Genomic DNA, 55,825 nt, shown 5'->3' with positions numbered 1-55,825 from the left:
CTGTCCAGGGAGTTTCGGGCCTTACCGGGCGGGTCAGCCGAGGTGGCCCCAGAGGAAGGTGAGGGTGCGCTGCCAGGCCGTCCGGGCCTGCAGGGGGTCGTAGGTGCCGAGCAGGTTCTCCTCGTTCATGAAGGCGTGCCCGGCCGGGTAGAAGTGGATCTCCGGCCGGATGTCGGTGGCCTCGCCGATCCGGGTCGCCGCCTCGTCCACGGCCGTCATCGGGATCGACCGGTCGTGCTCGCCGAAGTGGCCGAGGACGTGTGCGGTCAGGCCCCGGTACTCGAAGTCCGGGTCGGGCGGCAGGCCGTAGAACGGCACCGCGGCGGCCACCCGGTCGCCCTCGGCGGCGGCCAGCAGCAGGGCGAACCCGCCGCCCATGCAGAAGCCGACCACCCCGACCGCGTCGCCGACCACGCCGTCCAGGCCGAGCAGGTGGTCGACCGCGCCGCGGAGGTCCCGGACGGCCTGCTCGACCGGCAGTTCGCGCTTGAGCCGGGCCGCCTCGGCGCTGTCGTGGGTGGTGGCACCGCCGAAGAGGTCAGGCGCCAGGACGGTGAAGCCCTCGGCGGCGAACCGGTCGGCGACCCCGGCCAGGTACGGGGTGAGCCCCCACCACTCCTGGACCACCACCAGGCCGGGGCCGAGGCCCTGCGGCGGGCGGGCCAGGTACCCGTGGGCCTGGCGGCCGTTGCTCGGGAAGACGGTGTTCTGCCGGGAGCCGCGCTGGTCGGGCATGGCTTCCTCTCGGGGACGGGCCGCGCGCGGCGGCGTGGACGTCGGCGCGGTGCTCAGCCCATCTCCTCCAGGGCGCGGCCCTTGGTCTCCTTGATGCAGAAGGCCACGAACGGGATGGAGAGCAGGGCGAAGACCGCGTAGATGACGTACGTCGCCGACAGGTTCCAGTCGGCGAGGTCGGGGAAGCTGACGGTGATCGCCCAGTTGGCGATCCACTGGGCGGAGGCGGCGACGGACAGGGCGAGCGCGCGGATCCGGTTCGGGAACATCTCGCCGAGCAGCACCCAGACCACCACGCCCCAGGAGAAGGCGAAGCAGAGCACGAAGACGTGCGCGGCGACCAGCGCGACCGTGGCGTGGGCGTCGTCCAGGGTGGCGGAGTCGCCGGTGCCCTCCCGGAACGAGAACGCCCAGGCCGCGGTGGCCAGCGCGACGGCCATGCCGGCCGAGCCGGCCAGGGCGAGCGGCTTGCGGCCGATCCGGTCGACCAGGGCCATCGCGATCACCGTGCCGATGACGTTGACGATCGAGGTGGAGAGGCTGATCAGCAGCGAGTTGGACTCGTTGATGCCGACCGACTGCCAGAGGAAGGAGGAGTAGTAGAAGATCACGTTGATGCCGACGAACTGCTGGAAGACCGAGGCGCCGATGCCGACCCAGACGATCGGCAGCAGGCCGAACCGGCCGCCCAGCAGGTCCTTCAGCCGGGGCTTGTGGCTGGACTCCAGGACGGCGCGGATCTCCGCGACCCGGGCGTCCAGGTCGACGTCCTCGCCCTCGACCTCCAGCAGCACCTCGCGGGCCTGCGCCTCCCGGTGGTCGGCGATCAGGTAGCGCGGGGACTCCGGGATGGCCAGCGCCATCACCCCGTAGACGATCGCCGGGATCGCCTCCACGCCGAGCATCCACTGCCAGGCCTGGACGCCGCCCAGGTGGCCGGTGGACTCGCCGCCGGCCGCCTGGTTGAGCGCCCAGTTGGCGAGCTGGGAGACGGTGATGCCGAGCACGATCGCCATCTGCTGGAAGGAGGCCAGCCGGCCGCGGTAGGCGGTCGGCGCGACCTCGGCGATGTAGGTCGGCGCGATGACGGAGGCGATGCCGATCGCCACGCCGCCGACCACCCGCCAGGCGGCCAGCACCTCGATGCTCGGCGGGAACATCGAGCCGATGCCGCTGATCGCGAAGAGGACGGCGGCCAGCAGCATGGTGCGGACCCGGCCGAGGTGGTCGGCCAGCCGGCCGGCCGCCACCGCGCCGGCCGCGGAACCGAGCAGGGCGATGGCCACCACGAAGGCGGTCTCGCCGTTGCCCACGTCGAAGTGCTTCTGGATGCCCGTCACGGCGCCGTTGATCACCGCGCTGTCGTAGCCGAACAGGAAGCCGCCCATCGCGGCGGCGGCGGAGATGAAGACGACGTGTCCGAGGTGGGCCTCACCGGAGGCCGGGTGGGTGTGGGTACTGGACACGTGCGCTCCCCGGTGGACGGCCCGCCCCACGGCCGAGCGGGCAGGATTCGTGTCACATTCGACCAGCGGTGGTCGGGTTCCGCCCGAATTCGGGCTGATCGGGTGACTTGGCGTCAGCCCGGCTACCCCGGGGCCCGGGTTCCATGCGGGTGCCGGGGTGCCGGGGTGCCGGGGGTGGGGTGCCGGGGGTGGGGTGGGAGCGGGGGCGTCGTGGCCGGACTACGGCCGGGGCGCCTGGCGGCGGGCGTTGCGGCGCAGCAGCTGCGCGCGGGTGCCCGCGTCCAGGCCGCGTCCGCGTTCGGCGAGGCGGTCGGCCAGCGCGTACTGCTCGTCCGCCGGCTTCTTGTCGTCGAACTTGAACTTGGCGCGGACCTCGCGCACCGTCAGCCGCAGCCCGCGCAGGCCCGGGAGGAGCCGGCCGAACGCGGTGTCACCGGTGACCACCCGGGTGTCCGGGGTCTCGGGCTGGAAGTGCGCCAGCTGGCGGTTGAGGATCTCCGCCTTGCCGGCCGCGTCCTCGACGATCTCGGCGGTGGCGTGGAACTGGACCGAGGCGTAGTAGCTGGTCGGCGTGCCGGGATCGCCGCGCCAGTGGCCGGGGGCGAAGGCGTAGTCGTCGGTGACCGCGAGGGTGACCTCCGGGTCGTCCCGGACGGCGGCCAGCAGCGGGTTGGGGGCGGCGAGGTGGAGCAGGATCTCGCCGCGCCCGGCGTCCAGCAGGAAGTGGGTGGGGACGAGGACGGGACCCCGGCCCGGCCCGCCGTTGGCGGCGAGCAGGCCGAAGTCGCGCCCCTCGGCGAGCCAGGCCTGCCATTCGGCCTCGTCGCCGCGGTCCCAGGAGCGGATCAGCATCGGTGCGCCTCCCGTCAGGCCGTCAGGTCGCGGAGGTTGGCGGGGAGCGGCACGGTGGTGGAGGCGTCCGGCTCCGGGGTGCCGTAGCCGCTGGTGACCGGGACGATGCCGGCCCAGTGGGGCAGGTCGACGTCCTCGGGGTCGTCGTCGGCGAGGTCGGCGCGGGTCTTGGCGGAGACCTCGTCGAGGTCGAGGCGGATCACGGCGGTGGCGGCGAGCTCCTTGGCGTTGGCCGGGCGGACCTCGGCGGAGCGGCCGGGGACGACCTGGTCGACCAGCGCGTCGAGGGCGACCGTCAGCTCCTCGGGGTCGGTGACCTGGTGGGCGGTGCCGTGGGCGACCACCGAGCGGAAGTTGACCGAGTGGTTGAACGCCGACTTGGTCAGCACCAGCGCGTCGACCAGGGTGACGGTGACGCAGACCGGCAGGCCCTGGTCGCCCCGGGCGCCGCGCAGCGGGCGGCTGCCGGTGGAGCCGTGCACGTAGAGTCGGTCCCCTACCCGGGCGTGGATGGTGGGCAGCACGACCGGGGCGCCGTCGGCGACGAAGCCGAGGTGGCAGAGGTAGGTGGCGTCGAGGATGGCGTGGATCGCCTCCCGCTCCCAGGTGGCACGGTCCTTGTAGCGGGTGGGAGTGGTGCGCGGGGTCCGGGGGTAGGACGCTTCGCCGTCCGGTATGGTCGACATGACAACCTCTATGTACTAGTGCATAATCTGTTTTGTGCTAGGAGACTATCGGATCACCGGTCGGCGTGCCAGCGAAATCGCGGCCGATGTCGAGCAGGGCGTCAGCAGCGGCCACCTGGCCCCCGGCACGGCGCTGCCGCCGCTGCGCGACCTCGCCGCCGAACTCGGCGTCAACCCCAACACCGTGGCCGCCGCCTACCGGCTGCTCCGCGACCGGGGCGTGATCGAGACCGCCGGCCGCCGGGGCAGCCGGATCCGCCCCCGCCCCGCCCACACCCCGCGCGACCAGCTCCGACTGCCCGTCCCGCCGAACGCCCGGGACCTCTCCAACGGCAACCCCGACCCGGCGCTGCTGCCCGACCTCACCCCGGCACTCGCGGCCGCCGCCGAGGCGGCCCGCCGGCACCCGGTGCGCTACGGGCACCCGGCCGCCGACACCGGTCTGCTCGCGCTGGCCGGGGCGGCCTTCGCCGCCGACGGCCTGCCGGCCGGGCCGATCGCCGTCGCCTCCGGCTCCCTCGACACCATCGAGCGGATCCTGGCCACCCGGCTGCGCCCCGGTGACGCCGTCGCCGTCGAGGACCCGGGGTGGGGGAGCCTGCTCGACCTGCTGCCCGCGCTCGGCCTGCGGGCCGCGCCGGTCCGGCTCGACGACGCGGGCCCGCTGCCCGAGGCACTGGCCGGCGCGCTGGCCGACGGTGCCCGGGCCGTGGTGGTGACCAGCCGGGCGCAGAACCCCACCGGGGCGGCGCTCACCGCCGGCCGGGCGGCCGAGCTGCGTGCCGTGCTGGCCGATCACCCGGACGTCCTGCTGATCGAGGACGACCACGGCCACGGCATCGTCGACCAGCCCTACCACCCGCTGGCCGGCGCCGGTTCGGCGCACTGGGCGGTGGTCCGTTCGGCGGCCAAGGCCTACGGGCCGGACCTGCGGCTCTCGGTCGCGGTCGGGGACGAGGACACCATCGGCCGGGTGCTCGGGCGGCAGCGGCTCGGGGCGGGCTGGGTCAGTCATCTGCTCCAGTGCACCGTGGCCGAGCTGTGGCGCACCGACGCGGCACCGGCCGGGCGGACCGCCGACGCCTACCGGGCGCGCCGGGACGCGCTGATCGGCGGCCTGGCCGCGCACGGGATCGCGGCGCACGGCGCGAGCGGGCTCAACGTCTGGGTGCCGGTGCCGGACGAGACCACCGCACTGGCCTCCCTCGTCCAGCGGGGCTGGGTCGTGGCGCCCGGCGCCCGGTACCGGCTGCAGTCCCCGCCCGGGCTGCGGATCACCGTCGCGGAGCTCGACCCGGCGCAGGCGCGGCAACTGGCCGACGACCTGGCCGCCGTCCTCGGGACGGGCGGTGCCGGTTCGCGACTGATCTGAACCGGTCGGTAACCCAAAGAGAAATCCGGTGCAGATACCTAGCGGTAACAAGCGCGAGCATGTCATCTTCGTCGCGCCACCGGCCGGCGGCCTACCCTCACCTCCGAGTCTCCCCGTCCCCACCATGCGGGCGAGACCGACCGCAGGAGTTCCGCCGTGCCCGAAAACTGTTCGAGCATCATCCGCAGGACCACCTCCTGGCGAGGACGGCTGTTCACCGCCGCCCTCGCACTCCCGCTGGCCACCGCTCTGGCGACCGCCGGACTGGTCACCGGCACCGCGGCGCCCGCCCGGGCCGCCGACGCCGCCGAAACCGCCGTCCCCACCGGGCCGACCGCCAGCGTCACCCTCGGCGACAGCTACATCTCCGGCGAGGCCGGCCGCTGGAAGGGCAACTCCGTTGCCGCCGGCGGCGCCCGGGCCGGTACCGACCGCGCCTGGACCGGCAGCGCGGCCGACCCGGCCAAGGTCTACGGGGCCACCTACGCGAGCGGGTGCGACCGCTCGGACGTGGCCGAGGTGCGCAGCGCGCCGACCGTCGCCCAGGTGCAGATCAACCTTGCCTGTTCGGGCGCCGTCGCCGAGAACGTCTTCCGCGCCGCCAGCGGCGGCCGGTCGTTCAAGGGTGAGGCCCCGCAGGCCGACCAACTCGCCGCCGTGGCGAGGCAGTACGCCGTCAAGCTGGTCACGCTGTCGGTCGGCGGCAACGACCTCGGCTTCGCCGACGTGATCGAGGCCTGCGTCGCGGACTACCTCGTCTGGTACTCCTATTGCTCTGATGACCAGCAGGGCGAGGTCGACGCCCGGATGCCGGCGGCGATGGCCGGGGTCGGCAAGGCGGTGGACGAGATCCGCGCCGTGATGGCGGGCGCCGGGTACGCGGCCGGCGACTACCGGATCGTGCTCCAGTCCTACCCCTCGCCGATCCCCCGGGCCGCCGAGATCCGCTACCCGGAGAGCGGCTGGAGCCGCTCGGACACCGGCGGCTGCCCGCTCTGGAACGGTGACGCGGACTGGGCGCGGGACTCGCTCGTCCCGCAGATCTCCCGGTCGCTGGCCGGTGTCGCGGCCGCCAAGGGCGTGCAGTTCCTCGACCTGGCCGACATGCTGCAGGGGCGCGAGGTCTGCTCGAAGGCCACCCGGCAGGCCACCTCGACCAGCGCGCCGTCCGCCACCACCAGTGAGTGGGCGCGGTTCCTGGACGGCGGGCTCAACGCCTCGCAGGGCACCATCCAGGAGTCGCTGCACCCGAACTACTACGGGCAGTTGGCGCTCGGGCGCTGCCTGACGCTGCTGTTCGGGAAGCCGGGCGGCAACTGGGCGTGCCGCAACACGGCGGGGCAGGACACCAACGGGATGTACCTGACCGCGAAGTAGCGCGCGCCGAAGGCGCGGTTCCCGCGGAGGGCACCGCACCGGTGCCCGCTGCCGGTGTCCCCTCCCCGTGGTCGTCGGGGGAGGGGGCACCGGTGCGGGGGCTTCGGGCGGGCCGGGGTCAGCCCTTGGCCAGCAGGGCCTGGGCGTGCGCCTTCACCTGATCCTTCGTCAGGTAGGCGTCGGTGTACTCGAAGTCGCGCAGCCGGGCGGGCTGGCGGGCCAGGAAGCCGGTGCGGACGAAGTCGTCGCCGGCGGTCGCGTTGAGCAGCCAGTTGGCGCCGACCCGGAACTTGGCGGCGTTGGTGCGCATCGCCATCAGGTGGTACCCGCGCGCCACCACCTGGGCCGGCACGCCGCGCAGCTCCACGCCGACCGGCTTGGAGACGGCGTCCTTGCCGCCGAGGTCCACGACCAGGCCCAAGTCCTTGTGGTAGTAAGGCTCCAGGGGCTGGTTGCGGAGCGCGGCGATCACGTTGCCGGCCACCGCCCGGCCCTGGCGGGCCGAGTGCTGGGCGGTCGGCGGGCAGACCGCGCCGTCGCCCTTGGCGAGGTCGGGCACGGCGGCCGCGTCGCCGAGCGCGAACACGCCCTCGAACTGCGGTACGCGCATCTCCGCCGTCACCGCGATCCGGCCCCGGACCGTCTCGGCGTCGAGGGTGCCGATCAGCGGGCTGGCCGCGACGCCCGCCGTCCAGATCAGTGTCCGGCAGGGCAGCACCCGGCCGTCGGTGAACTTGACCGACTCGGCGCCGACCTCGGCCACCGAGACGCCCAGCGACACCTCGATGCCGCGTCCGCGCAGCACCTCCAGGGCGGCGGTGCCGAGTGCGTCGCCGAGTTCGGGCATCAGCTTCGGGGCGATGTCGATCAGGTGCCACTTGATCTGCCGGGCGTCCAGCCGCGGGTAGCGGAGGGCGGCCGCGGTGGTGAGCCGCTGCAGGCAGGCGGCGGTCTCGGTGCCGGCGTAGCCGCCGCCGACCACCACGAACTGGAGCCGGGACTCGCGCTCCTTCTGGTCCAGGGTGGCCGAGGCGAGGTCGAGTTGGGCGATCACGTGGTCCCGGACGTAGGTCGCCTCGGCGAGCGTCTTCATCCCGCGCGCGTAGTCGGTCAGGCCGGGGATGTCGAAGGTGCGGGTGACGCTGCCGGGGGCGAGGACCAGGTAGTCGTACGTCAGCGCCACCACCTCGTCGGTGATCTTGCGGACCACGCACACCTTGGAGCCCGGGTCGACGCCGATCGCGCCGCCGGGGACGATGTGGGTGCGCCGCAGCGTCCGGCGCAGCGAGACGGCCACCGACTGCGGGGTGAGCACGCCGGCCGCCACGTGCGGCAGCAGCGGCAGGTACAGCTGATAGCTGAACGGTGTGACCAGGGAGATCTCGGCCTCCGAGGGAGAGAGCTTGCGCTCCAGGCGGCGCGCGCACTCCAGCCCGGCGAAGCCGCCGCCCACGATCAGGATCCGGGGTCGTTCCATCGTGCGTCCCTCACAGTGCAGGTCGTTCAGTCACGGTGCCGGTCGAATGGAGGTGCAGGTCGCGCGTCCGTGCATGCGGTGCGGGTGGTGCATGTGGTGCGGTGGTGCACAGGCGGTGCACAGGCGGTGCACGGGGGTGCCGGGCAGGCGTCTGCCCCGACTACTGTCCGCCACACTCGCACGGAGCAGCACGGGCTGCCACCGGGGCGACCCGGCCGGGCGAGCGGGCCGACCGACACCCGCCCCGTGCATATGCCCGATAGGCTGTGCGCCGTGCTCCCCGAGGTGACGGCGGTCCGATACGTGACGCCACTGCGAGAAGGCGGCTCGATGCCGGGCCTGGTCGAGGCCGACGACCGGCGGCTCTACGCGCTGAAGTGGGTCGGCGCGGCGCAGGGCCGCAAGGCGCTGGTCGCGGAGGTGCTGGCCGGCGAGCTCGGCCGGCGGCTCGGCCTGCCGGTGCCCGAACTGGTCGCCGTCGACCTGGATCCGGTCCTGGCCCGCAGCGAGCCGGACCCGCAGATCCAGGACCAGATGCGGGCCAGCGGCGGGGTCAACCTCGGCATGGCCTTCGTCAGCGGCGCGCTCAACTTCGACCCGCTGTGCTTCGAGGTGGACTCCGGACTGGCCGGACAGGTGCTCTGGTTCGACGCGCTGATCGGCAACGTCGACCGCTCCTGGCGCAACCCCAACCTGCTCGTGGCCACCGGCGGACTGCGGCTGATCGACCACGGCGCCAGCCTGATCTTCCACCACCACTGGCCCGGCGCCCCCGCCTGGATCCGCCGTGCGTACGACGCCTCCGACCACGCGCTGCTGCGCGCCGAGCCGGACCTGCGCGCGGCCGACAAGGTGCTCGCCCCGCTGGCGGAGACGGCGATCGCGGAGGCGGTCGCGCAGATCCCCGACGTCTGGCTGGTGGACGAGCCCGGGTTCGACTCGCCCGAGGCGGTGCGCGCCGCGTACCGCACCCAGCTGACCGAGCGACTGGCCGGTCCGCGCGACTGGCTGCCGGAGGTGTCCGCATGACCGAGCCGATCCGGTCGGCGCTGCCGGCCGTCGCCGAACTGCACGACTACGAGTACGCGGTGATCCGGGCGGTGCCCCGGGTGGAGCGCGGCGAGTGCGTCAACGTCGGGGTGCTGCTGTACTGCCGGCAGAGCTCGCACCTGGCGGCGCGGACGCACCTGGACCAGGCGCGGCTGCTGGCGCTGGACCCGGTGGCCGACGTGTCCGGGGTGCGGCGGGCGCTGCACGGGATCGAGGCGGTCTGCCAGGGCGGGCCGCAGGCCGGTCCGGCGGCGGCGGACAGCCCGGGGCAGCGGTTCCGCTGGCTGACCGCGCCGCGCAGCGCGGTGGTCCAGCCGGGGCCCGTGCACACCGGGCTGACCGCGGACCCGGAGGCCGAGCTCCGCCGGCTCTTCGACCAGCTGGTGCTCTGAACGGGAGGGGCCGGCGGTACGGTCGCCGGATCTTTGCCGTGCTCAAATCTTGAGTTACTGAAGCACTCGGTCGTACCCTGACCTCATGGGTTCGACAGCGACGACGACCGTACCGACCAACGCCCAGCTGATGGAGGCGCTGGCCGCCGTCGGCGCCGCGTACTTCCAGGACTTCGCGGCCGCCGCGGCCCGGCACGGTCTCTCCTCCTCTCAGGCCAAGGCGCTCGGCGCCGTCCAGGAGCCGGTGCCGATGCGCGCCCTGGCCGGCCGCCTCGGCTGTGACGCCTCCAACGTGACCGGGATCGTCGACCGCCTGGAGTCGCTGGGCCTGGCCCACCGCGAGGCGGCGGCCGGCGACCGGCGGGTCAAGATCGTCGTCATCACCGAGCAGGGCCGGGAGATCCTGGGGCTGATCCGGGGCGAGATGGCGCGGACCCACCAGGCCATCGAGACCATGAACGACGACCAGCGGGTGGCGCTGCACTCGATCTGCCTCCAGGTCCTCCCGGTGCTCAGCGGCCGGACGGCTCCGTAGGGGCCTCCGCTGCTGCGGGGCCTGCGGGGCCTGCGGGGCCTGCGGGGCCTGCGGGGCCTGCAGGGCCTGTGGGGGTTGCCGGGCCTGCCGTTCGCGCGGACAGCTCCGCCGCGAGCGGGGCCGGCAGCGGGCCGTGGTGGAGCAGGGTCAGCAGCCGGGCGGCCCGGGTGAGCGCGACGTACAGGTCCGACGCGCCCTGGGAGAGCAGCCCGGCCGGGTCGACCAGCACCACCGTGTCGAACTCCAGGCCCTTGCAGGCCCGCACGGTCAGGGCGCCGAGGCCGGCGGCCAGGGCGTCCGGCGCGATCACCCCGAGGCTGCCGGACGTCGCGGGCAGGCGGGCGAGGGCGGCGGCGTAGTCGCCGTCCGGCACGGGAACCGCGCGCGGGCGGTCGGCGGTGGCCCGGACGGACTCGGGCGGCTGCCGGGCCGGGTCGTGCGCCCGCAGGACGGCGGCGGCCAGGGCCATGACCGCCGCCGGGGTGCGGTAGTTGACCGTGAGCCGCTCCTCGCGCCAGCGGCCGGGCAGTTCGCGGTCCAGCATCCCGGCCCAGGAGCGGGCACCGGCCGGCGAACCGGTCTGGGCGAGGTCGCCGACCATGGTCAGCGAACGGGTCGGCACCCGGCGCATGACGGCCCGCCAGGCCATCGCGGACAGTTCCTGCGCCTCGTCGACCACCACGTGCCCGTACGCCCAGGTGCGGTCGGCGGCGGCGCGTTCGGCGGTGGTGCGGTACGGGCCGGCGTCGCGGAACCGCTCGGCGAGCAGGTCGGCGTCCAGGGTGACGTCGTCCAGCTGGCCGGTGACGGTGAGCACGCCCTGGGCGTAGTGCAGGTCCTCGGCACGAGCCCGCTCGGCGGCGCGGGTCCGGGCGCGGGTCACCGCGGGGTCCTCGCCGAGGAGTTCGGCGGCCTCGTCGAGCAGCGGGACGTCCCCGGTGGTCCACTCCGAACCCGGTGGGCGGAGCAGTGCCCGCCGCTCGGCGGCCGAGAGGCCGGGGGCGGCGCGGGCCAGCAGGGCGGCGTCGGAGAGCAGCCGGTCGATCAGCCGGTGCGGGGTCAGGACCGGCCAGAGGGCGTCGAGTTGCGTGCGCACCCCGGGCTGCGCCCAGAGCTCGCGCGGCGCGTGGCGGGCCTCCTCCTCGTCGTACGGGCGGCCGAGCGTGAGCGCCTGCTCGACGGCGAGGGCGTCGAGCAGGGTGCGCAGGAAGAACGCCCGGGCGCGGTTGTGCGGCAGGCGCAGCCCCCGGGCGGCCTCCCGGGCCCGGGCGCAGACCCGGCGGGGCAGCCGCAGGTGCTCGGCCGGGGCGAGATCCCCTTCCGGTAGCAACTGGTGTGCGGCGACGGCGCGTTCGACCACCTCCGCCATCCACGGGCCGCCCTTGGCCACGGCGGTGTCGGGGGCGTCCTCGGTGGTGGCCCGGACGCCGGGGAACAGCTCGCCGACGGTGCGGAGCACCACCTCGGTCTCGCCGAGTGCGGGCAGCACCTGGTCGATGTAGCGCAGGAAGGCCGGGTTCGGTCCGATCACCAGGATGCCGCGGCGCTCCAGCACCGTGCGGTGCGTGTACAGCAGGTAGGCGGCGCGGTGCAGCGCGGTGACGGTCTTGCCGGTGCCGGGCCCGCCCTGGACGACCAGGGCGCCGGGCAGCGGCGCGCGGATCACCCGGTCCTGCTCGGTCTGGATGGTGGCGACCACCGTGCCCATCCGGCCCGTGCGCTCGCGGTCGAGCGCCGCGAGCAGCGCGGCCTCACCGACGAGGGCGCGCCGGTCGTCCTCGCGGAGGGCGGCCAGGTCGAGCGCCTCGTCGTCCAGCCCGGTCAGGGTGCGGCCGTCGGTGTGCAGGTGGCGGCGGCGGACCACGTCGCCGGGCCGGGCCGGGGAGGCGGTGTAGAACGGGCGGGCGGCGGGGGCGCGCCAGTCGAGGAGCAGCGGCTCGTAGTCGTCGTCGGTGAGGCCGATCCGGCCGACGTAGCGGGCGGTGCCGTCGCGGTGGTCGAGGCGGCCGAAGCAGAGGCCGCGTTCGACGGCGTCGAGCCGGGCGGCGTGGCGGGCGGCTTCGGCGGTGCGGAGCTCGCGCTCCAGCCGGGCCTGGTGGGTGCCGCCCGGGCCGGCCCCGGTGCCCGCTGCGGCCAGGGCGCGGCGGGCGCGGTCGCGGGCTGCGTCCAGGTGGGCGTAGAGGGCGGTGAGGCGGGCCTGTTCGGCGCTCAGGGCGGCGGCCTCGGTGTGGTGGGCCTGCGGGGGGTGGGCCTGCGGGGGGTGGGCGGTGCGCTCGGGGGACGGGGAGGGGAGAGCCGCCGGGGACGGGGTGGTGGGAACCGCTGGAGATCCGCTCATCGCTGTGGTATCCTTGCGGTGGGAAGTTTGTTTTGTCGTTCTTGACGGTTGCTCAATTGCCCCAGCCTACCCGATCCGGCGCCGTTCCGGCTGACCTCGGCTGTTAGGCTTGCGAAGCGTGAGCGCGAAGCCCCAGATCCCCAATGTCCTGGCCTCCCGGTACGCCTCGGCGACCCTGGCCCAGCTCTGGTCCCCCGAGCACAAGGTGGTGCTTGAGCGCCACCTCTGGCTTGCCGTCCTGAAGGCCCAGCAGGACCTCGGCGTCGAGGTGCCGGCCACGGCCGTCGCCGACTACGAGCGAGTGATCGACCAGGTCGACCTCGGTTCGATCGCCGCCCGCGAGCGGATCACCCGGCACGACGTCAAGGCCCGGATCGAGGAGTTCAGCGACCTCGCCGGCCACGAGCAGATCCACAAGGGAATGACCTCCCGGGACCTGACCGAGAACGTCGAGCAGCTGCAGATCCGGCAGTCGCTGGAGCACGTGCGCGACCGCACGGTGGCCGTCCTGGTCCGGCTCGGCCGTCTCTCCGCCGAGCACGCCGAGCTGGTCATGGCCGGCCGCTCGCACAACGTGGCCGCACAGGCCACCACCCTGGGCAAGCGCTTCGCGACCGTCGCCGACGAGCTGCTGGTCGCCTTCCGCCGCCTGGAGGAGCTGATCGCCCGCTACCCGCTGCGCGGGATCAAGGGTCCGGTCGGCACCGCCCAGGACATGCTCGACCTGCTCGGCGGCGACACCGACAAGCTCTCCGAGCTGGAGCGCCGGGTCGCCGCGCACCTCGGTTTCGACAACGTGCTCACCAGCGTCGGCCAGGTCTACCCGCGCTCGCTGGACTTCGAGGTGCTGACCGCCCTCGTCCAGCTGTCCGCCGCGCCGTCCAGCCTGGCCAAGACGATCCGCCTGATGGCCGGCCACGAGCTGGTCACCGAGGGGTTCAAGGAGGGCCAGGTCGGCTCCTCCGCGATGCCGCACAAGATGAACACCCGCTCCTGCGAGCGCGTCAACGGCCTGGCCGTCATCCTGCGCGGCTACGCGTCGATGACCGCCGAGCTGGGCGGCGACCAGTGGAACGAGGGCGACGTCTCCTGCTCCGTGGTCCGCCGGGTCGCGCTGCCGGACGCCTTCTTCGCCTTCGACGGCCTGCTGGAGACCTTCCTGACCGTCCTCGACGAGTTCGGCGCCTTCCCCGCCGTGATCGAGGCCGAGCTGGACCGCTACCTGCCGTTCCTGGCCACCACCAAGGTGCTGATGGGCGCGGTCCGCGCGGGCGTGGGCCGGGAGACCGGGCACGAGGTCATCAAGGAGCACGCCGTCGCCTCCGCGCTCGCCATGCGTGCCGGCGCCCGGGAGAACGAGCTGCTGGACCGCCTCGCGAACGACGGGCGGATCCCGCTGGACCGGGCCGCGCTGGACGCGCTGCTGGCCGACCGGCTCTCCTTCACCGGCGCCGCCGGTGCCCAGGTCGCCGAGGTCGTCCGGCAGATCGAGGCGGTCGCGGCCGCCCACCCCGAGGCCGCCAAGTACGCCCCGGGTGACATCCTCTGACGTTCCGTCAGGCCTTCGAGGGCCCCGTCGCCGTACCGGTGGCGGGGCCCTCGCCGTGTCCGGGCGCCTCCGGCGGGACGTGGCCCGGATCCAGCTGCGGGGCGGTGGTGGCACAGGAGTAGCGGCAGTCCGGCTCGGCCACCGGGTGGTCCTCCGGGGCCAGCACGTTGCCGCGGACGGTGGCCAGGGCGGTCAGCCCGCCGGTCACCAGCAGCCCGGCGCAGATCAGCATCGCGGTGTGGAACGCCGCGTCCACCGAGGCCGGCACCTGGTAGGCGTCGCCGCTCAGCCCGGCCAGCGCGGGCAGCGCGGCGACCGCGAGCAGACCGGCCGCCCGGGCGGCGGCGTTGTTGACGCCGCTGGCGATGCCCGCGTGCCGGACCTCCACCGCCGCGAGCACCGTCGCGGTCAGCGGCGCGACCAGCAGCACCATGCCGCAGCCCATCACGGTGACGGCCGGCAGCACGTCCGTCCAGTAGGAGGCGTCGGGGCCGATCCGCAGCATCAGCAGCACCCCGGCCGCGCAGAGCAGCGGCCCGACGGTGAGCGGCAGCCGGGGGCCGATCCGCTTGCCCAGCCGGCCGGCCCGCGCGGAGAGCGCCAGCATCAGCACCGTGATCGGCACCAGGGCCACCCCGGAGACCAGCGGGGAGAAGCCGGAGACGATCTGCAGCTGCACGACGAGCAGGAAGAAGACCCCGCTGAACGCCGCGTAGACGGCGAGGGTGACCAGGTTCACCGCGGTGAACAGGCGGGAGGAGAAGAGGCCCAGCGGCAGCATCGGCTCCGGCGTGCGGCGCTCGACCAGGATGAAGGAAGCCCCCAGCAGGAGTCCGGCCGCACCGGTGAGCCAGACCCCGGGAGAGAGGCCCTCCCCGGCGGCGGTCAGTGCGTAGGTGAACGTCCCCAGGGCCAGCGCGGCCAGCACCGCGCCGAGCACGTCGAACCGCCCGGACGAGGCCTCGTCCCGGCTCTCCGGCACGTGCCGGGCGGCCACCGCGACGACCAGCACGGCCAGCGGGACGTTCAGCAGGAAGATCCACCGCCAGCCGGGCCCGTCCACCAGCCAGCCGCCGAGGAACGGGCCGACCGCCGCCGACACCCCGCCGAGACCGGACCAGAGGCCGACCGCGGTCGAGCGGTCCTCGGGGTGGAAGACCGCCTGGAGCATCGCCAGCGATCCCGGGGTGAGCAGCGCGCCGCCGATGCCCTGCACCGCGCGGGCGGCGACCAGCACCTCGATGGTGGGCGCGGCGGCGCAGGCCGCCGAGGCGGCGGCGAACCAGACCACGCCGAGCAGGAAGATCCGGCGCCGGCCGTACCGGTCGCCGAGTGCGCCGCCGAGCAGGATCAGCCCCGCCAGGGTGAGCAGATAGGCGTTCAGCGTCCATTGCAGGGCGGAGAGCGGGGCGCCGAGATCGGTGCCGATCCGGGGCAGCGCGACGTTCACGACGGTCCCGTCGAGCATCGCCAGGCTGGAACCGAGCACCGTTGCCAGAAGTACCCAGCGGCCCTGCGCGGTGCCCAACCGCAGGGTGCCGGCCTCGGAGGTGGCCACGGCCCGATCGTCCGCCCCGGGAGCCGACGTGACAAGGGTCACCGGGGGCGTGTCGGCGAATGGCTTTCCGTGAGTGATCGTGTGCGGACCGGTCCGGAAATCGGCGGAGGGTCGCGGATCAGTGGCACGCGGTGAATCGATTGTGTGCGTACTGTGCAGCTGATCATTCGGAGCGTGACGGAGCTCCGGAGTTTTGTTGTGGGTTCAAGAGATCGACATTGCTTCACCCGGACGGATGAGTTTTAGTTCAGCGACCGCCCGGCGTCAGCCCGGGTGGCCACCGGGTGGAACGCCTAGTCCTGCCGCTGCCCGGTGGTACGCAACGAACTCTGTACGGCAGGAGCGGGGGACCCAAAGGTAAGTCGCCGGACCGGAATTCGCGGTCCGGCTTGGGGTGAAGCCGCCTTGATGCGGCCGGGCAACTCCAGCCCGAACCCGACAGCTCACCTCGCAGGCGTCGGAGAGGACATCCCCCATGCCCGCACAGGCTCGTCGTATCGCCCTGCCCCGCGCCGTCCGCATCGGCATCGCCACCGCCGTCACCGGCGCCGCCTTCGCCCTTCCGCTGGTCACCACCGTCAGCGCCCAGGCCCACGAGGCTCCGGCCGCCAAGCCGCACCAGACCAGCACCTGGACCGGCGCCACCAGCGTCGACGCCGCTCCGGCCCCGGCCGCCGCTCCGGCCGCCGAGACCGCCCCGGCCGCCCCGGCCGAGGAGAGCTACAAGGTCGTCGGCGGGGACACCCTGTCGAAGATCGCCACCGCCAAGAACGTCCAGGGCGGCTGGGAGGCCCTCTACGAGCACAACCGCTCGGTCGTCGGCGCCAACCCGAACCTGATCTACCCGGGCCAGCAGCTCGCGCTCGGTGGCAAGGCCGTCGAGGCCGCGAAGCCCGCCGCGCCCGCCGCCAAGCCGCAGGCCTCGCAGGACTCGGTGAAGCCGGCCGCCAAGCCGGCCGCGCCCGCCGCGAAGCCCGCCGCCCCGGCCGCCAAGCCGGCCGCGCCCGCCGCCAAGCCGGCGCCGGTCCAGGCCGTCCAGGCCGCGAAGCCCGCCGCTCCGGCCCCGGCCCCCGTCGCCGCCTCCTCCGGCTACGTCGCCCCGCTGGCCGTCACCAAGCTCGGCACCGCGTACGGCGTCGCCGGCTCGATGTGGTCCTCCGGCCACCACACCGGCGTCGACTTCTCCGCTGCCACCGGCACCCCGCTGCGCGCCATCGCGGCCGGCACCGTGGTGAAGGCCGGCAACGGCGGCGCCTACGGCAACGAGGTCGAGATCAAGCTCGCCGACGGCAAGTACGCCCAGTACGCGCACCTGTCCTCGATCGCGGTGAAGGTCGGTCAGACCGTCACCGCCGGCCAGCAGATCGGCCTCTCCGGTGCGACCGGCAACGTGACCGGCCCGCACCTGCACTTCGAGATCCGCACCGGCTCGGAGTACGGCTCGGACATCGACCCGATCGCCTACCTGCGGGCGCACGGCGTCTCGATCTGACCGATCCGGTCGATCCGAACGGCCTGACCGATCCGGTCGGTCCGCTCGGGTGCCAGAACCACCGCTGGGTGCGGGGTGAACGACCTCCCGGGATGGTCATGTCGGGTGACCGCTCGACCGGGTGATCGCCGCACCACCAGTGGATCCACGGGCGCGGGACACGCCCGTCCGGCCGGCCCGGTTCGCGAAACCTCCTTTCGCGAACCGGGCCGGCTTTTTTTGGTTTTCGCCCCCCCTGGTGTGTTCGAGGGTCAGGTCTTTCGTCCGGTCATATTCCGTGCCGGGGTCGGGTCCGAGTCCGGGGTCGGGGCCGGGCCCGGTGGGCTTTCGAACGGACGGTGCGTCAGCGCCGATGAGCGGTTCAGCGGTGAAGGGCCGTCGATTCGGGGCGGACGAATCGGGGCGGTCGATTCGAGGCCGTCGATTCGGGGCGGACGATTTCGGGGTGCGGCCTCGGGGACGCGGCTCTGGGGCGCGGTCGACCCGGTGGGCGCTTTCGGAGTCTCCCCGCCGTTTCGTCGTCGGCGCGTGGGCGACCGGCGGAGCGCCGGGGCCGCTGCTCCGCTGGGTCGGGTGAAGTGCCGGTGCGTCAGGCCTGCTGTCGGCCGCCCCGGGTTCGGGTGCTGCCGCGTGCGGGTCCGGGGGCGCGGGGCTGGTGGATCGGTCCGGGGGTGCGGTTCAGCGCCGGTGGGCGGGTACCGCCTGCTGGGCGGCGGTCAGCAGTTGGTGCACCCGGTGGCCGAAGTCGTCCGCGTCGCGGGCCGGTTCGGGGAAGACCAGGCGGACGTCGCGGTGGCCGTGCGGGTGGTCGAGGCGGAGCACCAGGCCGTACCGGTCGAGGGCGAGCGGCCGGACGTCGGGGCGCTCGGCGAGCAGCTCCGGTTCGAGGAGGCGGGTGAGTACGGCGAGCGCGTCCGGGTGGTCGTCGGCGAGGTGGGTCAGCATGCCGGCCTCGTAGCGCGCGAGCGGGTCGGGCGTGGCGAGCGCGAGGTCGGCGCCGGTGAGCGCGCTGGTGCCGTACGGGGTGGAGAGGACGGCGTGGGCGACGTCCAGGCGGAGGTGGACGCTGAGGCCGTCGTCGGCGAGGTGGGCGAGGTGGAGGCGCCCCGCCAGCGTGAGGCGGCCGCGGACCCGGTCCCGGACGGCGACCGGGGCGATGTCGGTGAGGTCGAGGACGACGGGGAGCCCGTCCTGCTCGCGGGCGGTGGCCAGGGTGAGCGGGGCGTCGAGCGGCGCGCGCAGCCGGAGCCGGGAGCCGTGCACGGACACGGGGGTGGTGAGTTCGTGGTGCTCGCCGCAGGCGCGGACGACGACGGAGGAGGCTGCGCAGAGCAGGCTGCCGACCCGTTCGGCGGCGGTGGGCTCGGGGACCTCGGCGTCGAGGGGGGTGGGGCTCATGGCGACCTCCGGCTAGTTAGGTGAGCCTAACCTAATGACTTGCGCCGGGGCAGGCAAGGCGGCGTGGACCGTTGCGGACGGGCGAACGGGGAGTGTGGGCTGTGCGGGCAGATATGCCGCGCTTGCAAGTATCAGGCGTGCGGTCGTATTGTCGACGCTGGTAGTTGCGCATGCAATGGTCTGGTGCGCGGCTGACCGATCCCCTGCAACGCTCCGGAAAGCGATCCCCCTCATGCCCCTCGCGCTCCTGGCGCTGGCGATCAGCGCCTTCGGCATCGGCACCACCGAGTTCGTGATCATGGGCCTGCTGCCCGAGGTCGCCGGCGACTTCTCGGTGTCCATCCCCACCGCCGGCCTGCTCATCTCCGGCTACGCGCTCGGCGTCGTCGTCGGCGGGCCGCTGCTCACCGTCCTCGGCACCCGCGTCCCCCGCAAGGGCATGCTGCTGATGCTGACCGGCCTGTTCATCGCCGGGAACCTGGTCTCCGCGCTGGCCCCCGCCTTCGGGCTGCTGATGGCCGGGCGGATCCTCGCGGCCTTCGCGCACGGCGCGTTCTTCGGCATCGGCTCGGTCGTCGCCGCCGACCTGGTCGCCCCCAACAAGCGGGCCGGCGCGATCGCCCTCATGTTCACCGGGCTCACCGCCGCCAACGTGCTCGGCGTGCCGATGGGCACCCTGCTCGGCCAGCACTTCGGCTGGCGTTCCACCTTCTACGTGGTCGCCGGGCTCGGGGCGATCGGCTTCGCCGGCATCGCCGCGCTCGTCCCCGTCCAGCCCCGGCCGGAGGGTGCCCGGCTCGGCGCCGAGCTGGCCGTCTTCCGCGCCCCGCAGATCTGGCTCGCGCTGACCATGACGGTGCTCGGCTGGGGTGGCATCTTCGCGATGTTCACCTACATCACGCCGATGATGACCGAGCTCGCCGGCTTCTCCGCGTCCAGCGTCACCTGGCTGCTCTTCCTCTTCGGCGTCGGCCTCTTCGTCGGCAACCTGTTCGGCGGCTGGTTCGCCGACCGCGCGCTGATGCGCAGCCTGTACGTGATCCTCGCGGTGCTCACGGTGCTGCTGTTCGCGTTCACCTTCGCCGCGCAGAGCAAGGTCGGCGCGATCGTCACCATCCCGCTGATCGGGGTGTTCGGCTTCGCGACCGTCGCTCCGCTGCAGAAGCGGGTGATGGACCAGGCCGCGGGCGCGCCGACGCTCGCCTCGGCCGCCAACATCGCCGCGTTCAACCTGGGCAACGCGCTGGCCGCCTGGCTCGGCGGGCTGGTCATCTCGGCCGGGCTCGGCTACCAGGCGCCGAACTGGGTGGGCGGGCTGATGGCCGCCGGGGCCCTCGGGGTGACCGTGCTCTCCGGTGCGCTGGAGCGGCGCTCGGGCCTGCGCGGTGGTGGACGGGTGGTGGCGGGCGGTCCCGCGGCGGGTGGCCCGGTTGCGGGCGGTGCCGTGTCCGGCGGGGTGGCCGGTGCCGCGGGCGGGGCTGCCTCCGGCGGGGCGGCCGGTGCCGCGGCGGCCGACGTGTCGTCGGTGGGGGGAGCGGTGGCCGCCGGGCGGTGAGACCCCGGACGGGCGGTGAGACCCCGGTCGGGGCGGTGGGACCCCGGACGGGGCTGGGGACCCGGATGCGCGGAAGGGCCCGGACGAGCGTCCGGGCCCTTCCGTGTGCGGGGCGCGTGGTCAGCCGACGACCGCCTGGGCGTCGATCTCGACCAGCATCGGCTCCTGCGGCAGCTCGACGAAGATCGTGGTGCGGCAGGGCTTCACGCCGCCCGGCTTGATGTTCTCGTCGATGAACTCGGCGTACACCTCGTTCATCAGCGGGAAGTCGGCGCGCTTGGTGAGGTAGACGCGGAACATCACCACGTCCTCGATCGTGGCGCCGCCCGCCTCCACGATCGCCTTGACGTTCTCCAGCGTCCGCCGGGTCTGGGCCTTCACGTCACCGTGGAACAGGTACTCGCCGGTGGCCGGGTCCTGCGGGCCCTGGCCGGAGACCTGGAGGATCGGGCCCTTGCGGACGCCCTGGGAGAACATCCACGCCGGGGCGGGGGCGCCGTCGGTGCGGATCTCGGTCTTGTCGCTCATCGGCTTCCTTCGTTTTCCTTCGTTCCGGTGTTGCCCGGGGACCGCTCAGGTGGCGGGCGGGGTCTGGCCGCAGTCGGCGGAGACCGCCCGGGTGGTGGCGAGCAGGTGGGGCAGCAGCTCCAGCACCTGCTCGTACGGGAGGACGACGTCCGGCACCGAGATCGAGGCGGCGGCGACCACCCGGCCGCTGGCGTCCCGGATCGGCGCGGCCACGCAGTTGATGAACGCCTCGTGCTCGGCGTGGTCCTGCGCCCAGCCCTGGACGGCGACCTTCTCCAGCTCGGCCAGCAGCGCCTCGGGAGTGGTCAGGGTCCGGGCGGTGTGCGGGGTGAAGTCGATGCCGGCCACCACCCGGCGGCGCTCGGGCACCGGCAGGTCGGCCAGCAGCACCTTGGAGACGGCCGCGCTGTGCAGGGCCGCGCGCAGGCCGATCCGCGAGTACATCCGCACCGGGTGACGGGAGTCGTACTTGTCGATGTAGACCACCTCGCCGCCCTCGTACGCGGCCAGGTGGACGGTCTGGCCGGTGGCGGCGTTCAGCTCGGCCAGGTGCGGAGCGGCGATCCGGCGGACCCCGCGCTGCTCCAGGGCCAGGCCGGAGAGCGCGAAGAGCCCGGCGCCCAGGTGATAGCGGTAGGCCGGGTCGCGATAGACGAATCGTTCCTCTTCGAGGCTCTGGAGCAGCCGCAGCACGGTGGTCTTGTGCACGCCGAGCACCTCGGCGAGCTGGTCCAGGGAGCGCTCGCCCTCGCCGAGCTCGGCGAGGATGCGCAGGGCGCGGGTGACGGTCTGGCTCATCGTGCTCCAAGGGCCGGGGAGGCGGCCGGTCGGGGTTCGGCGGCACCGCCCCCGGGCGTCGGTGCCGAGGAGGGCGCGGCCGTCGTGGGAGTGGCCGGTCCGGGCGCCGCCGCCGCGGGGGCCGTCTCGGTGGGTGCGACCGCGGGCAGTACAGGGGACACGATGCCATCCGCCGAGACCCGGGTGGCTGCCCAGTCCTCCGGGGAGGCGGCGAGCAGGGCGGCGACCACCGGCTCCGGCGGCAGCTCGGCCTGGTCGCCGTGGGCGGTCAGCGCGCACGCCGCGCTCAGGTGGCCGAGCCGCAGGCGGCGCCGCTGGTCGAGGCCGCGCACCGTCCCGGCCAGGTAGCCGGCGGCGAAGGCGTCGCCCGCACCGGTCGCCTCGACCACCTCGACGGTGAGCGCCGGCTCGGTGACGGCGCTGCCGTCCCGCTCCAGGGCGGTGACCAGCCGGGCGGCGTCCTTGACCACCACGGTGGCGGGGGAGGGGAAGCGGTGGCGCAGCGCGTGCGGGTCGCCGGTACCGAAGGCGGCCTCGGCCTCGTCGGCGCCGAGCAGCAGCAGGTCGGCCGCGTCCAGCAGCGGCGGGAGCACCGAGACGTCGCGGTCGCGCCAGAGCGCCGGGCGCCAGTTGAGGTCGAAGCTGACCAGCCGGCCCGGGCGGCGGTCGGCGAGCAGGGCGCGGAGCAGGGCCAGGCAGTCGTCGGAGAGCGCCGCGGTGATGCCCGACAGGTGCAGCAGTCGGGCCCCGGCCAGCAACCGGGCGGCGGCCGGGTCGGCGAGCAGCGCCGGGGAGAGCGCGGCGGCGGCGGAACCGCGCCGGTGGTAGTGGAGCCGGCTGCGGCCCGGCCCGAGGTCGTGCCGGTTGCCGCTGGAACCGCCGACCTCCTTGAGGTAGAGGCCGGTCGGGCGGTGCGGGTCGACGGCGACCGCCGACACGTCCACCCCCCGTGCGGTGAGTTCGCCGAGCAGGCGGCGGCCGAAGCCGTCGTCGCCGACCCGGCTGACCCAGGCGCTCGGCACGCCCAGCGCGGCCAGGGCGCCCGCCACGTTCGACTCGGCGCCGCCGACGGAGAGCCGGAACGCCTCCACCGACTCCAGGGGGCCGGGCCGGTCGGGCAGCAGGACGGCCATCGACTCGCCGACGCAGACGGCGATCGGGGCGGCGGGGGTGGGGGCGGGTGCGGGCGCGGGGGCGGTGGGTGGGAGTGGGATGAGGTGGGGGGTGGCGTCGGTGTCGGTGTTGGTGCTGGCGGCGGTGCTGATGCCCGCGGGGTGGTGGGGTGCCTCGGGGGCGGCCGTGGCCGGTGTGGCGTCGGGTGCCTCCGGCCCGGTGGCGGCCGGCCCGGTCGTGTCTGCCCCGTTGGTCTCCGAGCCGCCGGCCGCCGCCCCGGGTGCCGCTGCGCCGTGTGCCTCCGCTCCGGGTGCCTCCGGCCCGGTCGCCGACGGGCCGCCCGGCGACGGGGTACCGGGCGTGGGGGTGCCCGGGCTCACGGCGGCGTCCTGTCGTGGCATCTGCTGGGCTCCTCGGGGTGCTGCGGCCGGCCGGGTGGGGGTGCTGCGGCCGACCGGGTGGCCCGCCTGCCGGGGGCGACCGTCGTTGACCTTCGTCCGGCGCCGATGCTAGAACCGTGCTGCCAGCATGTGCAACCCTCGTTGCACATGTTGCAACACGGCAAATGGAGGAAGACGGTGGACCAGACCTTCGCAAGCAGCGGCACCGGGCCGGGCATCGACACCGCGGCGGTGGCGGCCCTCGCCGACGAGTCGCTCGACTGGCGGTTCAAGGCGCTGCCACCCGCAGCCTGGGGCCTGAGCGTCCGCGACTACCTCGCCACCGGCCCCGCCCTCGACGACCTCGGCACCCCGCTGCTCACCCTCGACGCCGGTGCGCTCGACCACAATCTGCGGACCATGGCCGCCTGGTGCGCCGATGCCGGACTGGCGCTCGCCCCGCACGGCAAGACGACCATGGCCCCCGTGCTCTGGCAGGCCCAACTGGCCACCGGGAGCCACGGCATCACCCTCGCCAACCTGCCGCAGGTCAGGGTCGCGCGAGCCTTCGGCGTCCAGCGGGTGCTGCTCGCCAACACCCTGCTCGACCCGGCCGGCCTCGGCTGGCTGGCCGGCGAACTGGCCGCCGAGCCCGCCTTCGCCTTCACCTCCTGGGTGGACTCCGCCGCGAGCGTCCGGCTGATGGACGAGGCGCTGCGCGCGGCCGGTGCCGAGCGGCCGGTCGAGGTGCTGGTCGAACTCGGCGGCCCGGGCGGGCGGACCGGGACGCGCACCGTCGACGAGGCCGTCGAGGTCGCCGCCGCCGTGCTGCGCGCGCCCACGCTGCGGCTGGCCGGGATCGGCGGCTACGAGGGCGCCCTGGCCCACGACGCGAGCGAGGACGGCCTCGCCGCCGTCCGCTCCTACCTGCGGAGCCTCGCCGAACTGCACGGGCGGCTGGCGAGCGCCTACGCCGACGGCTCGGCGCCCGTCGTGACGGCCGGTGGCAGCGCCTACTTCGACCTGGTGGCCGAGGAGTTGGGGTCACTGCGGGACGCGTTCGTGGTGCTGCGCTCCGGCGCGTACATCGCCCACGACGACGGCTTCTACCGGGGGATCTCCCCGCTCGCCCGGGGCGCGGGTGCCCCGGGGCCGGCGGGCGCCGGCGCGGCGCCGTTGCGCAGTGCGCTGCACGGGTGGGCCCGGGTGGTCTCCCGGCCCGAGCCGCAGCTGGCGCTGCTGGACGCCGGAAAGCGTGACCTGCCGTTCGACGAGGGGCTCCCCGAGCCGCAACTCGTCCGGGGTGGAGCCGAGTTGACCGGTACGGCGGCGCGGATCACCGCACTCAACGACCAGCACGCCTTCCTTCGGGACGCCGGCGACCTCGCGCCGGTCGGAGCCGTGCTGCGGCTGGGTGTCTCGCACCCGTGCACCGCCTTCGACAAGTGGACGCTGATCCCGGTGCTGGACGACGCCTCGGCGGCCGAGCCGAAGGTCACCGGGCTGGTCAGGACGTTCTTCTGATGAGTCGACGGGACGGGCAGGACGGGCGGGACCTGAAGGGCGGGCAGGGCGGGCGGGGCGGGCAGGCGGAGCGGGACGGGCGGGGCACGGGTGGCGGCGGCCGTCGGGAGGTGGTCTTCAAGGGGGCCACGGTCGTCGACGGCACCGGCGCCGACCGGTACCGGGCCGACGTCCGGATCGCCGACGGGATGATCGCCGAGATCGGCCACGGTGTGGACGGGGCACGGGTGGTGGACGCCACGGGGCTGGTGCTGGCTCCCGGGTTCATCGACATGCACGCCCACTCCGACCTGGCCCTCCTGCTCGAACCCGAGCACCCGGCCAAGGTCACCCAGGGCGTCACCTGTGAGGTCCTCGGCCAGGACGGACTCTCCTACGCCCCGGTCGACGACCGCACGCTGCCCGCGCTGCGCCGCCAGATCGCCGGCTGGAACGGCGACCCGGAGGGCTTCGACTGGGACTGGCGGACGGTCGGCGGCTACCTGGACCGGCTGGACCGGACCGGCCCCGCCGTCAACGCCTGCTACCTGGTGCCGCACGGATCGCTGCGGACGCTCGCCGTCGGCTGGGACAACCGCGCCCCCACCGCCGCCGAACTCGACCGGATGCGCGCCCTGTTGGCGCAGGGGCTGGCCGAGGGCGCGGTCGGGATGTCCAGCGGGCTCACCTACACGCCCGGGATGTACGCCGACACCGCCGAACTGGTCGAGCTCTGCCGTGTGGTCGCCGAGTACGGCGGCTTCCACGCCCCGCACCAGCGGTCCTACGGCGCGGGCGCGCTGGAGGGCTACGCGGAGATGGTGGAGATCGCCCGGCGGTCCGGCTGCCCGCTCCACCTGACCCACGCCACCATGAACTTCGGCGTCAACCGGGGCCGGGCCGGTGAACTGCTCGACCTCGTCGACCGGGCACTCGGCGACGGCGTGGACCTCACCCTGGACAGCTACCCCTACCTGCCCGGATCCACCACCCTGGCCGCGCTGCTGCCCAGTTGGTCCACCGAGGGCGGCCCGCGCGCCACCCTCGAACGGCTCGGCGACCCGGCGGCGCGCGAGCGGATCCGGTACGAGGTGGAGGAGAAGGGCAGCGACGGCTGCCACGGCGTGGTCACCGACTGGGCCACCGTCCAACTCTCCGGCGTCCGCAACCCGGAACTGGCCGGCGCCGTCGGCCGGACCGTCGCCGAACTCGCCGCCGAACAGGCCCGCAGCGGAACGGAGGTCTTCCTCGACCTGCTGCTCCGTGACGAGTTGGCCACCAGCATCCTCCAGCACGTCGGCCACGAGGAGAACGTCCGGGCGATCATGCGCCACCGCGTGCACACCGTCGGCAGCGACGGACTCCTGGTCGGCGCCCGGCCGCACCCGCGCGCCTGGGGCACCTTCCCCCGGTACCTGGCCCGCTACAGCAGGGACTCGGGCGTGCTCACGCTGGAGGAGGCCGTCGCCCGGATGACCGGACGGCCCGCCGCCCGGCTCCGGCTGGACCGGCGGGGCCGGATCGCCCCCGGTCACCACGCCGACCTCGTCCTGTTCGACCCGGAACGCGTCCAGGACACCGCCACCTTCGACCAGCCGCGGCGGCCCGCCGTCGGCATCGAGCACGTCTACGTCAACGGCACCGCCGTCGTCCGGCAGGGCCGCACCACGGGCGCCCGCCCGGGGCGCGCCCTGCGCCGCACCGAACGAGGAACCCGAGCCGCATGAACCCTGAGTCCGTCACCGCCGATCCCGCCGTGGTCGCCGCCACCCGCGCGGCCCTGGCCGCCGAGCCGGTGATCGCGGTCGTCCGCGCCCCCCGGATACCCGATGCCGCGAAGCTCTGTGCCGCACTCGCCGAAGGCGGGATCACCTGGACCGAACTCACCTTCACCACACCGGATGTGACGACCCATCTGAAGCGCGCCGCACAGGCCGGCTGGCGGGTCGGGGTCGGCACCGTGCTGACCGCCGAACAGGCCGAGCGGGCGCTCGCCGCCGGCGCCTCGTTCCTGGTCACCCCCGGCGTGCGGCCCGAGGTGGCGAGGGCCGCGCACGCCGCCGGGGCGCCGGTCGTGCTGGGTGCGCTCACCCCGACCGAGGTGGCCCGGGCGGTCGACCTGGGCGCCGCCGCCGTGAAGATCTTCCCCGCGCGGGCGTTCGGCCCCGGCTACTTCAAGGACCTGCGCGGACCGTACCCGGACGTTCCGCTGGTCGCCTCCGGCGGCGTCAACGCGGGCAACGCGGGGGAGTTCCTCGGCCAGGGCGCGCTCGCGGTCTGCGCGGGGACGGACGTGGTGCCGCCGGACGCGGTCGCGGCCGGGGACTGGGCGGAGATCACCCGGAGGGCGAAGGCGTTCACGCAGGCCTGCGCGGCGCGGTAGCGGCGGGGAGGTCCCCCGGAGCCCGGGCGCCCCGACCGAGGACGCCTGGGCTCCGGGGTCCCGACGTCCCGGTGCCCTGGCGTCTTCTGGGTCCGGCGCCCTCGGTGTCCAGGGGCAGCCGGGGGCGGGAGCGGTTCGGGAGGGGTGCGGTGCGCGGGAGAGGGGTGCGGGAGGGGCGCTGGAACGGCGCGGGAGGGGCGCGGGGCGACCGGGGGGCTCCTCCCACGGCAGGCCCCCCGGACCTGCCCCGGGGCCGGGAGTGGCCGCTGCGGACTGTTGGGACGGCCGGGATTCAACGAGAATCGATAGCCCCCGGCACCCGGCAGGAGGATCCACCCATGACCTCGACCCGCCCCGGCCCCGACTGGCTGGCCGACGCCGTCCTCTACCAGATCTACCCGCAGACCTTCGCCGACTCCGACGGCGACGGGATCGGCGACTTCGCGGGCATCACCGAACACCTCGAACACCTCGCCTGGCTGGGTGTCGACACGGTCTGGCTCAACCCGTGCTTCGCGTCGCCGTTCCGCGACGCCGGGTACGACGTCGCCGACTACCTCGCGCCCGCACCGCGCTACGGAAGCGCCGAGGACCTCGCCGCCCTGGTCGAGGCCGCGCGGCGCAAGGGCATCCGGGTCCTGCTGGACCTGGTCGCCGCCCACACCTCGGACCGCCACCCGTGGTTCCTGGCCGCCGCCGAGGACCCGTCCGACCACCGCTACATCTGGTCCGACCGACCGGTGGACGGCTTCGTCGCCTCGCCCGGCGCCCGCCCAGGCTGGTACCGGCCCAACTTCTTCGACTGCCAGCCGTCCCTCAACTTCGGCTACGCACGCGAGAATTCCGACCAGCCCTGGCGCCAGCCGGTGGACGCCGAAGGCCCGCGCGCCAACCGTGCCGCGCTGCGCGGGATCATGGACCACTGGCTCGGCCTGGGCCTGAGCGGATTCCGGGTCGACATGGCCTCCTCGATGGTCAAGGACGACCCCGGCTTCGCCGAGACCGGCAAGCTCTGGACCGAACTGCGCGACTGGCTCGACCGCACCCACCCGCAGGCCGCCCTGTTCGCCGAGTGGGGCGACCCGGCGGCCGCCGTGGGGGCCGGGTTCCACGCGGACTTCTTCCTCCAGTTCGGCGGCGCGGACCAGGGGCTGCCGCTGCGCTCGCTCTGGAACAACAACGCCGGGACGGTCGAGGAGTACTGGAAGCAGGGCCCCTGCTACTTCGAGGCCGACGGACGCGGCACGCCGCAGGTCTTCCTGGACGCCTGGCGCTCGGCCGCCGAACTCACCGAAGGCGCCGGGTACATCGCGCTCCCCACCGCCAACCACGACTTCTCCCGGCTCTCCACCGGGCCGCGCACCGAAGAGCAACTCGCCGCGGCCTTCGCCCTGTTGCTCACCTGGCCCACGCTGCCCGCCGTCTACTACGGCGACGAGATCGGCATGCGCTACCTGCCCGGGCTCCCCGACGTCGAGGGCAGCGTGCTCGGCCCGCACTACAACCGGGCCGGCTCGCGCACCCCCATGCAGTGGACGCCCGGCCCGAACGCGGGCTTCTCGAAGGCCCCGGCCGAGCGCCTCTACCTGCCCGTCGACCCCGACCCGCACCGGCCCGACGTCGCCACCCAGCGGGCCGACCCGACCTCGCTGCTGCACACCGTGCGGCGGCTGATCGGGCTGCGCCGGGCGCACCCGGGGCTGGGCGCCGCGGGGTCGGTGGAGGTCCGGCACGCCGGGTACCCGCTGGTGTACGCCCGGGCCGGGCGCTACCTGGTGGCGGTCAACCCGCGGCGGGAGCCCGCGGTGGTGGCGCTGGACGGCGCGGTGCCGGAGGGCCTGGCGGCCCGGCCGCTGGACGTCCAGGGCGTGCGGGTGGCCGGCGGCGAGCTGCGGGCGGACGGCTTCTCGTACGGGGTCTTCGAGCTGGGCTGACGCCCGCGGGAGGGAAGGGGCGGTGATCGGGGGCGGGCTTTCGTCCGCCCCCGAAGTGGTTGTAGACTGCATCCAGATGGTTGCATTTACCATCCTTTGTCGAGGTCGCCACCCGGAGGACGGACCACCCCATGAGCACACCCCGGACCACCGCCGCAGCTCCCGACCCGGGGCACTCGCTCAAGCACCTGGCCGTCCACCTGCTCACACCACTGCTGATGTGCCTCGGCATGGCGCTCGCCTACCAGGGCGCGTTCCACCAGCCCGAGCCCAACCACCTCAAGGTCGCCGTCGTCGGCACGACCGAGCAGGCGCGCGGACTGGCCCACGCCGTCCAGGCCCGGGCCGGCTCCGCCCTGGACGTCGCCACCCTGCCGGACCGGGCCGCCGCCGAGCGGCAACTGCACGACCGCGAACTGGTCGGCGCCTTCCTCCCGGACGGCCGGCACCCCGAACTGCTGGTGGCCAAGGCGGGTTCGGACACGTCGGCGATGGCCGCCGAGAAGGTGTTCCAGCGCGTCACCGCGGAACAGGGCGTGCCGCTGGCCGTCACCGACCTCGCCGCCCCGAGCGAGGGGGATCCGACCGGCCAGGGCCTGTTCTTCCTCCTGGTCGCGCTCAGCATCGGCTCCTACGGGAGCGTCGCGGTGATCGGTGCGGCCGGTGCGGCGCTGAGCATGCGGATCCGGGTACTGGTCGGGCTGGCGACGTCGCTGGCGGTGAGCCTGATCGGGATCCTCACCGCCGGGCCGGTCTTCCACGTCGTGGACCACGACCCGGCGGGCGTGTGGGCGCTCGGCTGGCTCTACTCGGCCGGCGTGATCGGCGTCGGTATCGGACTGCACACCTTCCTGAAGCGGTGGACCACGCTGGTGATGATGGTGCTGTTCGTGATGCTGAACTTCACCAGCTCCGGCGGCGTCTACCGGCCCGACCTGCAGAACGGCTTCTTCGGCGCGCTGCACTCGTTCTGGGCCGGCGCCGGCTTCCTGGAGGGCGCGCGCAGCCTGCTGTACTTCGACAGCGGCGCCGGGTTCGGCGGCCACCTGCTGACGCTGGTGCTGTGGCTGGCCCTGGCCGGTGCGCTGGTGGCGGGCGCTGCGCTGTTCGAGAGGCGCGGCTCTGCGGCGTTGGGAGCGGCGTTGGGAGCGGCGGTGGGAACGGAGGCGGGAGCGGCAGCAGGAGCGCGTCGGCGGGCGGCCGGGGGCGGGGCCGATGGTGGGGCCGATGGTGGGGCCGGGGTCGATGGTGGGGCGGAGGAGGAGATGGAGGAGACGGTCGCGGTCTGACCGCCTCTGCGGGGACGGGACGGGCCGGGAGGGGGACGGGACGGGAATGGGGGACGGGGCGGGACCGACCGGGGGATCCTCCCGGCGGCACGGTTCGCCGCCGCCGGAGTGTCCGCTTCCGCCGTGCTCTGCTGACGGAGGACGCCACCCCGGCGCCCCCGCCCCCCCACCCCCGGGGCCGCGCCGACCACCGAGGAGTACCCCCTCATGCCCCGACCGTCCCGCCTCGCCCGGCTGCTCGGTGCGGCCCCCGCCGCCCCCTTCGCGCTGGCACTGCTGGCGGCCACCCCGGCCGTCGCCGTCGCGCCGCCGCTCTCCCAGCCCCGGATCGTCGCCCACTTCGACCTGGCCCGGGGGCAGCAGCCAGAGAACATCGCGGTGGAGCCCGACGGCTCGGTGGACCTCACCCTGTCCTTCGCCCGCCAGCTCGGCCGGGTCGGCCCCGACGGGCACCTGACCGTCCTCGCCACCCTGCCGGCCCCCGATCGGCCGGCCACCCCGCTGCTCGGCGCGGCCGTGGTCTCCGGCCTCGCCCGCGCCCACGACGGCACCCTCTACTTCGCCTACGCCACCGGCACGGAGGACCTCACCGGCCTGTGGCGGCTCTGCCCGGGCGGGGAGCCCGAGCGGATCTCCGCCCTCCCCGCCGACAGCCTGCCCAACGGCCTCGCGCTCGACGAGCAGGCGGGCCTGCTCTACTCCGCGGACTCGGCGCTCGGCCTGGTGCGGGCCGTCCCCGTGGGCGGCGGCGCCCCGACGGTCTGGTCCGACGACGCCCTGCTCAAGCCCGTCACCGCCTTCGGCGCCAACGGCCTCAAACTGCACGCCGGCGCCGTCTGGGTCGGCAACACCGACGCCGGCACGCTGCTGCGCATCCCGATCGGGGCGGACGGCGCCGCCGGCCCGGCCGAGACCCGCGCCACCGGCCTCGACGGCCTCGACGACTTCGCCTTCCCCGGTCCCGGCGACGAGCTGATCGCCGCCCTGAACCCCTCCAGCGAGGCCGTGTTCATCGCCGGGGACGGCAGTCGCCGCACCGTGCTCACCGCGGAGGACGGCCTCTCCAACCCCACCTCGGTCGGCATCCGCGGGGACAGGGTGTTCGTGGCGAGTGCGGCGTTCTTCACCCTGAACGACCCCAACCTGACGGCCGCGACGCTGGAGCGGTAGGCGGGGTGGTGCGGTGGGGGCTCCCGTCTCCCGGGGCGGGGCACCCGCCGCCGGGGCCGCCTCGGCAGGGGCGCCTCCGTCGGGGCCGCCTCTGCTGGGCCGGCTCCACCGGGGCACTTCCGCCGGGGGTGGTGACGGGTCGGATCGGGGCGCGGGATCGCCCGGGCGCCCGGCAGTCGTCGTTCAGCGGACGGCGGTCGACGCCCGGGCGGCGAACGCGCGCCGGTAGTCGGTGGGCGAGACGCCGACGCGCGCCGTGAAGTGGCGGCGGAGGTTGGCCGCGCTGCCGAGGCCGCTGAGCCCCCCGATCCGCTCGACCGGCAACTCGGTGCTCTCCAGCAGGGACTGGGCGAGCGCGAGCCGCTGGTGCAGCAGCCACTGCAGCGGGGTGGTGCCGGTGGCGGCCTGCAGGCGGCGGAAGAAGGTCCGCGGACTCATCCGTGCCTGCCGGGCCAAGTCGTCGACGGTGAGCGGCCGTTCGAGGTTGGCGGTGGCCCACTGGAGGACCGGGGCGAGGCTGTCGTCGTCCGCGACCGGCACCGAGAGGTCCACGAACTGGGCCTGCCCGCCCGGTCGGTGCGCCGGAACCACCATCCGCCGGGCGAGCTGGTTGGCCACCCTCGCGCCGAGGTCGCGCCGGACGATGTGCAGGCAGAGGTCCAGCCCGGCGGCCACTCCCGCGCTGGTCAGCACATCGCCGTCATCCACGTAGAGCACGCTGTCGTCGACGGTGACGTCCGGGTACCGCTCGGCCAGATCGGCGGTGTGCGACCAGTGCGCGGTGGCCCGCCGCCCGTCGAGGATGCCGGCGGCCGCGAGCGCGAACGCGCCGGTGCACAGTGAGACCATGCGTGCCCCTGCGGCCGCCGCGCGCCGCAGTTCCGCGACGAGCGCCGGCGGCACCTCGCGGTCCCCGGTGACGCAGGCGTCCGGGACGGAGGTGACGACCACGGTGTCCGCGTCCGCGAGGGCGTCCCAGCCGTACTCGGCGCGGAGGGAGAAGCCGAACGCGGGTGCGGCGGGTGCGGTGGATGCGGTGGGGGTGGTCGGTGCGCTCGGTGCGGCCGGTACGGGCTTCTCGGCGCAGAGGCGCAGGTCGTACCAGCGGTCGGCCAGGTCGGGCTGGGGGATGCCGAACACCGCGCAGGCCATGCCGAGTTCGTAGAGGTCCCAGAGCGGGATGTCGGCGTGGTCGAGGACGGCGACCGCGACGGTGCCCGGGGCGGTGGGCCGCGAGGCGACGGCCGGTGGTGGGGCGTCGGGTGCGGAGGCGTCGGGCGCGGAGGAGTCGGGCATCGGGGCGGTCGGCGGCGAGGCGGTCATGGCGCGTTCCTCCTGGCAGGAATGGTGCGGCAAAGGGCAATCCTGCCACTGTCGGTGCCGCGGGCCCGGCTGTGAGGGTGGTCCTCGTCGATCAAGACCGTTGTCCGTCCCTCTGGAGCACTCCCCATGTCGCACAGCCCTGTCCACGTCCCTGTTCCCGGCCCCGCCCCTGCTTCTGCTGCCGTCGCCGTGCCCGCCGTCGTCCCCGCCTCCGTCTCCGTCCCGGAACCCGTCACCGTCCTCGGCCTCGGCGCCATGGGCACCGCGCTGGCAGGAGCGCTGCTCGACGCGGGCCACCCCACCACCGTCTGGAACCGCTCCGCCGCCAAGGCCGAGCCGCTGGTCGCCCGCGGCGCCGCCCACGCCGCCACCGCGGGTGAGGCGGTCACGGCGAACGAGCTGATCGTCGCCTGCGTCCTCGACTACGCCGCGCTCCGGGAGGTCCTGGCCGGGCAGGAGGAGGCCCTCGCCGGGCGCACGCTGGTCAACCTCACCTCCGGTTCGCCCGAGCAGGCCCGCGAGTTCGCGGGGTGGGCGGCCGGACACGGACTCGGCTACCTGGACGGCGCGGTCATGATCACCCCGCCCGGCATCGGCGGCCCCGACGCGATGCTGCTCTACAGCGGTGACGCCGGCACGCTCACCCGGTACCGGGCCGCCCTCGCCGTGTTCGGGGACCCCGTCGACCTCGGCCGGGACCCGGGGGCCGCGAGCCTGTACGACGCGGCGCTGCTCGGCCTGATGTGGTCGGCGCTCAGCGGCTGGCTGCACGGCGCGGCGCTGGTCGGCGCCGACGGGGTGGCGGCCGCCGACTTCACGCCGGTCGCCAACCGTTGGCTCTCCGGCGCCGTCACCGGTTTCGTCACCCGGTACGCGGCCCAGGTCGACGCCGGACGCTACCCCGGCGACGACGCCAGCCTCGACGTCCACCGCGCCGCGATGGCCCACCTGCTGCACGCCGGTCGGGTACGAGGTCTCGACACCGCGCTGCCCGAGCTGCTCGCCGGCCACGTCGACCGGGCCATCGCCGCCGGTCACGGCGCCGACAGCTACGCCCGCCTGGTCGAGGTGATCGGCAAGTGACGGCGCTCCGGGCTTCCCGGGCTTCCCGGGCCTCCCGGGTCGACTGGCCCGGTCTCGTCACCGAAGCCGCTGCCACGACCTCCGCCGTCCTGGCCGAGGCCGCCGACGCCGACTGGACACGGCGCCCGGCGGGCAGCGAGTGGACCTGCCGTGCGACGCTCGACCACCTTGCGCTCGGGGTGCTCGGCTACGCGGGCCTCCTCACCGCGCGGCCGACCGACCGGTACATCGCCCTGTTCGGTTCGCTGGACCCGGCCGCGCCCGTCCCGCACTGCCTGGAGGGCCTGCGCATCGCCGCCGCCCTGCTGGCGGCCACCGTCCGCGACGCGCCGCCGGAGGCCCGGGCCTGGCACCCCTGGGGGCACTCGGACGCCCCCGGCTTCGCCGCCATGGGGGTGGTCGAACTCCTCGTCCACGGCTGGGACCTGGCCGGTGCGCTGGGCGTGGACGGGGGCCTGGGCGGGGTCGGGGCCGGGGACCTCGGTGGCGCCAGGGCGGGGGCCCGTGCCGGGGCTCTCCCGGAGCGGCTGGCCGCACCGGCGGTGGCCCGGCTGTTCCCGGAGGCGCCGACCGGCTTCGCTGCCGGGGGGACGCTGCTGTGGTGCACGGGGCGCGTCGCGCTGCCCGGCCTCGGACGGCGGCCGCCCGGGGAGTGGAGCTGGGACGGGCGGGTGCGGTAGCGGCGGGCGGTGGGCACGGCGGGCCGGTGCACCCGGAGTACCCGGAACGCCCCGTGCGCCGGGCCTTCCCGGCCCGGTGCACGGGTCAGGCGTGCCGACCGGCGGTGCGGTGGAGCAGGCCGCGGACGGTGCCGCTGAACCCGCCGGCCGCCCAGAGGAGGGCGGCGAACGGCGCGAGGTAGGAGGGCCAGGCGAGCAGACCGACGGCCAGCGCCGTACCGAGCACCGCCAGCCCTCCGGCCACGGCGGTCAGGGCGGGCGGGAACCGGGTCGCCGACCGCGTGGCGGCGAGGCCCAGCCAGTGCGCGGCCCCGGCGGTGAGCAGCGCCGCCGGGACGAAGAGTACGAACAGCACACCGGGACGATAGCCCGAGGCCGGGTCGGGCCTGGGAGCCGGTCCCGGACCTGGTCCTGGTTCTGGTTCTGGCCCCCGGGAGACCGGACGGCGCGGGTCCGGGGCGGCATACGGGCCCTCCGGTCCGCGGACGACGAGGCGGCAGGGGCCCGAGGCGCGGCCGAGCGGTGCTCGCCGGCCTGGCGTCCGCCGGGAGGTCGTTGCTCAGGAGCGGCGTGGCGTGCGGGTGAAGCAGCAGTCGCCGCAGACGCCCGCCTGCGGGCCGACGCGGTAGTAGAGGCAGCAGCTGTTGCGGCGGAACGCGGTGCCGCCGAGCGCGCCGGGACGTCCGGGGATCCCGGGGACCCGGGTCGCGAGCAGCGTGCCGGCGCCGGCGAGCGGTGGCCGGTCGAGCACCTGGGCGACGAGGGCACGGGCCCGGGCGGGCCCGTGGGGCGCGGCGGCGCTGTCCGGCTGCGCGGCGGTGTGCGCGTCGAGCATCCGCAGGGCGCCGGCGAGGGCCGATGCGGTGTTGCCCCGGAGCAGCCCGTCGGGCAGCGGGACCGTCGCCCTGACGGCTGCTTCCAGGGCCGTCAACTGCCCTTCGACGACGGTCCGGTGGAAGCGGTCGACCAGGGAGCCCCGGTCCGACTGGGTGGGTCCGTACGGCGTCCAGAGGTCGATCGGCCCCTGTTCGGGGACCCGGACCTGCGCCCGGTCGGGGTCCAGCTCGGGCACCTCGCCGAGCAGGACGGCCGCGCCGAGGCCCACCGAACAGAACCTGGCGGCCAGGCCGAGGTGCAGGATCGACGCGGCCACCCGGGCTTCCGCCGTCCCGAGCCGCTGAGCGACCTCCCGCACGCGGCCCGCCAGCAACCCGTCCGGGCCGGGGGCGTAGAGGTCCCGCAGCGGCCGGAAGCCCGGGGGCGGGCCCTGGTCGGGGGAGCCGGCGACGTCGAGGGCGAAGTAGGGGCTGACCGCGGTGAGCCGGTCGTAGTCCGGCGGGCCGTTCGGGCCGGGGCGTGGCGGGACGCCGGGGGACGTACGGGCCTGGGGCATCGGGCGGGTCCTCCGGTTCCGTGCGGCGTGGCGCGAGGTGACGTGCGGCGTGGCGCGGGGCGTCGTGCGGTGGGGCGCGGCGGCGCGGGCTCGGCCGCGGACGGTGAAGCCGCCGGCGGCGCCACGGATGAACGGTACCGTGCTCCGGCGGTCGGAGAAGGGTCTCCCGGCCGCAGCCCGGAGCCGCCCCCGGCGGGCGGTCGGCGGCCGTCATCCCTCCCGCCCGGAGAGGGACTTGCCCCGGCCGGGAACCGGCGCCGGGAGGGAGCGCCTCCCCGGGAGAGTTGGGCCGACCGGGTGGCCGTCCGGCCGGATCGTAGGCTCATGCGCATGCGTGCTGACCTTCCGGCGGACCGTGTGCGGGCCCGGACGCGGACCGAGCCCCGTTCCGGCACCGGCCGTTCCGTCGTCCCCGCCCGGGCCCCTCGCGCCGCCCGGGCCCGCCGGCCGGTGGCCGTGGCTGCGGCGCTGCTCCTGCTCACGCCCGTCGCGCTGGCGCACGAGGGCGAGCGCGCCGCCGCGCTGCTGATCGCCGCCACGGCCGCCCTGGCGGCGCTGGTGGCGGTCCTGCCGTGGCCGGCGTCGTCGCCGTCGCCGTCGCCGTCGTCATCGCGGCGGGTGACGCTCGCGGCGGCGGCGGGCGCCGTGGCCGCCGCGTCGTTGCTGCTGGACGCCGCCTACACCGGGCCGTACCGCCTGGCAGGCTTCTGGCTGCCGTCCGAGTGGCCGGCCCTGTTGGTGCTGGCGGGTCGGGTGGCCCGCCGTGCGCGCGGACGGTGGGCCGGCGCCGTCGGCGCGGTCGTGGCGGTGGCGGTGGTCGCGGTACCGCTGCGGTTCACCGCACGGGTGCCGGACGGCGGCTGGACCGGCTCGCTGCTCGCCGTCCTGCTGTCGGTGGTGCCGCTGGCCGGGGTGGTCGGTGCCGGCCTCTACCTGCGGGCGCTGGACGCCCGCCGGGAGCGTGCGGTGCTCCGGGCCCGGCGCGAGCAGCGGCTGGAGGTGGCGCGGGGGCTGCACGACTTCGTCGCGCACGAGGTCACCGGCATCGTGCTGGAGGCTCAGGCGGGCCAACTGCCCGGCCAGGGGCCGGAGGAGACGGCCGCGCTGCTGCGCCGGCTGGAGGAGGCCGGGCTGCGGGCACTGGACTCGATGGACGCGATGGTCGGTGCGCTGCGGGAGCCGCACGCGGACGAGGACGGCGACTCGGGCGGTGACGAGGGCGGCTCCTCGGGCGGTGGCGCCGCCGGGCACGGGGCGGGTGGCGGGGTCGCGGCGGGCCGGGTGGCCGGCACCACCCGGGTGCACGGGCTCGCCGATCTGCCGGAACTGGTCGGCCGGTTCACCACCACGGGCACGGTCCGGGCCCTTCTGGAGGCGGCGCCGGAGACCGCTGGGCTGCTGTCGGCGGAGGCGGAGGGCACCGCGTACGCCGTCGTGCTGGAGGCGTTGACCAACGTCCGGAGGCACGCGCCCGGCGCCGTGGACGTGGTGGTGCGGGTGGCGGTCGGTCCGGGCGGCGGCCGGGCGGTGGAGGTGTCGGTGACCGACGACGGCGGTGGCGGGCGCGGCACCGGCGGACGGGGTGTCAGGGGGCTGCTGCGGCGCCGTCCGGGCAGTGGTGGCACGGGGTTGGTGGGGCTGACCGAGCGCGTCGCCGCGCACGGCGGGGTGCTGGAGGCGGGGCCGCTGAGGCCGGCGGGCTGGCGGACCGCCTGCGTGCTGCCCGCGCGGTAGGGCGCTCCGATCGGCAGGGAGGAGGCGGGAGAGGGGGAAAGGCGGCAGGCGGCAGACAGCAAGGGCGCGGTGGGTCGGTCCGGTCCGCCGGTCCGCCGGTCCACTGGTCCACCCGGGCCCGGCCGGGGCGGGCGGTGCCGTCGTGCGAGACTGCCCCCCGTGACGAGTCCGAAGCCGGAGCCCATTCGCACGTTGATCGCGGACGACCAGGAGGCCGTGCGCCGCAGCGTGCGACGGATCCTGGAGGCACAGCCCGACATCGAGGTGGTCGGCGAGGCCGTGGACGGGCTCGCCGCGCTGGAGCTCGCGGAGGAACTGCGCCCGGACGTCGCGCTGGTGGACATCCGGATGCCCCGGATGGACGGCCTGGAACTGACCAGGAGACTCGCCGGCCCGGGCGCCGCCACTCCGGTGCGGGTGGTGGTGCTGACCACCTTCGACCTCGACGAGTACGTCTACCCGGCCCTGCAGCACGGGGCCTCGGGGTTCCTGCTCAAGCGCTCGGGTCCGGCGCTGCTGGCCGAGGCGGTGCGGGCGGCGGCGAGCGGGGAGAGCCTGATCAGCCCGTCCGTCACGGTGCGGCTGCTGCAGCACGTCACGGCGCCCCGGCGGACGGACCGCCGGTCCGCGCCGGTCGCGCCCCTGACCGGTCGCGAGGTGGAGATCGCCGGCCACGTCGCCGCGGGCCGGACCAACGCCGACATCGCCGCGGAGCTGTTCATCTCCCCGGGCACCGTGAAGACCCACGTGGCGAGCATCCAGCGCAAGCTCGGGGTGTCGAACCGGGTCGGAATCGCCGTGCACGCCTGGGAGATGGGGTACGCGGTGCGGACGGCGCCGTAGCCGGGCGTGTGGAACCTGCGAGGTGGGGGTGGCCTCCGGACGACACGTCCTCCGGCCGAACAGTTCGATCGTCGACCGAGGTACCAGCGGCAGACCCTGATCCGTCTCGATCTGTCGCCACTGCCTCCTGCGGTCGAACTCCCTCGTCTACCTCGCAGGTCCATATCCATCATGCTCCTCACCTGCGCGGCACACCAGGGGTTTCCGGAATAAATTCCACCAAATCGGACGCACCCGGGCCGGTGGCCGAAGACCCGGGAGCGGGCGGGCCGCTCAGCGCAGCGCGTCCTTGCGCAGGAAGCGCTTCAGCCGCTGCCAGGGCCAGGTGTTGATCACGTCCTCGGCGGTCAGCCAGGCCCGCTGCGCGGTGCCGACCCCGTACCGGGGGTAGGCCAGGTGAGGGGTGGCGTGCGCGTCACTGTCGATCGAGAACTTGACCCCGTGGCGCCTGGCACGCAGCACGTCCTCGTCGCGCAGGTCGAGGCGCTGGGGCGAACTGTTGATCTCGACGGCCGTGCCGGTGCGGGCGGCGGCGGCGAAGACGGCGTCCAGGTCGACGTCGATCGGTCCGCGCCGGCCGATCCGCCGGGTGGTGAGGTGGCCGATGACGTGGACGTGGGGGTTCTCGCAGGCGCGGATCAGGCGACGGGTCTGGGCCGCCCGGTCGGCGCCGAAATGGGAGTGGACCGAGGCCACGCACACGTCGAAACCGGCCAGGAAGTCGGCCGGCCAGTCGACCGTGCCGTCCGGACCGATGTTCAGCTCGGTGCCGTGGAGCAGCCGCATCCTCCGGTGGCGGCCCGCGAGTTCGCGCAGCCGTTCGCGCTGGGCGAGCATCTTCTCGTCCGTCATCCGCTGCATCACCAGGTCGGGCGCGTGGTCGGTGACGGCGAAGTAGGCGTAGCCGCGGGCCGCCGCCGCGTCGATCATCTCCTCCAGGCCGGCCAGCCCGTCGGTCAGGTCGGTGTGCGTGTGCAGGTCTCCGCGGAGGTCGGCCTCGGTCACCAGCTCCGGCAGTTCGCCGCGCAGCGCGGCCTCGATCTCGCCCCGGTCCTCGCGCAGCGGTGGTGCGATCCACGGCAGGCCGAGTGCCGCGTAGACCTCCTCCTCGGTCGCCGAGACGACCTTCCCGCCGCTCTCCGCGTCGAACAACCCGTACTCGGAGAGCTTCAGGCCGGCCCGGACCGCGATCGTGCGGAGCCTGATGTTGTGCGCCTTGGAACCGGTGAAGTACACCAGTGCCGCACCCCAGTCCTCCTCCGGCACCACGCGCAGGTCCACCTGGAGGCCGTCGGTGGTGCGGACCGAGGTCTTCGTCGGACCGCCGGCGATCACCTCGGCCACGTACGGGAGTCCGGTGAGCGCAGCCATCAGCGGGGCCGAGTCCTCGGCGGTGGCCAGCACGTCGATGTCGCCGACCGTCTCGCGCATCCGCCGCAGCGAACCGGCGTAGGCGCAGCGGGTGCAGCCCGGGACGGCCGCGAGCGCCGCGACGATCTGTTCGGCCTGCGCGGTGGCGACGTCCAGCAGCGTCCGCCCGCCGGACTGCCGCATCAGCTCGATGCCGTGCAGGATCTTCTCGCCGCTGCGCTCGCCGAAGCCCGCCACCCCGGTCAGCCGGTCGGCCCGGATCGCCTCGGCGAGCTGGTCGACGGAGGCGATGCCGAGGTCGCGGTAGAGCGCGAGGGCGCGTTTGGGGCCCACGTTCGGGACGGACATCATGGCGCGCACCCCGGCAGGGATCTTGGCGCGCAGCGACTCCAGCGCCTCCATCCGGCCGGTGGAGAGGTACTCGGCGACCTTCTCGGCGGTGGACTTGCCGACGCCGGGGATCTGCTGGAGCCCCTTGGCGTCGAGTCCGGCGATGTCGTCGGGGTGGCCGCCGACCGCCCGGGCGGCCTTCTCGTAGGCGCGGGCGCGGAAGGCGTCCCCGCCGGTGATCGAGATCAGGTCGGCGTACTCCTGGAGCAGCTCCCTGACCTGGTCGTTGAGCCGGGCCATGGGGTCAGTCTAGGTTCGGTGGGCGGATCGGGCCGTGCGGTGGCGTGGGGGTGCGGGCGGTGGGGTGAGCGGTGGGGGTGAGGGGGTGGGGGCGGTGGGGGATGCTCTTGCTTGGGCTGGGGGAGGTTGGGGCGGGGCTCGGGTGGGGAGGTTGGGGCGGGTGCTCCGGGGTGGGGTGCCTGGGGCAGGGTCAGGGGGCGCGCGTTTGGCCGATGCGCCCCGCCGGTCGGCGGGTGGCGGCTCCGTCGGTCGGCGGGGTGGCCCGGTCGGCCGGGAGCCGGGAGCCGGATTGTCACCCGGGCGGCTCTGGCGCAGGCTAGGCGCAGGACCGGGGAAGCGGTCCGCACCGGCTCGCCGGGGATTCTGCGGAGACGGTCCGCGAGGTACGAGGGGCGGGGCGATGGCAGGCGGGAAGCTCTGGGACTACATGGCGTCGGGCGCGCGGGCGCTGGGCGGGTTCGGCCCGCGGGCGCGGGCCGGGGCGTCGGCGGGTGCGTGGCTGCTCAAGGGAGCCGGCGGCCGGCCGGACGCGGTGGGGGTGCCTGGTGCGGGGCCGGGGGTCGGCGGCGGCCCCGGCGGGGGCATCGGCGGTCCGGGCCGGGGCGGCTCGGGCGGAATGGTCGGGCCGCACCCGTTGTCGCGGACCGAGCTGGAGCGCCTGCGGTGGACGGACCGGGCCGGCGGCTGCGTGCCGGACGCGCGGCACGTCCAAGTCGCCGACGTGGTGCGGCGGGTGCTGCGGGGCGGTGGCCGGTCGGGGGCGGTGTCGGTGCGGATACCGGTCGGCCTGCCGGTGGTGGTGGCGGACTCCCGGCGGCTGGAGACGGCACTGGCCGGGCTGGTCGACCACGCGATCCGGCGGAACCCGCCGGGCGTCAGGGTGCTGGTCAGGGTCGATCCGGTCCCCGGGCCGGGCGGTCCGGGCGGGCTCGGGCTCCCCGGGGTGTCCGCGCCGCCGGAGGTGCCGGCGGGTGAGCTGGCGCGGGTGGAGCTCCGGGTGGTCGACCAGGGGCCGTCGGAACTGCCCGAGGCGCGGCACTGGCTGGTCGCCGGGGTGCGGACCGGCGAGCCCGGCGGTCCGGGCGGCAGACGGGGCCAGGACGGTACGGCCGGTCGCGTCGGGCCGTCCGTGCCGGCGCTGGTCCGGGCGGCCGGGGGCCGGCTGGGCGTGGAACAGACGCCCGGTGGCGGGGTCACGGTCGTCGTCGTGCTGACGGTGGCCGGTGACTGACGTCGGTGATCGGTGGCGGCTGACGTCGGCGGCCCGACGTCGGTGATCGAGGGCGATTGCTGACGTCGGGGGTCGGGGGCTGACGGTGACTGACGGCGGCTGACGGAGTCCCCGCGCCGTGGCCGGCAGGGGCAGCCCGGGCAGCGGGTCGAGAACCGCAAAGACTTCTTCGCAAAAACCCTTTGCGAAGAACTGTTTGCGGTTCTATGGTGCTGTCATGACCGAAGACCACAGGTGGCCACACAGCCCGGATCCGCAGACCGACGTCGTGCTCGACGCCAAGGGCCTGCGCGCCCTGGCCCACCCGGTGCGCGTGCAGCTGATCGGGCTGCTCCGCAAGCACGGCCCGTCCACGGCCACCAGGCTCGCCGAGCAGCTGGGGCTGAACTCGGGGGCGACCAGCTACCACCTCCGCCAGCTCGCGGCGTCCGGGTTCGTCGCGGAGGACACCGAGCGCGGCAACGCCCGCGAGCGGTGGTGGAAGGCGGTCCACCAGGTGACGTGGTGGACGGACACCGACCTCGCCGACGAGGACCCGGAGGCCGCGCTCGGGTACCTGCGGTCGATCGTCGCGGCGCACACCGTCACCGCGCAGACCGCGCTCAACGCCTACGAGACCATGCCGGCCGCCTGGCGGCACGCCCTGGACCTCAGCGACTCGGTCCTCCAGCTCACCCCGGAGGAGGCCCGCGGGCTGGCGGGGGAGCTGATGGAGGTGGTCGCCCGCTACCGGAGGGCCGATCCGGTCGAGCCCGGGCCCGAGGGCACCGAGCGGGTGGCGGTGGTCGTCCACGTGCTGCCCGACCCGGTGGCCACGGCGACCGAAGTGCCGGAGGAACGATCATGACCACGCGAACCGATGACGTGTCCGTCGCCGCTTCCGTCGCCGGTTCCGCCACTGCCGGCTCGGCCACTGCCGGCTCCGCCACTGCCGGCTCGGCCGCCGCCGGGCCGCGCAGCCTCCGGCCGCTGGTCGGCGTGCTGACGGCGATGGCCGTGTCACTGACCGGGACACGGGTCTCGGCCATCGCCCTCCCGTGGTTCGTGCTCGCCACCACCGGCAGCGCGACCATGACCGGCCTGGTCGCGTTCGTCGAGCTGACACCGTACGTGCTGGTCAAGGCCTTCACCGGTCCGGTGGTCGACCGGCTCGGCCCGCGGGTCGTCTCCTGGACGACGGACGCGGTGAGCGCCGTCGCGGCCGGTCTGGTCCCACTGCTGCACGGCCTCGGCCTGCTGCCGTTCTGGCTGCTGCTGGTCATGGTCGGGATCATCGGCGCCGCCCGCGGCCCGGGGGACTTGGCGAAGGAGGTCATGGTCCCCGAGGCGGCCGACCGGGCCCGCGTCCCGATGGAGCGGGCCACCGGCCTCTCCGGTGTCACGGAGCGGCTGGCCTCCACGGCGGGCCCCGCGATGGGCGGCGGGCTGGTCGCGCTGCTCGGTCCGATGACAGGTCTCACCGTCAACGCGGTCGCCTTCGCCCTGGGCTCGCTGGTCATCGCGATCGCGCTGCCGCGGGGCATGGGCCGGGCGGTGGCCGCACCCGTCACCGAGCTCCGGTCCACGGGTGAAGCGGCTCCGGCCGCGACCGGGCGCACGGACGCGCGTGAGGCGGACGCGCGTCGGCCGGACGCGCTTCAGGCGTCGGCCAAGGGCGGGCGCGCGGTCGAGCAGCCGGCCGAGCAGCCGGTCGAGCAGTCGGCCGGGTACTGGCGGATGTTCGGTGAGGGGTTCGCCTTCCTCCGGGGCGAGCCGCTGCTGCTGACGATCATCGTCATGGTCGCGGTGACCAACCTGCTGGACGCCGGGTTCATGACGGTCCTGGTCCCGGTCTGGGCCCAGGAGTCCGGGGGCGGTCCGGCCGCCATCGGCCTGACCGGGAGCGCCTGGGGCATTGCGGCGGTGGCGGGCAGCTTCATCGCGGCGGCGTTCGCCCACCGGCTGCCGCGTCGGCCGGTGTTCTTCGCCGGCTTCCTGCTCTGCGGCGCCCCGCGGTTCCTGGTCCTGGCAATGGACGCGCCGATGGGCGTCGTCCTCGCCGTCTTCGCGGTGAGCGGCTTCGGCTCCGGATTCCTCAACCCGATCCTCGGCGCTGTCCAGTTCGAGCGTGTACCGCGCCACCTGCTCGGCCGGGTCAACGCCCTCGGGGACTCGCTGGCCTGGGCCGGCATCCCGCTGGGCGGCCTCCTCGCCGGCTCTGCGGTGGCCCTGGTCGGGCTCATACCCGTGCTGCTCGTGTGCGGCGGCCTGTACTTCGCCACCACCACCCTCTCCGGTCTGCGGCCGGAGTGGCGTGAGATGGACCGCCGGCGTGGCCGCGGCCCGGGGGCGGTCACCGACACGAGCAGCAGCCCGGCGGAAGAGCGGGCGGAGGCGGCGGTCACCGCACGCGTCGCCTCCTGACCCGGGGCGGCTGCAGGGGCCGTCGGCCGACCCCGCCGTGAGCGAGTGCTCGGAGGCACCACGGTCACCGAGCGTCCGCCGGATGGGCGCCGACCCGCGGCAGCCGAGCGGACGTCCCGCCGCCCGGTCCTCGTGGGGCCCCGCCGTCCGGCCCTTGACGGTCAGGCCCTCGTCGCTCAGGCAGGGCCGGGTCGGGGCGGTCGGAACAGGTCAGGTCGGATCAGGTCAGGTCAGGGGGTCAGTCAGGTCAAGGAGGTCAGGTCAAGGAGGTCAGGTCACGGCGGTCGGGGGACGCCCCAGGGGTGGCCGCCCAGCGCAGGAGGAGAAGGGAGACGAGCGCGGCCAGCGCGCACCAGGTGGAGATGAAGGCCAGCCGCCAGAGCAGGGCGCAGAGTACGGCGCCGGCCCCGGTGAGCAGACCGAGCAGGCGGAGCAGCCGGTCACCGCTGAGGAGGAGTGCGCCGACGGTGGCGAGGAGGTAGCCGACGAGCAGGAGGGCGGGGTAGGGGACGCCGATGCCGTAGGTGAGGGTGTGCGTGTGCTCGGTGACGGTCACCGGGTGGAGGGCGACGGCAAGGGCCAAGGGGACGGCCACCAGGACACCGAGGAGGGCGACGGCCGTGAGCAGTCGGCGACGGGCAGGGCCGCCGTCGGTCGCGCACCGGACCCCGACCGGGACCAGGACGGGGAGCAGGGGCAGGGCGATCACCGCCCAGGCCGTTCCCGCCCAGCGGGCGGACCCGGCGGGCAGGTCGCCGTCGGCGCCGAGCCAGACCGCGGCCTCGATCAGCTGGTGCACGCCCAGGACGAGCGGGAGGGCGGCGAGCGGCAGCCGTTCCGGCCGTCCGGCACGGTGGGCCTGGACCAGGCAGATGACGCCGATGGCCGACACCGTGCCGCCGACCACCAGATCGGCCCGAGCGCTCCAGCACATGCGGTGTGTCCCGGCGGCCGGTCAGCGGGTGCCGGAAGGCGGGTCGGCCCGGTCAGCTCGGTCGGCCCGGTCGGAACCGTCGTCGTGACCGTTGTCCCCGCCGCTCCGGTCGTTGTCCTCCACTGTGCTCCCCTGACTCCCGTACTCCTGAGTCCCGTGCTCCTGAGCCCCGTTCTCCTGAGCCCCGTTCTCCTGACTCGCGGTCGCCGTACCCCGCGATGCCCGGTCCCGCGTCCTCCGGTTCCCCTTCGCTCCTCCTCTTCCTCCTCCTCCGCTTCCTCGGTCGCCTCCGTCTCCTCCATCGTCATGGCTGGTGCCGTCCTTGTCGCCGCGGACCTCGCCGGCACCCGCCGGGGCCTCCCCGACGGCACCGGGCATCGCGGGGTGACGGCCGATCACCACCACCCCGATCACGATGGCCAGCAGTCCGGCGACCTCCCACGCCAGGGCACCCGGGGTGACCCGGAGCCGGTCGCCGAGGAAGCCGACCGCGCAGGCGATCCCGGCGATCGGCTGGGCGGCGGTCAGCGCGGGCAGCGACATGCGCAGCGGCGCGGCCTCGAAGGCGCTCTGGACCAGCAGGAGTCCGACCACACCCGCCGCGACCACCGCGTACGGCTGCCAGCTGCGCAGCACCGCGTCCAGACCCTGGTGGTCGAGGCGCTGGGTGGTGGTCCGGGTGAGCGCGTCCTGGAGACCGTAGAGCAGGCCTGCCGCCAGGGCGAGCAGGGTCGCCTCCTCGAACAGCGGCAGCCTGCGGGCCAGCGACACCAGCAGCAGCGTCAGGCCGACCACCGTTCCGACCACCAGCCAGTGCCGCAGCTCGCTCGCCGGTGGGCCGCCGCCGGTCGGGCGGCCGGCCACGATGAACGCCGTCACCCCGGCGGCGAGCAGCACCACACCCGCCCAGCCGGAACGCCCGAGCGACTGCTTGGTCAGCACCCGTGAAAGCGCCATCGCGAACAGCAGGTTCGTGGCGAGCAGCGGTTCGACGAGCGAGACCTCGCCCTGGTTCAGGGCGAGGGCGGAGAGGATCAGCCCGCAGACCATGAAGCCGGTGCCGAGCAGCCACTCGCGCATCTTCAGCAGGTCCAGCAGCAGGCGCCAGTGCAGCATGTCGGCACGCGGAGCCCGCTGCGCCGCGTGCTGCTGGAGGACGAAGCCGAGGCCCAGACAGCATGCGGCGCTCAGTGCCAGGACGAAGACCGCCACGTAGGGACCGCCCGAAGGTCGTTGCCCGCGCTGCACCGCCGGGCCTCCGGGAGGAGGGAAGCCTCCGTGCGGAGCCGCCCTCCGGGAGTGTCCCGCGGCATTGGCGCGCTGTCGTCAGCCTACCGCCGGGCCGGGGCGCCGACCCCCGGAACGGCGCCCCGGAGGCGCGGCGCGGCGTCCGCTTGCCGCCGCCGTGGTGGCGGGCGCACGCTGGTGTGAGCGGACGCCACGGGGCCACCAACCCGTACCGGTCCGAGCAGGCGCGACGGGGGCCGGCGCCAGGAGGTGTGGCATGCACAACCAGTGGGATGTGGAGCTGAGTTTCGAGGAGGACGGCGTCCACACGGGATGCAACGCGAGGCTGACCGGGGCGCGAGCTCCGGGCCTCACGGCGCACGGTGAGGCGACGAAGAGCGCGGACGACCGTCCGCTCGCCCGGATCGGCGAGGAGGTCGCGGCCTCGCGAGCTCTGGAGGCGCTGTCCCGCAAGCTGCGGGCCCAGGCCACCGGCGAGATCGAGGACGAGGGCCACCGGCCGGGCTACCTGATCTACTGACACGCGGGCCATACGGGCCACACGGGCCACGCGGTCATCCCCCCGTCGGCGGGGCGACCGGCCGCGGGCCCGGGGCGCCGTCCCCGCGATCGCGCGGCGGAGACGGCCGCCTGGCCTGGTCGGCCCGGTCCTACGTGTGCGGCCCCACGAGTGCGGTCCTGCGAGTGCGGCCCTGAGGGTGCGGTCGCGCGGGTGCGTTCCGGTCAGCCGATCCGCGACGGCAGCGGGTCGGCCGCCTTCCTGCGGGCCGGTACGAACAGCACCGCAATCACCGCCGCCACGCCGAGCAGGGCGGCGGTGACCACGAACGCCCGGTCGTACCCGGCGGCCAGGGCGGCCAGCGGGGTGTCCCCGTCGGCTGCGGCACGGCGGGTGGCGGCCACCGCCAGGGTCGACAGGACGGCGAGGCCGATGCTGCCGCCGCACTGGCGGCCGGCGTTGAGCAGTCCGCTCACCAGCCCGGCCTCCCGGGGATCGACGCCGGAGGTGCCCATGGCGGTGTTGGCGACCATGCAGATGCCGACGCCGACGCTGGCCACGAGCGACGGTCCGACGAAGGCGGTGAGGTAGCCGGAGTCCACGCCGAGTCCGGCGAACCAGAGCATCCCGAGGCCCGCGAGCAGCAGGCCGCCGGTGAGTGCGGCCCGGCCGCCGAAGCGGGCGGTGAGCCGGCCGGCGATCATGCTGCCCGCCGCCGTCCCGGCGCAGAACGGCAGGAACGCGGCGCCGGCCGCGAGCGGGCCGTAGTGCAGGACGTTCTGCAGGTGCAGCGAGCAGAAGTAGAAGCCGACCAGCATCGCCGCTCCGAGCAGCGTGACGACGGTGCTCGCCACCCAGGCCGTCCGGGCCCGGAGCACGCCCAGCCGGACGATCGGAGCCCGTGCGAACCGGGCCTCCCAGAGGAGGAAGGCGAGGCCGAGCAGAACGGCGGCGGCGAGCGTGCCGAGCGTCCGGGCCGAGCCCCACGGGTGGCGGTCGGTCTCCATCAGCCCGTAGACCAGGGTGGTCATCGCACCGGTGCCGAGCACCGCGCCGAGCACGTCCGGACGGCCGGTGCGGGGCGGGCGGACGGCCGGCACCGAGCGTGCCGCGAGGACGGCGCCGACCAGCACGATCGGCGCGTTGACGAAGAACACCCAGCGCCAGTCGAGCAGATCGGTCAGCACCCCGCCGAGCAGGACGCCGAGCGCGCTGCCACCGGCCGTCACCATCGACCAGATGCCGAGCGCCCGGGCCCGGGCCGGTCCCTCGGCGAAGGTCACCATGATCAGGGTCAGACCGATCGGGGCGAGCACCGCGGCCGCGACGCCCTGCCCGGCTCGGGCGGCGACCAGCTGCGCCGGCGACTGGGCGAACCCGCCGAGGACCGAGGCGATCCCGAACAGGACAAGGCCGGAGAGCACCGCGCGGCGGTGCCCGACCAGGTCGGCGATGCGGCCGCCGAGCAGCAGTAGTCCGCCGAACGCCAGTGCGTAGGCGTTGACGACCCAGGGCAGCGCGTTGTCGACGAAGCCGAGCGCCTCGCTCATGGCGGGGAGCGCGATGTTCACGATGCTGGCGTCGAGCGTGACCATCAGCTGACAGAGGCAGACGGTGGCGAGGACGAGACCGGGCCTGGCGTGCAGGGCGTGTGGGGTGTGCGGCGTCCGCGGGGCGGAGCCCTTGGCGGGGGCCGGCTCCCGGGCCGGCTCGCGAGTCGGCGAGTCACCGGGCGGGGCCTCCGGAGTGGCCTGGGCAGGGGTGGGTGGCGCGGCTTCGGGCATGACGACCTCCGATGCGAACGTTGTTCGCGTAAGGTAAGCCTTACTTGATGGTGGGTGCAAGTGCGCCTGCGGAGGGGGTGATTTGGCGGAGCCATGGCAGGATGGCGGAGTGTCAGAAGAGAGCGGTCGGCCGGGCGCCGGCGGACGTGAGGCGGGGCGCGCGGCCGACGTCGCGGACGAGGCGGCGCCTGCGGTCGCGCCTGAGGCCGCCCCCGAGGCAGCGCCGCCGGCTGCGCCCGAGGTCGTGCACGGGTCCGGGGCGGAGACCGCGGGCGGGACCGCGGAGGCGCGCGGCCGGTACGGGCGCAAGCGCCCCCGCCCGGGACTGACCACCGTCGGCGTGGTCGCCGCCGGGCGCCGGGTGATCGAGCGGGACGGGATCGACGCGCTCACCATGCGCGCCGTCGCCACCGAACTCGGCACCGCGCCCGCCTCGCTCTACCGGCACGTGACCGATCGTGAGACGTTGCTGCTCGCCGTCCTGGAGGAGATCGCCAAGGGCCTGCCGGTCGACGTCCCGGGCGCCGACCCGCAGGCCCGGCTGCTGCGGCGGCTGGTCGACGCCCACGACTACATGGCCGGTCACGCCTGGGTGCTCCACATCCTGATCCGGGGCGAGCTGGTGGCCGAGAACGCGCTGCCCTTCAACGACGCCTGCCTCGCCGACCTGATGGCCGCCGGGCTCCCGCCCGAGCGGGCGATGCCGGCCTTCCGCTCCTGCTGGCAGCTGGTCCTCGGCGAGCTCCTCTCCGAGCACCCCGTCAGCCCGCCGCGCGAGCCGAGCCAGCGGCGCGCCGCGTACGAGGGGGCGGACGCGACGCGGCTGCCGGCCCTGGGGCGGGTGCTGGCCGCACTGGGGTACGTCGGCGTGGGGGAGCGGTGCGGGGAGTTGGAGGTGGCGCTGGGGGCGCTGATCGCGGGGTTGGTGCGGAGCTGAGTACCCCGGCCGGGGAAGCAGTACGGGTGAGCAGGCAGGGTGAGCAGGCAGGGTGGGCGGGCAGGAGGAGCTGCCTGGGCGGGGGACGGGCGACGGGTGGCCCGGTGTGTTCGGTCGAGGCCGGGGACCGGCAGGTTCGTGTGGTCGGGGGGAAGCCGAGCCGTAGGGGCGCGCGGGAGTGACGGTCGGATCATGATCCGGCTCACGGGTGGTGAGGCGCCGGTGCTGTCGGACCGGCTGTACGAGCTTCAGACGATGGACCTCAGGCGCGTCGTCGACGAACCGGCGAGTCGCCGCAGTGCCGGTCAGGCCGTTCGCGAGCTGCTTCGCCCGGAGGGCTGACCGGTCGAGCCGGTCGAGCCGGTCGATCTGGCCGGGCCATGTTCGACCCGCCGTAGCCAGGGGGTGGCGGGCTCCTCCGGTTCGGGCGGTGCCGGTGCTCGGGCCTCTCGCCGGGGCCTGCGGGCGGCGCGGTGCGGGAGCGGGGGTCGGGGGCGGGGAGGGCCGTCAGGGGCGGGCGGCGAGGAAGGCCGTGAGCTGCCGGTTCAGTTCGTCCGGGCGGGCCGTCAGCAGGGTGTGGTGGGAGGTCCCCGGGAGGACGGCGACCGTGGCGGCGGGGAGGGCCCGGCGGGTGCGCTCGGCCAGCGCGGCGGTGTCGTGGGTGCGGCTCCGTTCCGCGAACAGTGCCAGTACGGGCACGGTGAGCGCCTGCAACTGTTCCCGGGTCGGACGGGGGCCGGTGGCCGGCCGGGTGGCGGGGAATCCGGCGTACCCGAGCGCGTACAGCTCCCGCCAGGCGGGGTCGAGGGCCGTCCCGCCGCTCTCCCAGTCGAGGTAGGCGCGGGCCTTGGCGGCGGTGCGCGGCGGCACGAAGAGGGGCAGGACCCGCAGCAGGTAGCCCGGGCGGAAGCCGGCGAAGCACTGGGTCGGGTCGAGGAGGACGAGGCGGCCGACCCGGGCGGGGGCGTGCAGGGCGTAGCGGAGGGCGGTCCACCCGCCGTAGGAGTGGCCGACGAGGTCGGCGGTGGACACGCCGAGCCCGTCGAGGACCGCGTCCAGCCAGGCCGACAGGCCGGGGACGCCGCCGAGCGGGGTGCCGTCGAGGACGCTGCGGCCCGGGTCGCCGATCAGGTCGACGGCGAGGACCCGGTGGCCGGCCCCGGCGAGTGCGGCGACGTTGGCGGACCAGCAGGTGGAGGTGGCGCCGCCGCCGTGCAGCAGGACGAGGGGGCGGCCGTCGCGCGGCCCGCAGGAGTTGACCCGGGTGGTGCCGTGGGGTGTCCGGACGGTGAGGGCCTCGGCCGGGACGGGCCAGTGGGCGAGGGCGTCGTCGTAGGCGGCGAGGAAGGCGGTGAGGGCGGGTTCGGCGGTCGGGTCGGTGGCGGGGCGTGCGGACATGGGATCCCCCGGTGGATGATGTAGTCGCTCGCCGAGCATGCATCTCGCCGAGCAAGCATCTCGTTCGACATGTATCTCGCTGGGCGAGAGAATACGCTCCTGAGGACTCCGAGGAAAGGACACGAGGGTGGAGCAAACGCAGCCGCCGATGCGGCTGGTCCATCTGCTGCGCGGGCTGACCGTCGAACTCGACCTGTTCGGTGCCGAGTTCGCCGCGCAGCACGGCCTGCACCCGACCGACCTGCGGGCGCTCGTCCACCTGCTGGACGCCGCCCGGGCCGGCACCGTGGTCACCCCCGGACGGCTCGGCGATGCGCTGCGGCTGAACTCGGCGGGGACGACCGGCCTGGTCGACCGGCTGGTTCGGCTCGGCCTGATCAGGCGCGAGCGCGACCCGGAGGACCGCCGCAAGGTCCGGCTGCTGGTGGAGGACCGGGCGGTGGAACTCGGGCAGTCCTTCTTCGGCGGGCTCATCGCCGACCTGGTGGCCGCGATGGGCGGCTTCGAGGAGGCGGAACTGGCGGTCGCGGAGCGGTTCCTGACGGCGATGACCGAGGTGGTGGCGACGGCGCGGGTGCGGTGACGCCAGGCGCCCGGCGTCGCGGACCCGGCGGGGCTTTGCAAAGTCTCACGCTTTGCAAAGCGTGAGACTTTGCAAAGCCGTCCTACGGCCGCAGCCCGGCGAACTCCTCCAGCACGGCCACTCGCAGCTCGTGCGCACCGTCCGGGCGGGTCTGCTCGTAGTACAGGTACCAGCGGCCGCGGGCGGCGACGATGTCGGCGTACCGGATGTCCAGCCAGGGGCCGTCGGTGGTCAGCCGTTCCCAGTGCCGCAGGTCGGCGGAGACGGCGAGGCCGCAGCGCTCCTCGTAGTTGCCGGTGGCGTCGGCCGAGCCGTCGTAGAGCGCGAGCCAGCCGCCCCGCCTGTCCGGGAGGACGGCGGTGATCCGGGACTCGTACGCGTCCCAGGCGGTGTCCGGGCCGACGTCCAGGACCTCGGCGTCCCGGCCGGGCGGGGCGGTGAACCGCAGTCCGTCGGGGGAGTCGGCGAGCGCGGTCGGCTGGACGGTGAGACCGGTGGTGTGGATGTCGGCGGTGGCGTGGGCGCGTTCCCGCTCCTCGGCGGTGAAGGTACGGGCGCGCGAGACGGTGCTGAACAGCCTTACGGTGCCGCCGTGTTCGAGCAGGTACGGGTCCTTGACGCCCTCGGTGCCGGTGCCGGACGCGGTGAGCACCGGGGTACGGGCGGTGAGGTCGAAGGCGTCCGGTGAGGCCGCCCGGACGGCGTCGATGCGCCAGCGGTTGTCGGCCGGGTCGACGTAGCTGAGGTGGAGCAGGTAGCCGTCGTCGCGGGGGAGCAGGGCGAACCGCTCCATCGACGGTGAGTCCAGCTCGGCGCGTTCGACCGACCAGAGGTCGTGGAACTCGACGCCGTCGTGGCTCTCGGCCACCGCGCAGCGCCAGCCCCGGTCCTGGCCGCTGCCGCGCTCTCCCGTGCCGTCCGCCCCGCTGGTGCCGCCCGCCCCGCCCGCCACGTCCGTGCCGCCCTCGTCGCCCGCCGGGCCGGCGCCGCGCGGGCGGCGCTCGCGGTAGGTGAGGAGGAAGCGGTCGCGGTCGGCCTCGTAGCGGACGCTCGGGCAGCCGGCCCAGTAGCCGGGTTCGGGCCGCTCGGGTCCGCGGACCAGGGCGGAGGTGCTGAGGTCGGGCGGGGTGGGCAGGTCGGTGTTCGGCATGGCCGGCGGGTCGTCCTCACGGGAGGCAGCAGGGGTACTCCGGCAGTTTCTATCAGATCGATAGAAAGTTTCGTGGAAGTGTCCCGAGATGGGCGATCGGCCCCCGGCCAGCGAGAGCCTCTTTTCGCCCGATCGGCTTCTGTGAAGCCTGTGTTTCCTCCTGTGGCGATCGGGCAACGCCGATCGGGCTGGTCTTGACCATCGCCGAAAGATCGGGAAAGACTTCTTCTCACAGTCGATCAAACACCGAAGGCAGTCAACCCGACCGGACCACGACAGATCCAGCACCGCGACAGACCTTCACCGCACCAGCCCCGTACCGCAGAGGAAGCCCGCGCCCGATGACAGCCCCCAGCACCGACGCACCCGGCTACGGCGGTCTCGGCCTCTACGTCGGCGACATCCACAACCACTGCGGCATCAGCTACGGCCACGGCCCGATCGAGGACGCCTACGCCAACGCCCGCCTCCAGCTCGACTTCGCCAGCGTCACCGGCCACGGCTGGTGGCACGACCTCCCGGAGCGCACCCCCGAGCTGGCCTCGCTGGTCGACTACCACACCGAGGGCTTCGCCCGGCTCGCCGACCGCTGGGAGCACGTCCAGGAGGTGACCGCCGCCGCCCACGAGGACGGCCGGTTCGTCACCTTCCAGTCCTTCGAGTGGCACAGCCTCGCGTACGGCGACCACTGCGTGTACTTCGACGGCCCGCGCGGCGAGATCATCCGGGCCGGCAGCCTGGAGGAGCTGCGCGGCCGGCTGCGCGCCCTCGCCGCCGAGGGCGTCCGGACCTGGGCGCTCCCGCACCACATCGGCTACGGAACCGGCCGGCGCGGCATCGACTGGGACGCCTACACCGAGGAGTTCGCCCCGGTGGTGGAGATGATGTCGATGCACGGCTGCGCCGAGTCCGACGAGGCGCCGCGCGCCTACCTGCACACCATGGGCCCGCGCGACACCGGCGGGACGGCAGTGCACGGGCTGCGGCTCGGCCACCGGTTCGGGCTGATCGGCTCCACCGACCACCACAGCGCCTTCCCCGGCAGCCACGGCCACGGCCGGCTCGCCGTCTGGGCGCCGGAGCTGACCCGCCCGGCGATCTGGGACGCGGTCGAGCGGCGGCGCACCTACGCGATCACCGGCGACCGCATCCTGCTCGCCGCCTCCGTCAACGGGGCGCCGATGGGAGCCGAGGCCGCGTCGGCCGACCACCGCCGGATCCGGGTGACCGTGCACGGCCGGGACGCGCTCGACCACGTCGAGGTGGTCCGCAACGGTGTGCCGATCCACCGCCTCTCTCGGCCCGAGCTGCTCGGTGCGGCGGCGCGCTCGGCCGCCTTCGAGGGCACGCTCGGGTTCGCCGTCGGCTGGGGCAAGCGCGAGACGCCCGTCCACTGGGACGTCACGCTGCGGGTCGAGGGCGGTGAACTGCTGGACGTCCAGCCCCGGTTGCGCGGTTCGGAGACGGTCGCGCCGGCCGCGGCGGAGCCCGCGTCGTACCGGCCCTCCGACTGGTGGCGCACCGGTCCGGGGGAGCTGCGGCTGCGGACCGTCACCGAGGGCAACCCCAACACCGCGACCGACGCCACCCAGGGCTTCTCGCTCGCCGTGTCCGGGGACGACCGGACCAGGCTGACGGCGGTCGTCAACGGGGTCGAGACCTCGTACGCCGTCGGCGAGTTGCGCGAGGGGCCGCGCACGGGGTTCATCGGCGGGTTCGTCTCCGGCGCCTTCCGCTTCGACCGGGCGGTGCCCGCCCGGGAGCTCACCGCCGAGCTGGACCTGGTCGACGAACGGCCGGGCGGCGACGGCGACTTCTACCACGTACGGGTCCGGCAGCTGAACGACCAGTGGGCCTGGTCGAGCCCCACCTGGGTCGGTCGGACCGCCGGTGCCGGGCGAACCGGGGGTGCCGGGCCGGCGGCGGCTTCCTGTCGACGGGCCGGCTGACGCCCGGAAACCCGCCGTCGGCCGGCCGCCCCGGTCACCGCCACCCGAACCCGTACGTCCCGAGGAGCACCGATCCCATGGCCCCGTCCCGTCCCACCCCGTCCCGTCCCACCACGCGCCGGCTCGCCGGCACCGCCGTCGCCGCCGCGCTGCTGACCGCTACCCTCGTCGCCCCGGCCGCCGTCGCGAGCAGCACCTCCGCGAGCACCGCCGCGAGCACCTCCGCGAGCACCTCCGCCGCCGGCAGTGCCGCGAGCAGCACCGCCACCACCAGCACCGCCACGACCTCCACCACCGTCTTCTCCGACGACTTCGAGTCCGGCACCGTCGCCAACTGGACCCGCCAGCGGATCGACGGCAACGGCAGCATCACCGTCACCGCCGGGCCCGCCGGCGGCTCGGGCCTGGCCGGCCGGTTCAGCGTGCCGAACGACGGCCAGTCCTACCGCTCCGAAGTCGCCGTCAACGCCCTGGGCTGGGGCAGCTACCGCTTCGCCTTCGCCGACTACCTGCCCGCCGACTGGGTGCGGACCTCGACCGAGACCATCGTCGCCCAGTGGCACGGCTACCCGCTCGCCGACGGCAGCGACACCAAGCCGCCGATCGCGCTCACCGTCAAGGACGGCAGCTGGCGGCTCAAGGTGCACTGGCTGACCGACCCGTCCACCGTGGACGAGGCCGTGATCCCGCTCGGTGCCGTCCAGTTCGGGCACTGGAACCAGTGGGCCTTCGACATCACCTGGTCCACCGCCACCACGCCCGGTTCGATCACCGTGCTCCGCGACGGCGTCCAGGTCGGCGCCCGCACCGGGCTCAACAACTACCACCAGAACCAGGCGCCCTACTTCAAGACCGGCATCTACCGCGCCAACTGGAACCCCGCCAAGGGCATCCCCTACCCGACCGGCGGACCCGACGTGGTGCTCTACAGCGACAGCGTGGTCGTCACCGAGTACTGAGCCGGACACGGGACTCCCTGACCCGCCGGCCCCACCGAACCCAACCACCAAGAGGTAGCAGCACCATGAGCGAAGCGGCCCGCCACCCCGGCCTGCCCCGAAGAGGCTTTCTCGGCCTGAGCGCCGGAGCGGCCCTGCTGGCGGCGGGCTGCCGCTCGGCCACCGACCCGTCCCCCGGCGGCGACGCGGGCGCCTCCGCCACCGCCTCCGCGCCCGACCTGCAGATCGTGTACGGCAGCGCGCCCGACCCGACCCAGCTCCTCCACCGCGGCCCGGACACCCCGGCGTTCGTCAACCTCGTCCTGGACCGGCTGGTCGACCTCGACCCGAAGACCCTCCAGCCGGTGCCCTGGCTGGCCACCTCCTGGGAGTGGAGCGCCGACCGGCTCAAGCTGGTGCTCAAGCTGCGCGAGGACGTCACCTTCCACGACGGCCGCGCGCTCGACGCCGACGACGTCGTGTTCTCGCTGGTCGGCGCCACCAAGGCCTCCCAGGTCAAGCCGCTGCTGGAGCGGCTGGCCGACATCAAGGCCAGCGCGCGGAACGAGGTCACCCTCACCCTCGCCAAGCCGACCAGCAACCTGTTCGACGCGCTCGCCTTCAACCCCGTCGTCGACGCCCGGACCTACGTCGAGGGCAAGGCCTCCGACAAGGTCAACGGCACCGGCCCGTTCACCTGGCAGGCGTTCAAGGGCGGCAACCAGCTCGACCTCACCCGCTACGACCGCTACTGGCAGAGCGGGCGGCCCCGCTTCGAGCGGAT

Annotated in this window: 47 protein-coding genes, 1 pseudogene and 1 riboswitch (1 of these 49 only partly in view); of the genes and pseudogenes, 28 read left to right on the top strand and 20 right to left on the bottom strand. The window is 74.8% G+C overall.

Annotated elements, in window-relative coordinates:
* Positions 1-33 precede the first annotated feature (33 nt).
* From AC067J_RS18515 to AC067J_RS18500, 4 genes are all read right to left on the bottom strand, one after another.
* Entirely contained in the window at positions 34-735 is a 702-nt protein-coding gene (locus tag AC067J_RS18515) for a dienelactone hydrolase family protein (protein WP_478300415.1), read from the bottom strand.
* A gap of 53 nt (positions 736-788) precedes the next feature.
* Entirely contained in the window at positions 789-2,201 is a 1,413-nt protein-coding gene (locus AC067J_RS18510) for a sugar porter family MFS transporter (RefSeq protein ID WP_478300413.1), read from the bottom strand.
* A gap of 219 nt (positions 2,202-2,420) precedes the next feature.
* Positions 2,421-3,053 carry an FMN-binding negative transcriptional regulator gene (locus AC067J_RS18505; protein WP_478300411.1) on the bottom strand — a complete coding sequence of 211 codons (633 nt, stop codon included), beginning with the start codon at positions 3,051-3,053 and terminating at the stop codon, positions 2,421-2,423.
* A gap of 14 nt (positions 3,054-3,067) precedes the next feature.
* On the bottom strand, positions 3,068-3,739 hold the full coding sequence (locus tag AC067J_RS18500) for a pyridoxamine 5'-phosphate oxidase family protein (protein ID WP_478300409.1): 672 nt from the start codon (positions 3,737-3,739) through the stop codon (positions 3,068-3,070).
* Between the two features lie 34 nt (positions 3,740-3,773).
* On the opposite strand from AC067J_RS18500, the gene AC067J_RS18495 reads away from it, so the two are divergent.
* The gene (locus tag AC067J_RS18495; RefSeq protein ID WP_478300407.1) at positions 3,774-5,111 is read left to right on the top strand and encodes an aminotransferase class I/II-fold pyridoxal phosphate-dependent enzyme; all 1,338 of its coding nucleotides are present in this window, start codon (positions 3,774-3,776) and stop codon (positions 5,109-5,111) included.
* Between the two features lie 156 nt (positions 5,112-5,267).
* Complete coding sequence (locus tag AC067J_RS18490; RefSeq protein WP_478300405.1) at positions 5,268-6,488, top strand: GDSL-type esterase/lipase family protein; 1,221 nt, start codon at positions 5,268-5,270, stop codon at positions 6,486-6,488.
* A gap of 118 nt (positions 6,489-6,606) precedes the next feature.
* On the opposite strand, the gene AC067J_RS18485 is transcribed toward AC067J_RS18490, so the two are convergent.
* Complete coding sequence (locus tag AC067J_RS18485; RefSeq protein WP_478300403.1) at positions 6,607-7,965, bottom strand: NAD(P)/FAD-dependent oxidoreductase; 1,359 nt, start codon at positions 7,963-7,965, stop codon at positions 6,607-6,609.
* A 273-nt stretch (positions 7,966-8,238) separates the two neighbouring features.
* On the opposite strand from AC067J_RS18485, the gene AC067J_RS18480 reads away from it, so the two are divergent.
* From AC067J_RS18480 to AC067J_RS18470, 3 genes are all read left to right on the top strand, one after another.
* The gene (locus AC067J_RS18480) at positions 8,239-8,994 is read left to right on the top strand and encodes a HipA family kinase (RefSeq protein ID WP_478300402.1); all 756 of its coding nucleotides are present in this window, start codon (positions 8,239-8,241) and stop codon (positions 8,992-8,994) included.
* A complete protein-coding gene (locus AC067J_RS18475; RefSeq protein WP_478300400.1) occupies positions 8,991-9,407 on the top strand; it encodes a DUF3037 domain-containing protein in 417 nt (138 codons plus the stop codon). Before AC067J_RS18480 ends, AC067J_RS18475 begins: the two co-directional genes overlap by 4 nt.
* Before the next feature lie 85 nt (positions 9,408-9,492).
* A complete protein-coding gene (locus tag AC067J_RS18470; RefSeq protein ID WP_478300398.1) occupies positions 9,493-9,942 on the top strand; it encodes a MarR family winged helix-turn-helix transcriptional regulator in 450 nt (149 codons plus the stop codon).
* On the opposite strand, the gene AC067J_RS18465 is transcribed toward AC067J_RS18470, so the two are convergent.
* On the bottom strand, positions 9,920-12,280 hold the full coding sequence (locus AC067J_RS18465) for a HelD family protein (RefSeq protein ID WP_478300396.1): 2,361 nt from the start codon (positions 12,278-12,280) through the stop codon (positions 9,920-9,922). The genes AC067J_RS18470 and AC067J_RS18465 overlap by 23 nt on opposite strands.
* A gap of 118 nt (positions 12,281-12,398) precedes the next feature.
* On the opposite strand from AC067J_RS18465, the gene purB reads away from it, so the two are divergent.
* Complete coding sequence (purB, locus tag AC067J_RS18460) at positions 12,399-13,829, top strand: adenylosuccinate lyase (RefSeq protein WP_478300394.1); 1,431 nt, start codon at positions 12,399-12,401, stop codon at positions 13,827-13,829.
* Positions 13,830-13,836: 7 nt separating this feature from the next.
* Here the strand turns inward: purB and AC067J_RS18455 are convergent, their stop codons facing one another.
* The gene (locus tag AC067J_RS18455) at positions 13,837-15,387 is read right to left on the bottom strand and encodes an MFS transporter (RefSeq protein ID WP_478300392.1); all 1,551 of its coding nucleotides are present in this window, start codon (positions 15,385-15,387) and stop codon (positions 13,837-13,839) included.
* A gap of 310 nt (positions 15,388-15,697) precedes the next feature.
* Positions 15,698-15,857, top strand: a riboswitch (cyclic di-AMP (ydaO/yuaA leader).
* Positions 15,858-15,862: 5 nt separating this feature from the next.
* Between AC067J_RS18455 and AC067J_RS18450 the strand changes: the two genes are divergently transcribed.
* Positions 15,863-16,879 (top strand): M23 family metallopeptidase, encoded by a 1,017-nt coding sequence (locus tag AC067J_RS18450; RefSeq protein ID WP_478300390.1) that lies wholly within the window; start codon positions 15,863-15,865, stop codon positions 16,877-16,879.
* A gap of 678 nt (positions 16,880-17,557) precedes the next feature.
* On the opposite strand, the gene AC067J_RS18445 is transcribed toward AC067J_RS18450, so the two are convergent.
* A complete protein-coding gene (locus tag AC067J_RS18445; RefSeq protein ID WP_478300388.1) occupies positions 17,558-18,277 on the bottom strand; it encodes a DUF2470 domain-containing protein in 720 nt (239 codons plus the stop codon).
* 232 nt (positions 18,278-18,509) lie between these two features.
* On the opposite strand from AC067J_RS18445, the gene AC067J_RS18440 reads away from it, so the two are divergent.
* The gene (locus AC067J_RS18440) at positions 18,510-19,832 is read left to right on the top strand and encodes an MFS transporter (protein ID WP_478300386.1); all 1,323 of its coding nucleotides are present in this window, start codon (positions 18,510-18,512) and stop codon (positions 19,830-19,832) included.
* Between the two features lie 120 nt (positions 19,833-19,952).
* On the opposite strand, the gene AC067J_RS18435 is transcribed toward AC067J_RS18440, so the two are convergent.
* The 3 genes from AC067J_RS18435 to AC067J_RS18425 are packed head-to-tail and all read right to left on the bottom strand — an operon-like array spanning position 19,953 to position 22,672.
* Positions 19,953-20,360, bottom strand: coding sequence for a RidA family protein (locus tag AC067J_RS18435; protein ID WP_478300384.1), 408 nt, complete (start codon positions 20,358-20,360; stop codon positions 19,953-19,955).
* A 45-nt stretch (positions 20,361-20,405) separates the two neighbouring features.
* Complete coding sequence (locus tag AC067J_RS18430) at positions 20,406-21,158, bottom strand: IclR family transcriptional regulator (protein ID WP_478300382.1); 753 nt, start codon at positions 21,156-21,158, stop codon at positions 20,406-20,408.
* A complete protein-coding gene (locus AC067J_RS18425; protein WP_478300380.1) occupies positions 21,155-22,672 on the bottom strand; it encodes a sugar kinase in 1,518 nt (505 codons plus the stop codon). The genes AC067J_RS18430 and AC067J_RS18425 overlap by 4 nt, the downstream gene beginning before the upstream one ends.
* 177 nt (positions 22,673-22,849) lie before the next feature.
* Between AC067J_RS18425 and AC067J_RS18420 the strand changes: the two genes are divergently transcribed.
* From AC067J_RS18420 to AC067J_RS18395, 6 genes are all read left to right on the top strand, one after another.
* Positions 22,850-24,175 carry an alanine racemase gene (locus AC067J_RS18420; protein ID WP_478300378.1) on the top strand — a complete coding sequence of 442 codons (1,326 nt, stop codon included), beginning with the start codon at positions 22,850-22,852 and terminating at the stop codon, positions 24,173-24,175.
* Positions 24,175-25,881, top strand: coding sequence for an N-acyl-D-amino-acid deacylase family protein (locus tag AC067J_RS18415; protein WP_478300376.1), 1,707 nt, complete (start codon positions 24,175-24,177; stop codon positions 25,879-25,881). Before AC067J_RS18420 ends, AC067J_RS18415 begins: the two co-directional genes overlap by 1 nt.
* Positions 25,878-26,537, top strand: coding sequence for a bifunctional 4-hydroxy-2-oxoglutarate aldolase/2-dehydro-3-deoxy-phosphogluconate aldolase (locus tag AC067J_RS18410; protein ID WP_478300374.1), 660 nt, complete (start codon positions 25,878-25,880; stop codon positions 26,535-26,537). Before AC067J_RS18415 ends, AC067J_RS18410 begins: the two co-directional genes overlap by 4 nt.
* A gap of 338 nt (positions 26,538-26,875) precedes the next feature.
* A complete protein-coding gene (locus AC067J_RS18405) occupies positions 26,876-28,471 on the top strand; it encodes an alpha-amylase family glycosyl hydrolase (protein WP_478300372.1) in 1,596 nt (531 codons plus the stop codon).
* A 131-nt stretch (positions 28,472-28,602) separates the two neighbouring features.
* On the top strand, positions 28,603-29,760 hold the full coding sequence (locus AC067J_RS18400; RefSeq protein WP_478300370.1) for a hypothetical protein: 1,158 nt from the start codon (positions 28,603-28,605) through the stop codon (positions 29,758-29,760).
* A 207-nt stretch (positions 29,761-29,967) separates the two neighbouring features.
* Entirely contained in the window at positions 29,968-30,930 is a 963-nt protein-coding gene (locus tag AC067J_RS18395) for an NHL repeat-containing protein (RefSeq protein WP_478300368.1), read from the top strand.
* Positions 30,931-31,113: 183 nt separating this feature from the next.
* Here AC067J_RS18395 and AC067J_RS18390 read toward each other — a convergent pair whose 3' ends face one another.
* Complete coding sequence (locus AC067J_RS18390; RefSeq protein WP_478300575.1) at positions 31,114-32,082, bottom strand: GlxA family transcriptional regulator; 969 nt, start codon at positions 32,080-32,082, stop codon at positions 31,114-31,116.
* Between the two features lie 297 nt (positions 32,083-32,379).
* Between AC067J_RS18390 and AC067J_RS18385 the strand changes: the two genes are divergently transcribed.
* On the top strand, positions 32,380-33,336 hold the full coding sequence (locus AC067J_RS18385; protein ID WP_478300366.1) for an NAD(P)-dependent oxidoreductase: 957 nt from the start codon (positions 32,380-32,382) through the stop codon (positions 33,334-33,336).
* Positions 33,333-34,016 (top strand): maleylpyruvate isomerase N-terminal domain-containing protein, encoded by a 684-nt coding sequence (locus AC067J_RS18380; protein WP_478300364.1) that lies wholly within the window; start codon positions 33,333-33,335, stop codon positions 34,014-34,016. The genes AC067J_RS18385 and AC067J_RS18380 overlap by 4 nt, the downstream gene beginning before the upstream one ends.
* Before the next feature lie 85 nt (positions 34,017-34,101).
* On the opposite strand, the gene AC067J_RS18375 is transcribed toward AC067J_RS18380, so the two are convergent.
* Together AC067J_RS18375 and AC067J_RS18370 are read right to left on the bottom strand one after the other, a co-directional pair.
* Positions 34,102-34,371, bottom strand: coding sequence for a hypothetical protein (locus tag AC067J_RS18375; protein ID WP_478300362.1), 270 nt, complete (start codon positions 34,369-34,371; stop codon positions 34,102-34,104).
* Between the two features lie 204 nt (positions 34,372-34,575).
* Positions 34,576-35,409: a (2Fe-2S)-binding protein gene (locus AC067J_RS18370; protein WP_478300360.1), complete on the bottom strand. Its 834-nt coding sequence runs from the start codon at positions 35,407-35,409 to the stop codon at positions 34,576-34,578.
* Between the two features lie 330 nt (positions 35,410-35,739).
* On the opposite strand from AC067J_RS18370, the gene AC067J_RS18365 reads away from it, so the two are divergent.
* Both AC067J_RS18365 and AC067J_RS18360 read left to right on the top strand, forming a co-directional pair.
* Positions 35,740-37,143: a sensor histidine kinase gene (locus AC067J_RS18365; RefSeq protein WP_478300358.1), complete on the top strand. Its 1,404-nt coding sequence runs from the start codon at positions 35,740-35,742 to the stop codon at positions 37,141-37,143.
* A 150-nt stretch (positions 37,144-37,293) separates the two neighbouring features.
* Complete coding sequence (locus AC067J_RS18360; RefSeq protein ID WP_478300573.1) at positions 37,294-37,986, top strand: response regulator; 693 nt, start codon at positions 37,294-37,296, stop codon at positions 37,984-37,986.
* Positions 37,987-38,259: 273 nt separating this feature from the next.
* Here AC067J_RS18360 and polX read toward each other — a convergent pair whose 3' ends face one another.
* Positions 38,260-39,987 carry a DNA polymerase/3'-5' exonuclease PolX gene (gene polX, locus AC067J_RS18355; protein WP_478300356.1) on the bottom strand — a complete coding sequence of 576 codons (1,728 nt, stop codon included), beginning with the start codon at positions 39,985-39,987 and terminating at the stop codon, positions 38,260-38,262.
* A gap of 400 nt (positions 39,988-40,387) precedes the next feature.
* Here polX and AC067J_RS18350 point away from each other — a divergent pair, with 400 nt between their 5' ends.
* The 3 genes from AC067J_RS18350 (at position 40,388) to AC067J_RS18340 (ending at position 43,621) form a co-directional block, all read left to right on the top strand.
* The gene (locus AC067J_RS18350) at positions 40,388-41,218 is read left to right on the top strand and encodes a histidine kinase (RefSeq protein WP_478300354.1); all 831 of its coding nucleotides are present in this window, start codon (positions 40,388-40,390) and stop codon (positions 41,216-41,218) included.
* 217 nt (positions 41,219-41,435) lie between these two features.
* Positions 41,436-42,065 carry an ArsR/SmtB family transcription factor gene (locus AC067J_RS18345; protein WP_478300352.1) on the top strand — a complete coding sequence of 210 codons (630 nt, stop codon included), beginning with the start codon at positions 41,436-41,438 and terminating at the stop codon, positions 42,063-42,065.
* Positions 42,062-43,621, top strand: a complete 1,560-nt coding sequence (locus AC067J_RS18340; RefSeq protein WP_478300350.1) for an MFS transporter — start codon at positions 42,062-42,064, stop codon at positions 43,619-43,621. The genes AC067J_RS18345 and AC067J_RS18340 overlap by 4 nt, the downstream gene beginning before the upstream one ends.
* 256 nt (positions 43,622-43,877) lie before the next feature.
* On the opposite strand, the gene AC067J_RS18335 is transcribed toward AC067J_RS18340, so the two are convergent.
* Positions 43,878-44,555, bottom strand: a complete 678-nt coding sequence (locus AC067J_RS18335; protein ID WP_478300348.1) for a DUF6629 family protein — start codon at positions 44,553-44,555, stop codon at positions 43,878-43,880.
* A 372-nt stretch (positions 44,556-44,927) separates the two neighbouring features.
* Positions 44,928-45,767, bottom strand: a pseudogene (locus AC067J_RS18330) (DMT family transporter); the annotation flags it as partial.
* A gap of 292 nt (positions 45,768-46,059) precedes the next feature.
* Between AC067J_RS18330 and AC067J_RS18325 the strand changes: the two are divergent.
* Positions 46,060-46,323: a dsRBD fold-containing protein gene (locus tag AC067J_RS18325; RefSeq protein ID WP_478300346.1), complete on the top strand. Its 264-nt coding sequence runs from the start codon at positions 46,060-46,062 to the stop codon at positions 46,321-46,323.
* Between the two features lie 203 nt (positions 46,324-46,526).
* Here AC067J_RS18325 and AC067J_RS18320 read toward each other — a convergent pair whose 3' ends face one another.
* Positions 46,527-48,086, bottom strand: coding sequence for an MFS transporter (locus tag AC067J_RS18320; protein ID WP_478300344.1), 1,560 nt, complete (start codon positions 48,084-48,086; stop codon positions 46,527-46,529).
* A gap of 109 nt (positions 48,087-48,195) precedes the next feature.
* Here AC067J_RS18320 and AC067J_RS18315 point away from each other — a divergent pair, with 109 nt between their 5' ends.
* Complete coding sequence (locus AC067J_RS18315; RefSeq protein WP_478300342.1) at positions 48,196-49,023, top strand: TetR/AcrR family transcriptional regulator; 828 nt, start codon at positions 48,196-48,198, stop codon at positions 49,021-49,023.
* A gap of 192 nt (positions 49,024-49,215) precedes the next feature.
* Positions 49,216-49,365, top strand: coding sequence for a hypothetical protein (locus AC067J_RS18310; protein WP_478300340.1), 150 nt, complete (start codon positions 49,216-49,218; stop codon positions 49,363-49,365).
* Positions 49,366-49,530: 165 nt separating this feature from the next.
* Here the strand turns inward: AC067J_RS18310 and AC067J_RS18305 are convergent, their stop codons facing one another.
* Positions 49,531-50,421: an alpha/beta fold hydrolase gene (locus AC067J_RS18305; RefSeq protein ID WP_478300339.1), complete on the bottom strand. Its 891-nt coding sequence runs from the start codon at positions 50,419-50,421 to the stop codon at positions 49,531-49,533.
* 148 nt (positions 50,422-50,569) lie between these two features.
* Here AC067J_RS18305 and AC067J_RS18300 point away from each other — a divergent pair, with 148 nt between their 5' ends.
* On the top strand, positions 50,570-51,004 hold the full coding sequence (locus AC067J_RS18300; protein WP_478300571.1) for a MarR family winged helix-turn-helix transcriptional regulator: 435 nt from the start codon (positions 50,570-50,572) through the stop codon (positions 51,002-51,004).
* Between the two features lie 82 nt (positions 51,005-51,086).
* Here the strand turns inward: AC067J_RS18300 and AC067J_RS18295 are convergent, their stop codons facing one another.
* Positions 51,087-52,154 (bottom strand): hypothetical protein, encoded by a 1,068-nt coding sequence (locus AC067J_RS18295; protein WP_478300337.1) that lies wholly within the window; start codon positions 52,152-52,154, stop codon positions 51,087-51,089.
* Between the two features lie 341 nt (positions 52,155-52,495).
* Here AC067J_RS18295 and AC067J_RS18290 point away from each other — a divergent pair, with 341 nt between their 5' ends.
* The 3 genes from AC067J_RS18290 to AC067J_RS18280 all read left to right on the top strand — a co-directional run.
* The gene (locus AC067J_RS18290; RefSeq protein WP_478300335.1) at positions 52,496-54,103 is read left to right on the top strand and encodes a DUF3604 domain-containing protein; all 1,608 of its coding nucleotides are present in this window, start codon (positions 52,496-52,498) and stop codon (positions 54,101-54,103) included.
* Positions 54,104-54,180: 77 nt separating this feature from the next.
* Positions 54,181-55,062, top strand: coding sequence for a polysaccharide lyase family 20 protein (locus tag AC067J_RS18285; RefSeq protein WP_478300333.1), 882 nt, complete (start codon positions 54,181-54,183; stop codon positions 55,060-55,062).
* A gap of 65 nt (positions 55,063-55,127) precedes the next feature.
* Positions 55,128-55,825 carry the beginning of an ABC transporter substrate-binding protein gene (locus AC067J_RS18280; RefSeq protein WP_478300331.1) on the top strand. 868 nt of this gene lie beyond the right edge of the window, so only the first 698 of its 1,566 coding nucleotides appear in the window; its start codon is at positions 55,128-55,130; its stop codon lies beyond the right edge, outside the window.

This window comes from Kitasatospora sp. NPDC042419, from assembly GCF_056437345.1.
Note: the sequence above shows the minus strand (reverse complement) of the source record. Positions and strands in the feature narration are given on the sequence as shown.

Bases quoted from the DNA above. Each gene is read 5' to 3' on its own strand.
- AC067J_RS18515 (WP_478300415.1), bottom strand. From the start codon at position 735: ATGCCCGACCAGCGCGGCTCCCGGCAGAACACCGTCTTCCCGAGCAAC.
- AC067J_RS18505 (WP_478300411.1), bottom strand. From the start codon at position 3,053: ATGCTGATCCGCTCCTGGGACCGCGGCGACGAGGCCGAATGGCAGGCC.
- AC067J_RS18500 (WP_478300409.1), bottom strand. From the start codon at position 3,739: ATGTCGACCATACCGGACGGCGAAGCGTCCTACCCCCGGACCCCGCGC.
- AC067J_RS18485 (WP_478300403.1), bottom strand. From the start codon at position 7,965: ATGGAACGACCCCGGATCCTGATCGTGGGCGGCGGCTTCGCCGGGCTG.
- AC067J_RS18475 (WP_478300400.1), top strand. From the start codon at position 8,991: ATGACCGAGCCGATCCGGTCGGCGCTGCCGGCCGTCGCCGAACTGCAC.
- AC067J_RS18470 (WP_478300398.1), top strand. From the start codon at position 9,493: ATGGGTTCGACAGCGACGACGACCGTACCGACCAACGCCCAGCTGATG.
- AC067J_RS18465 (WP_478300396.1), bottom strand. From the start codon at position 12,280: ATGAGCGGATCTCCAGCGGTTCCCACCACCCCGTCCCCGGCGGCTCTC.
- AC067J_RS18450 (WP_478300390.1), top strand. From the start codon at position 15,863: ATGCCCGCACAGGCTCGTCGTATCGCCCTGCCCCGCGCCGTCCGCATC.
- AC067J_RS18445 (WP_478300388.1), bottom strand. From the start codon at position 18,277: ATGAGCCCCACCCCCCTCGACGCCGAGGTCCCCGAGCCCACCGCCGCC.
- AC067J_RS18440 (WP_478300386.1), top strand. From the start codon at position 18,510: ATGCCCCTCGCGCTCCTGGCGCTGGCGATCAGCGCCTTCGGCATCGGC.
- AC067J_RS18435 (WP_478300384.1), bottom strand. From the start codon at position 20,360: ATGAGCGACAAGACCGAGATCCGCACCGACGGCGCCCCCGCCCCGGCG.
- AC067J_RS18430 (WP_478300382.1), bottom strand. From the start codon at position 21,158: ATGAGCCAGACCGTCACCCGCGCCCTGCGCATCCTCGCCGAGCTCGGC.
- AC067J_RS18425 (WP_478300380.1), bottom strand. From the start codon at position 22,672: ATGCCACGACAGGACGCCGCCGTGAGCCCGGGCACCCCCACGCCCGGT.
- AC067J_RS18415 (WP_478300376.1), top strand. From the start codon at position 24,175: ATGAGTCGACGGGACGGGCAGGACGGGCGGGACCTGAAGGGCGGGCAG.
- AC067J_RS18410 (WP_478300374.1), top strand. From the start codon at position 25,878: ATGAACCCTGAGTCCGTCACCGCCGATCCCGCCGTGGTCGCCGCCACC.
- AC067J_RS18405 (WP_478300372.1), top strand. From the start codon at position 26,876: ATGACCTCGACCCGCCCCGGCCCCGACTGGCTGGCCGACGCCGTCCTC.
- AC067J_RS18400 (WP_478300370.1), top strand. From the start codon at position 28,603: ATGAGCACACCCCGGACCACCGCCGCAGCTCCCGACCCGGGGCACTCG.
- AC067J_RS18395 (WP_478300368.1), top strand. From the start codon at position 29,968: ATGCCCCGACCGTCCCGCCTCGCCCGGCTGCTCGGTGCGGCCCCCGCC.
- AC067J_RS18390 (WP_478300575.1), bottom strand. From the start codon at position 32,082: ATGGCCTGCGCGGTGTTCGGCATCCCCCAGCCCGACCTGGCCGACCGC.
- AC067J_RS18385 (WP_478300366.1), top strand. From the start codon at position 32,380: ATGTCGCACAGCCCTGTCCACGTCCCTGTTCCCGGCCCCGCCCCTGCT.
- AC067J_RS18370 (WP_478300360.1), bottom strand. From the start codon at position 35,409: ATGCCCCAGGCCCGTACGTCCCCCGGCGTCCCGCCACGCCCCGGCCCG.
- AC067J_RS18365 (WP_478300358.1), top strand. From the start codon at position 35,740: ATGCGTGCTGACCTTCCGGCGGACCGTGTGCGGGCCCGGACGCGGACC.
- polX (WP_478300356.1), bottom strand. From the start codon at position 39,987: ATGGCCCGGCTCAACGACCAGGTCAGGGAGCTGCTCCAGGAGTACGCC.
- AC067J_RS18350 (WP_478300354.1), top strand. From the start codon at position 40,388: ATGGCAGGCGGGAAGCTCTGGGACTACATGGCGTCGGGCGCGCGGGCG.
- AC067J_RS18345 (WP_478300352.1), top strand. From the start codon at position 41,436: ATGACCGAAGACCACAGGTGGCCACACAGCCCGGATCCGCAGACCGAC.
- AC067J_RS18340 (WP_478300350.1), top strand. From the start codon at position 42,062: ATGACCACGCGAACCGATGACGTGTCCGTCGCCGCTTCCGTCGCCGGT.
- AC067J_RS18335 (WP_478300348.1), bottom strand. From the start codon at position 44,555: ATGTGCTGGAGCGCTCGGGCCGATCTGGTGGTCGGCGGCACGGTGTCG.
- AC067J_RS18325 (WP_478300346.1), top strand. From the start codon at position 46,060: ATGCACAACCAGTGGGATGTGGAGCTGAGTTTCGAGGAGGACGGCGTC.
- AC067J_RS18320 (WP_478300344.1), bottom strand. From the start codon at position 48,086: ATGCCCGAAGCCGCGCCACCCACCCCTGCCCAGGCCACTCCGGAGGCC.
- AC067J_RS18310 (WP_478300340.1), top strand. From the start codon at position 49,216: ATGATCCGGCTCACGGGTGGTGAGGCGCCGGTGCTGTCGGACCGGCTG.
- AC067J_RS18305 (WP_478300339.1), bottom strand. From the start codon at position 50,421: ATGTCCGCACGCCCCGCCACCGACCCGACCGCCGAACCCGCCCTCACC.
- AC067J_RS18300 (WP_478300571.1), top strand. From the start codon at position 50,570: ATGCGGCTGGTCCATCTGCTGCGCGGGCTGACCGTCGAACTCGACCTG.
- AC067J_RS18295 (WP_478300337.1), bottom strand. From the start codon at position 52,154: ATGCCGAACACCGACCTGCCCACCCCGCCCGACCTCAGCACCTCCGCC.
- AC067J_RS18290 (WP_478300335.1), top strand. From the start codon at position 52,496: ATGACAGCCCCCAGCACCGACGCACCCGGCTACGGCGGTCTCGGCCTC.
- AC067J_RS18285 (WP_478300333.1), top strand. From the start codon at position 54,181: ATGGCCCCGTCCCGTCCCACCCCGTCCCGTCCCACCACGCGCCGGCTC.